Source organism: Pseudomonas sp. LBUM1640, assembly GCF_059716225.1.
The window spans coordinates 3730203-3787873 of sequence record NZ_CP166816.1 but is presented as its reverse complement, the minus strand read 5'-3'; the positions used below and the strand labels follow the sequence as shown (position 1 = coordinate 3787873).

At 60.9% G+C, this 57671-nt stretch carries 47 protein-coding genes (1 of these 47 only partly in view); 25 read left to right on the top strand and 22 right to left on the bottom strand.

Features of this window, described 5'->3' with window-relative positions; translation table 11 throughout:
* Positions 1-72 precede the first annotated feature (72 nt).
* From ACA065_RS16845 to ACA065_RS16830, 4 genes are read left to right on the top strand one after another with little or no spacing between them, the layout of a single operon-like run.
* Positions 73-1377: an MdtA/MuxA family multidrug efflux RND transporter periplasmic adaptor subunit gene (locus tag ACA065_RS16845; RefSeq protein WP_497690662.1), complete on the top strand. Its 1305-nt coding sequence runs from the start codon at positions 73-75 to the stop codon at positions 1375-1377.
* Complete coding sequence (locus ACA065_RS16840; RefSeq protein WP_497690661.1) at positions 1374-4475, top strand: MdtB/MuxB family multidrug efflux RND transporter permease subunit; 3102 nt, start codon at positions 1374-1376, stop codon at positions 4473-4475. Before ACA065_RS16845 ends, ACA065_RS16840 begins: the two co-directional genes overlap by 4 nt.
* Positions 4472-7579, top strand: a complete 3108-nt coding sequence (locus tag ACA065_RS16835) for an efflux RND transporter permease subunit (RefSeq protein WP_497690660.1) — start codon at positions 4472-4474, stop codon at positions 7577-7579. The genes ACA065_RS16840 and ACA065_RS16835 overlap by 4 nt, the downstream gene beginning before the upstream one ends.
* Positions 7576-9099, top strand: coding sequence for an efflux transporter outer membrane subunit (locus ACA065_RS16830; protein ID WP_497690659.1), 1524 nt, complete (start codon positions 7576-7578; stop codon positions 9097-9099). The genes ACA065_RS16835 and ACA065_RS16830 overlap by 4 nt, the downstream gene beginning before the upstream one ends.
* A gap of 528 nt (positions 9100-9627) precedes the next feature.
* On the opposite strand, the gene tnpC is transcribed toward ACA065_RS16830, so the two are convergent.
* Both tnpC and tnpB read right to left on the bottom strand, forming a co-directional pair.
* Positions 9628-11139, bottom strand: coding sequence for an IS66 family transposase (gene tnpC / locus ACA065_RS16825; protein WP_497690658.1), 1512 nt, complete (start codon positions 11137-11139; stop codon positions 9628-9630).
* An 18-nt stretch (positions 11140-11157) separates the two neighbouring features.
* Positions 11158-11517 carry an IS66 family insertion sequence element accessory protein TnpB gene (gene tnpB, locus ACA065_RS16820; protein ID WP_339541464.1) on the bottom strand — a complete coding sequence of 120 codons (360 nt, stop codon included), beginning with the start codon at positions 11515-11517 and terminating at the stop codon, positions 11158-11160.
* Between the two features lie 826 nt (positions 11518-12343).
* Here tnpB and ACA065_RS16815 point away from each other — a divergent pair.
* Together ACA065_RS16815 and ACA065_RS16810 are read left to right on the top strand one after the other, a co-directional pair.
* Complete coding sequence (locus tag ACA065_RS16815) at positions 12344-14440, top strand: putative bifunctional diguanylate cyclase/phosphodiesterase (protein ID WP_497690657.1); 2097 nt, start codon at positions 12344-12346, stop codon at positions 14438-14440.
* Positions 14441-14494: 54 nt separating this feature from the next.
* Positions 14495-15241 carry an SDR family oxidoreductase gene (locus tag ACA065_RS16810; protein WP_497690656.1) on the top strand — a complete coding sequence of 249 codons (747 nt, stop codon included), beginning with the start codon at positions 14495-14497 and terminating at the stop codon, positions 15239-15241.
* Between the two features lie 12 nt (positions 15242-15253).
* Here the strand turns inward: ACA065_RS16810 and ACA065_RS16805 are convergent, their stop codons facing one another.
* The 4 genes from ACA065_RS16805 to ACA065_RS16790 all read right to left on the bottom strand — a co-directional run bounded on the left by ACA065_RS16805 (position 15254) and on the right by ACA065_RS16790 (position 19135).
* Positions 15254-15631, bottom strand: a complete 378-nt coding sequence (locus ACA065_RS16805) for a hypothetical protein (protein WP_497690655.1) — start codon at positions 15629-15631, stop codon at positions 15254-15256.
* A gap of 185 nt (positions 15632-15816) precedes the next feature.
* Positions 15817-17226 (bottom strand): GntR family transcriptional regulator MpaR, encoded by a 1410-nt coding sequence (mapR, locus tag ACA065_RS16800; RefSeq protein WP_497690654.1) that lies wholly within the window; start codon positions 17224-17226, stop codon positions 15817-15819.
* A gap of 75 nt (positions 17227-17301) precedes the next feature.
* On the bottom strand, positions 17302-18711 hold the full coding sequence (gene ccoG / locus ACA065_RS16795) for a cytochrome c oxidase accessory protein CcoG (protein WP_497690653.1): 1410 nt from the start codon (positions 18709-18711) through the stop codon (positions 17302-17304).
* 184 nt (positions 18712-18895) lie between these two features.
* Positions 18896-19135, bottom strand: a complete 240-nt coding sequence (locus ACA065_RS16790; protein WP_497690652.1) for a DUF3203 family protein — start codon at positions 19133-19135, stop codon at positions 18896-18898.
* Between the two features lie 122 nt (positions 19136-19257).
* Here ACA065_RS16790 and ACA065_RS16785 point away from each other — a divergent pair, with 122 nt between their 5' ends.
* Positions 19258-19761 (top strand): MgtC/SapB family protein, encoded by a 504-nt coding sequence (locus ACA065_RS16785; RefSeq protein WP_497690651.1) that lies wholly within the window; start codon positions 19258-19260, stop codon positions 19759-19761.
* Between the two features lie 19 nt (positions 19762-19780).
* Here the strand turns inward: ACA065_RS16785 and ACA065_RS16780 are convergent, their stop codons facing one another.
* Complete coding sequence (locus tag ACA065_RS16780; protein ID WP_497690650.1) at positions 19781-19939, bottom strand: hypothetical protein; 159 nt, start codon at positions 19937-19939, stop codon at positions 19781-19783.
* Positions 19940-20143: 204 nt separating this feature from the next.
* Here ACA065_RS16780 and ACA065_RS16775 point away from each other — a divergent pair, with 204 nt between their 5' ends.
* From ACA065_RS16775 to ACA065_RS16760, 4 genes are all read left to right on the top strand, one after another.
* Complete coding sequence (locus ACA065_RS16775) at positions 20144-22132, top strand: alpha-1,4-glucan--maltose-1-phosphate maltosyltransferase (protein ID WP_497690649.1); 1989 nt, start codon at positions 20144-20146, stop codon at positions 22130-22132.
* Positions 22133-22285: 153 nt separating this feature from the next.
* Positions 22286-25648, top strand: coding sequence for a maltose alpha-D-glucosyltransferase (gene treS, locus ACA065_RS16770; protein WP_497690648.1), 3363 nt, complete (start codon positions 22286-22288; stop codon positions 25646-25648).
* Complete coding sequence (glgB, locus tag ACA065_RS16765; protein ID WP_497690647.1) at positions 25645-27882, top strand: 1,4-alpha-glucan branching protein GlgB; 2238 nt, start codon at positions 25645-25647, stop codon at positions 27880-27882. Before treS ends, glgB begins: the two co-directional genes overlap by 4 nt.
* Positions 27883-27933: 51 nt before the next feature.
* Positions 27934-29100, top strand: a complete 1167-nt coding sequence (locus ACA065_RS16760; RefSeq protein ID WP_497690646.1) for a GGDEF domain-containing protein — start codon at positions 27934-27936, stop codon at positions 29098-29100.
* Between the two features lie 4 nt (positions 29101-29104).
* Here the strand turns inward: ACA065_RS16760 and ACA065_RS16755 are convergent, their stop codons facing one another.
* The 3 genes from ACA065_RS16755 to ACA065_RS16745 all read right to left on the bottom strand — a co-directional run bounded on the left by ACA065_RS16755 (position 29105) and on the right by ACA065_RS16745 (position 33613).
* A complete protein-coding gene (locus ACA065_RS16755; protein ID WP_497690645.1) occupies positions 29105-31291 on the bottom strand; it encodes a GAF domain-containing protein in 2187 nt (728 codons plus the stop codon).
* Positions 31292-31464: 173 nt separating this feature from the next.
* A complete protein-coding gene (locus tag ACA065_RS16750) occupies positions 31465-32316 on the bottom strand; it encodes a CAP domain-containing protein (RefSeq protein ID WP_497690644.1) in 852 nt (283 codons plus the stop codon).
* 82 nt (positions 32317-32398) lie between these two features.
* Positions 32399-33613: an MFS transporter gene (locus ACA065_RS16745; RefSeq protein ID WP_497690643.1), complete on the bottom strand. Its 1215-nt coding sequence runs from the start codon at positions 33611-33613 to the stop codon at positions 32399-32401.
* A 113-nt stretch (positions 33614-33726) separates the two neighbouring features.
* Here ACA065_RS16745 and ACA065_RS16740 point away from each other — a divergent pair, with 113 nt between their 5' ends.
* Together ACA065_RS16740 and ACA065_RS16735 are read left to right on the top strand one after the other, a co-directional pair.
* On the top strand, positions 33727-34611 hold the full coding sequence (locus ACA065_RS16740; RefSeq protein ID WP_497690642.1) for a LysR family transcriptional regulator: 885 nt from the start codon (positions 33727-33729) through the stop codon (positions 34609-34611).
* A gap of 56 nt (positions 34612-34667) precedes the next feature.
* A complete protein-coding gene (locus tag ACA065_RS16735) occupies positions 34668-35339 on the top strand; it encodes a GNAT family N-acetyltransferase (protein ID WP_497690641.1) in 672 nt (223 codons plus the stop codon).
* A 66-nt stretch (positions 35340-35405) separates the two neighbouring features.
* On the opposite strand, the gene ACA065_RS16730 is transcribed toward ACA065_RS16735, so the two are convergent.
* Both ACA065_RS16730 and ACA065_RS16725 read right to left on the bottom strand, forming a co-directional pair.
* Positions 35406-35489, bottom strand: a complete 84-nt coding sequence (locus tag ACA065_RS16730) for a hypothetical protein (RefSeq protein ID WP_497695363.1) — start codon at positions 35487-35489, stop codon at positions 35406-35408.
* Positions 35490-35527: 38 nt separating this feature from the next.
* Positions 35528-36130 carry a TetR/AcrR family transcriptional regulator gene (locus ACA065_RS16725; protein WP_497690640.1) on the bottom strand — a complete coding sequence of 201 codons (603 nt, stop codon included), beginning with the start codon at positions 36128-36130 and terminating at the stop codon, positions 35528-35530.
* A gap of 83 nt (positions 36131-36213) precedes the next feature.
* On the opposite strand from ACA065_RS16725, the gene ACA065_RS16720 reads away from it, so the two are divergent.
* A complete protein-coding gene (locus ACA065_RS16720) occupies positions 36214-36819 on the top strand; it encodes an NAD(P)H-dependent oxidoreductase (protein ID WP_497690639.1) in 606 nt (201 codons plus the stop codon).
* Here ACA065_RS16720 and ACA065_RS16715 read toward each other — a convergent pair.
* Entirely contained in the window at positions 36816-37685 is an 870-nt protein-coding gene (locus ACA065_RS16715) for a LysR substrate-binding domain-containing protein (RefSeq protein WP_497690638.1), read from the bottom strand. The genes ACA065_RS16720 and ACA065_RS16715 overlap by 4 nt on opposite strands.
* 105 nt (positions 37686-37790) lie before the next feature.
* On the opposite strand from ACA065_RS16715, the gene ACA065_RS16710 reads away from it, so the two are divergent.
* Together ACA065_RS16710 and ACA065_RS16705 are read left to right on the top strand one after the other, a co-directional pair.
* Positions 37791-38087: a carboxymuconolactone decarboxylase family protein gene (locus ACA065_RS16710; protein ID WP_497690637.1), complete on the top strand. Its 297-nt coding sequence runs from the start codon at positions 37791-37793 to the stop codon at positions 38085-38087.
* A gap of 2 nt (positions 38088-38089) precedes the next feature.
* Positions 38090-38467, top strand: a complete 378-nt coding sequence (locus ACA065_RS16705; RefSeq protein WP_497690636.1) for a tautomerase family protein — start codon at positions 38090-38092, stop codon at positions 38465-38467.
* 9 nt (positions 38468-38476) lie between these two features.
* On the opposite strand, the gene ACA065_RS16700 is transcribed toward ACA065_RS16705, so the two are convergent.
* Positions 38477-38866 (bottom strand): hypothetical protein, encoded by a 390-nt coding sequence (locus ACA065_RS16700; protein WP_497690635.1) that lies wholly within the window; start codon positions 38864-38866, stop codon positions 38477-38479.
* A gap of 32 nt (positions 38867-38898) precedes the next feature.
* On the bottom strand, positions 38899-40155 hold the full coding sequence (gene aroA, locus ACA065_RS16695) for a 3-phosphoshikimate 1-carboxyvinyltransferase (RefSeq protein ID WP_497690634.1): 1257 nt from the start codon (positions 40153-40155) through the stop codon (positions 38899-38901).
* 330 nt (positions 40156-40485) lie between these two features.
* Here aroA and ACA065_RS16690 point away from each other — a divergent pair, with 330 nt between their 5' ends.
* Positions 40486-41115, top strand: coding sequence for a lytic polysaccharide monooxygenase auxiliary activity family 9 protein (locus tag ACA065_RS16690; RefSeq protein WP_497690633.1), 630 nt, complete (start codon positions 40486-40488; stop codon positions 41113-41115).
* Positions 41116-41121: 6 nt separating this feature from the next.
* On the opposite strand, the gene ACA065_RS16685 is transcribed toward ACA065_RS16690, so the two are convergent.
* Positions 41122-41676, bottom strand: a complete 555-nt coding sequence (locus ACA065_RS16685; protein ID WP_497690632.1) for a UPF0149 family protein — start codon at positions 41674-41676, stop codon at positions 41122-41124.
* A gap of 61 nt (positions 41677-41737) precedes the next feature.
* The gene (locus ACA065_RS16680) at positions 41738-43006 is read right to left on the bottom strand and encodes a chloride channel protein (RefSeq protein WP_497690631.1); all 1269 of its coding nucleotides are present in this window, start codon (positions 43004-43006) and stop codon (positions 41738-41740) included.
* A gap of 192 nt (positions 43007-43198) precedes the next feature.
* On the opposite strand from ACA065_RS16680, the gene ACA065_RS16675 reads away from it, so the two are divergent.
* Together ACA065_RS16675 and nudC are read left to right on the top strand one after the other, a co-directional pair.
* Complete coding sequence (locus ACA065_RS16675; RefSeq protein ID WP_497690630.1) at positions 43199-44011, top strand: crotonase/enoyl-CoA hydratase family protein; 813 nt, start codon at positions 43199-43201, stop codon at positions 44009-44011.
* A 5-nt stretch (positions 44012-44016) separates the two neighbouring features.
* Positions 44017-44850 (top strand): NAD(+) diphosphatase, encoded by an 834-nt coding sequence (nudC, locus tag ACA065_RS16670; RefSeq protein WP_497690629.1) that lies wholly within the window; start codon positions 44017-44019, stop codon positions 44848-44850.
* On the opposite strand, the gene ACA065_RS16665 is transcribed toward nudC, so the two are convergent.
* From ACA065_RS16665 to ACA065_RS16655, 3 genes are all read right to left on the bottom strand, one after another.
* Entirely contained in the window at positions 44818-45597 is a 780-nt protein-coding gene (locus ACA065_RS16665; protein WP_497690628.1) for a TSUP family transporter, read from the bottom strand. The two genes, nudC and ACA065_RS16665, sit on opposite strands and share 33 nt — an antisense overlap.
* Positions 45598-46661: 1064 nt before the next feature.
* Positions 46662-47381, bottom strand: a complete 720-nt coding sequence (gene pcsA, locus ACA065_RS16660) for a phosphatidylcholine synthase (RefSeq protein WP_497690627.1) — start codon at positions 47379-47381, stop codon at positions 46662-46664.
* A gap of 149 nt (positions 47382-47530) precedes the next feature.
* Positions 47531-48457, bottom strand: a complete 927-nt coding sequence (locus ACA065_RS16655; protein ID WP_497690626.1) for a class I SAM-dependent methyltransferase — start codon at positions 48455-48457, stop codon at positions 47531-47533.
* A gap of 190 nt (positions 48458-48647) precedes the next feature.
* On the opposite strand from ACA065_RS16655, the gene mdeB reads away from it, so the two are divergent.
* A complete protein-coding gene (gene mdeB / locus ACA065_RS16650) occupies positions 48648-51326 on the top strand; it encodes an alpha-ketoglutarate dehydrogenase (RefSeq protein WP_497690625.1) in 2679 nt (892 codons plus the stop codon).
* A gap of 126 nt (positions 51327-51452) precedes the next feature.
* On the opposite strand, the gene ACA065_RS16645 is transcribed toward mdeB, so the two are convergent.
* A complete protein-coding gene (locus ACA065_RS16645; protein ID WP_497690624.1) occupies positions 51453-51941 on the bottom strand; it encodes a DUF1289 domain-containing protein in 489 nt (162 codons plus the stop codon).
* Between the two features lie 149 nt (positions 51942-52090).
* On the bottom strand, positions 52091-53341 hold the full coding sequence (locus tag ACA065_RS16640) for a ribonucleotide-diphosphate reductase subunit beta (RefSeq protein ID WP_395599894.1): 1251 nt from the start codon (positions 53339-53341) through the stop codon (positions 52091-52093).
* Between the two features lie 324 nt (positions 53342-53665).
* Here ACA065_RS16640 and fae point away from each other — a divergent pair, with 324 nt between their 5' ends.
* The 5 genes from fae to ACA065_RS16615 form a co-directional block, all read left to right on the top strand.
* Positions 53666-54178, top strand: coding sequence for a formaldehyde-activating enzyme (gene fae / locus ACA065_RS16635; protein ID WP_497690623.1), 513 nt, complete (start codon positions 53666-53668; stop codon positions 54176-54178).
* Positions 54179-54188: 10 nt separating this feature from the next.
* Positions 54189-55223 carry an aldo/keto reductase gene (locus ACA065_RS16630; protein ID WP_497690622.1) on the top strand — a complete coding sequence of 345 codons (1035 nt, stop codon included), beginning with the start codon at positions 54189-54191 and terminating at the stop codon, positions 55221-55223.
* Positions 55220-56653: an NAD-dependent succinate-semialdehyde dehydrogenase gene (locus tag ACA065_RS16625; protein WP_497690621.1), complete on the top strand. Its 1434-nt coding sequence runs from the start codon at positions 55220-55222 to the stop codon at positions 56651-56653. Before ACA065_RS16630 ends, ACA065_RS16625 begins: the two co-directional genes overlap by 4 nt.
* Before the next feature lie 113 nt (positions 56654-56766).
* A complete protein-coding gene (locus ACA065_RS16620) occupies positions 56767-57072 on the top strand; it encodes a transposase (protein WP_497690620.1) in 306 nt (101 codons plus the stop codon).
* A protein-coding gene (locus tag ACA065_RS16615; protein WP_497695362.1) for an IS3 family transposase crosses the window boundary here: on the top strand, positions 57069-57671 show its 5' portion. It continues 234 nt past the right edge of the window; 603 of the gene's 837 nt are visible here — the first part of the coding sequence; its start codon is at positions 57069-57071; the stop codon falls past the right edge of the window. The genes ACA065_RS16620 and ACA065_RS16615 overlap by 4 nt, the downstream gene beginning before the upstream one ends.

The following is a 57671-nucleotide window of genomic DNA, read 5'->3' as shown; positions in this document are numbered from 1 at the left end:
GGTAAAGACGCTTTTCTTAATGCGCCCCAGTGCTTATCTTTCAGCCTCCCAAAGTAGAAGCTCTCGCGCCCAATGGTTGATCACTCCATGCAATCCTCCCCCCGCAACTCCCGCCGCTGGCTGTTTGGCCTGCTCGTGCTGCTGGTTATCGCCGGCCTGTGCTGGAAATTCTGGCCCGGCAGCCACAAGGATGCCGCCGCGCAGAAACCGGCCGGGCACACCGGCAAGACGGGGATGGCGCGCCCCGGCTTCGGGGGTTCTACCGGCCCGATTCCGGTGCGTGTGGCGCCGGCGGTCACGGGCGAGTTCCCGGTGTACTACAAGGCGTTGGGCACGGTGACCGCGCTCAATACCATCAATGTACGCAGCCGGGTGGGCGGTGAGCTGGTGAAGATCGCCTTTGAAGAAGGGCAGATGGTCAAGGCCGGTGACCTGCTGGCGGAAATTGACCCGCGCAGCTACCAGAACGCCTTGCTCCAGGCCCAGGGCACGCTGATGCAAAACCAGGCGCAGTTGAAAAACGCCCAGGTCGACGTTCAGCGTTACCGTGACCTCTATGCCCAGGACAGTATTGCCAAGCAGACCCTGGACACCGCCGAAGCGCTGGTCCTGCAATACCAGGGCACGGTCAAGACCAGCCAGGGCGCGGTGGACGACGCCAAGCTCAACCTCGAGTTCACCAAGATCCGCGCGCCGATCAGCGGCCGGGTGGGCTTGCGTCAGGTCGACGTCGGCAACCTGGTGGCGGCCAACGACACCACCTTTCTCGCGGTGATCACCCAGACCCAGCCGATCAGCGTGGTCTTTACCCTGCCGGAAAACACGCTGGACACCGTCCTCACCCGTTACCACGCCGGCAACAAGCTGCCGGTGGAAGCCTGGGACCGTGGCGACGCGAAAAAACAGGCCGTCGGTGTGCTGCAGAGCCTGGACAACCAGATCGACGTGACCACCGGCACCCTGAAGTTCAAGGGCCGTTTCGATAACAAGGACCAGGCGCTGTTCCCCAACCAGTTCGTCAACGTGCACCTGCTCGCCGATACCCTGCACAACGTGGTGCTGGCGCCTTCTGCCGCGATCCAGTTCGGCAACAACGGCACCTTTGTCTACAAGCTCGATGGCGACAAGAAGGTCAAGGTTCAGCCGCTGGTGGTGGGCGATACCGATGGCGACAACACCGTGATCAAGGAAGGCCTGGCCGCCGGCGACCGTGTGGTACTGGAAGGCACCGACCGCTTGAAGGACGGCAGCGAAATCGAAGTGGTCAACGACAGCAGCGAAGTGCCGACCACGCCGACCGGGCACCTGCAAGGCAAGCCCGCCGCGAAAGGGGAGACCGGCGCTGACGCCGGCAAGGCGCAAAAGGTCGGTTCATGAACCTGTCGCGGCTGTTCATCCTTCGCCCGGTTGCCACCACGCTGAGCATGCTGGCCATTATATTGGCCGGCATCATTTCGTATCGCTTGCTGCCGGTATCGGCCTTGCCCCAGGTGGATTACCCAACCATCCGGGTGATGACCCTGTACCCAGGCGCCAGCCCGGATGTGATGACCAGCGCCGTCACGGCGCCACTTGAGCGCCAGTTTGGGCAAATGCCCGGCCTGACCCAGATGGCGTCGACCAGCTCGGGCGGTGCGTCGGTGCTGACCCTGCGTTTCAACCTCGACATCAATATGGATGTCGCCGAGCAGCAGGTGCAAGCCGCGATCAACGCCGCGACCAACCTGCTGCCCAAGGATTTACCGGCGCCGCCGGTGTACAACAAGGTCAACCCGGCGGACACCCCGGTGCTGACCCTGGCGATTACTTCCAAGACCATGTTGCTGCCCAAGCTGAATGACTTGGTGGATACGCGCATGGCGCAAAAGATTGCGCAGATCAGTGGCGTTGGCATGGTCAGCATCGCCGGTGGCCAGCGCCAGGCCGTGCGGATCAAGGTCAACCCCGAGGCCCTGGCCGCCAATGGCTTGAACCTGTCGGACGTGCGCACCTTGATCGCAGCGTCCAACGTCAACCAGCCCAAGGGTAACTTCGACGGCCCGACGCGGGTGTCGATGCTCGACGCCAACGACCAGTTGGTCTCACCCCAGCAATACGCCGAATTGATCCTGGCCTACAACAATGGCGCACCGCTGCGCCTTAAAGACGTCGCACAAATTGTGGATGGCGCCGAAAACGAACGCCTCGCCGCCTGGGCCAATGAAAACCAGGCCGTGCTGCTGAATATCCAGCGTCAGCCGGGCGCCAACGTGATTGAGGTGGTTGACCGTATCAAGGCATTGTTGCCGAGCATTACCGACAACCTGCCGGCCGGCCTGGATGTGACGGTGCTCACCGACCGTACCCAGACCATTCGCGCCTCGGTCACCGATGTGCAACACGAATTGCTGATCGCCATTGCCTTGGTGGTGATGGTGACGTTCCTGTTTTTACGCCGTGTCAGCGCCACGATTATTCCGTCCATCGCGGTGCCGCTGTCGTTGATCGGCACCTTTGGCGTGATGTACCTGGCAGGTTTCTCGATCAACAACCTGACGCTGATGGCCCTGACCATCGCCACCGGTTTTGTGGTCGACGATGCCATCGTGATGCTGGAGAACATCTCGCGTTACATCGAAGAGGGCGAGACGCCGCTCAATGCTGCGCTCAAGGGCGCCAAGCAGATCGGCTTCACGCTGATTTCCCTGACCCTGTCGCTGATCGCGGTATTGATACCGCTGCTGTTTATGGCTGACGTGGTGGGGCGGTTGTTCCGCGAATTCGCCATCACCCTGGCGGTGGCGATCCTGATTTCCCTGGTGGTCTCGCTGACCCTGACGCCGATGATGTGCGCGCGGCTGCTCAAGCGTGAACCCAAGGAAGAAGAACAGAGCCGTTTCTACAAAGCCAGCGGCGCCTGGATCGATTGGCTGATCGCGCGCTATGCAAGCATGTTGCAGTGGGTGCTCAAGCACCAGCCGCTGACGCTGTTGGTGGCCATCGCGACCCTGGGTCTTACCGTGGTGCTGTACCTGGTGGTGCCCAAGGGCTTTTTCCCGGTGCAGGACACCGGCGTGATCCAGGGGATTTCCGAGGCGCCGCAGTCGATTTCGTTTGCCGCCATGAGCCAACGGCAACAGGCGTTGGCCAAGGTGATCCTGGCTGATCCAGCGGTTGAAAGCTTGTCGTCCTATATTGGTGTGGATGGCGATAACGCCACCCTCAACAGCGGGCGCCTGTTGATCAACCTCAAGGCTCACGGCCAGCGCGACTTGAGCGCGGCCCAGGTGATCACGCGGTTGCAGCCCGAAATCGACAAGCTGGTGGGCATTCGCCTGTTCATGCAGCCGGTGCAGGACCTGACCATCGAAGACCGTGTGAGCCGCACCCAGTACCAATTCAGCATGTCCTCGCCCGACGCCGAGCTGTTGGCGCTGTGGAGCGACAAACTGGTACACGCTCTCAGCCAGTTACCGGAACTCACCGACGTCGCCAGCGACCTGCAGGACAAAGGCTTGCAAGTATTCCTGGTGATCGACCGCGATGCGGCCTCGCGCCTGGGTGTGAGTGTGTCGACCATCACCGACGCGCTGTACGACGCCTTCGGCCAGCGGCAGATTTCCACCATCTATACCCAGGCCAGCCAGTACCGCGTGGTCTTGCAGGCTCAATCCGGTGAAACCCTCGGGCCTGCGGCCCTGAACCAGATCTACGTGAAAACCACTGATGGCGGCCAAGTGCGCCTGTCGAGCCTGGCCCATGTGGAGCAGCGCCAGGCGCAGTTGGCGATCTCGCACATCGGCCAGTTCCCGGCAGTGATGATGTCGTTCAACCTGGCCCCCGGCGTCGCGCTGGGCAAAGGCGTGGAGCTGATCAACCAGACCCAGAAAGACATCGGCATGCCGATCGGCGTGCAGACCCAATTCCAGGGCGCGGCCCAAGCGTTTGAAGCGTCGCTGTCGAGCACCTTGCTGCTGATTCTGGCAGCGGTGGTGACCATGTACATCGTGCTGGGTGTGCTCTACGAGAGTTACATCCATCCGATCACCATCCTTTCAACCTTGCCATCGGCAGCAGTGGGGGCGTTGCTGGCGTTGCTGCTCAGTGGCAATGACCTGGGCATGATCGCGATCATCGGCATCATCCTGCTGATCGGCATTGTGAAGAAGAACGCGATCATGATGATCGACTTCGCCCTCGACGCCGAACGCAATCAGGGCCTCGACCCGCAGACGGCCATCTATCAAGCGGCGCTGTTGCGTTTTCGGCCCATCCTGATGACCACGTTGGCGGCGTTGTTTGGTGCGGTGCCGTTGATGTTGGCCACCGGTTCCGGCGCCGAGTTGCGCCAGCCGTTGGGTCTGGTGATGGTCGGCGGTTTGCTGGTAAGCCAGGTATTGACCCTGTTCACCACGCCGGTGATCTACCTGTATTTTGATCGCCTGGGCCGTCGCTGGCGCAAAGAGCCGCAAAGCCTGGAGCCGGTTGAGTCATGAACCTGTCCGGACCGTTTATTCGCCGGCCGGTAGCGACCATGCTACTGAGCCTGGCGATCATGTTGCTCGGTGGCGTCAGCTTCAATTTGCTGCCGGTGTCACCGCTGCCGCAGATCGACTTTCCGGTGATCGTGGTGTCGGCCAGTTTGCCCGGCGCCAGCCCCGAAGTGATGGCATCTACCGTGGCCACGCCGCTGGAGCGCTCGTTCGGCGCGATTGCCGGTATCACCACCATGAGCAGCTCGTCGAGCCAAGGCTCGACGCGGGTGATCCTGGCGTTTGACTCCGACCGTGATATCAACGGCGCGGCGCGCGAAGTGCAGGCGGCCATCAATGCCTCGCGCAACCTGTTGCCCAGCGGCATGCGCAGCATGCCGACCTACAAGAAGATCAACCCGTCCCAGGCGCCGATCATGGTGCTGTCGCTGACCTCTGACGTGTTGCAAAAGGGCGAGTTGTACGACCTGGCCTCGACCATCCTTTCGCAAAGCCTGTCCCAGGTGCCCGGTGTGGGTGAAGTGCAGATCGGCGGCAGCTCCCTGCCGGCGGTGCGCATCGAGCTGGAACCCAAGGCCCTCGACCAGTACGGCGTGGCCCTTGACGATGTGCGCAACACCATCGCCAATGCCAACCAGCGCCGGCCCAAGGGCTCCCTGGAAGACAGCGAGCGCAACTGGCAGATCCAGGCCAATGACCAGCTTGAAAAAGCCAAGGATTACGAACCGCTGCTGATTCGCTACCAGAACGGCGCCGCCTTGCGCCTGGGCGACGTAGCCAAAATCAGCGACGGGGTGGAAGACCGCTACAACAGTGGCTTTTTCAACAATGATTCAGCGGTGCTGCTGGTGATCAACCGCCAGTCCGGCGCCAACATCATCGAGACGGTCCGGCAGATCAAGGCCCAGTTGCCGGCGTTGCAGGCGGTGTTGCCATCGAGCGTCAAGCTCAACCTGGCCATGGACCGCTCGCCGGTGATCACCGCCACGCTGCATGAAGCCGAGATGACCTTGCTGATTGCCGTGGCCCTGGTGGTGCTGGTGGTGTACCTGTTCCTGGGTAACTTCCGCGCATCCTTGATTCCGACCCTGGCGGTGCCCGTGTCGCTGGTGGGCACCTTTGCGGTGATGTACCTGTTCGGTTTTTCGTTGAACAACTTTTCGCTGATGGCGCTGATCCTGGCCACCGGCCTGGTGGTGGACGATGCCATCGTGGTGCTGGAGAACATTTCCCGGCACATCGACGATGGCGTGCCGCCGATGAAGGCGGCTTACCTGGGGGCGCAGGAAGTCGGCTTTACCTTGTTGTCGATGAACGTGTCGCTGGTGGCGGTGTTCCTGTCCATCCTGTTTATGGGCGGCATCGTCACCAACCTGTTTCGTGAGTTTTCGATCACCTTGTCGGCGGCGATCATCGTTTCGCTGATCGTGTCGTTGACCTTGACCCCGATGCTCTGCGCGCGTTGGCTCAAGCCGCATGTCAAAGGCCAAATGACCGGCTTGCAGCGCTGGAGCCACAGAATCAACGAGCGCATGGTCGCGGTTTATGCCACCAGCCTGGACTGGGTGCTGCGCCATCGGCGCCTGACCCTGCTCAGCCTGTTGCTCACCGTGGGCGTGAACATTGCGCTGTACGTAGTCGTGCCGAAAACCTTCATGCCGCAACAGGACACCGGCCAGTTGATCGGCTTTGTGCGCGGCGACGACGGGCTGTCATTCAATGTGATGCAGCCGAAGATGGAGACCTTCCGCAAAGCCGTGCTCAAGGACCCGGCGGTGCTCAGCGTGGCCGGTTTTATCGGCGGCAACAACGGCACCAACAACGCAGTGATGCTGGTGCGCCTCAAGCCTATCGCCGAGCGTAAGCTTTCCGCCCAGGCGGTGATCGAACGCCTACGCAAGGAAGTACCGTTGGTGCCGGGTGGGCGCCTGTTCCTGATGGCCGACCAGGACCTGCAATTTGGCGGTAGCCGCGACCAGACCAGTGCGCAGTATTCCTACATCCTGCAGAGCGGCGATCTGGCGGCGTTGCGTCTGTGGTATCCGAAAGTGGTCGCTGCCTTGCGCGAGCTGCCGGAGCTGACCGCCATCGACGCCCGCGAAGGCCGTGGTGCAGCGCAGGTGACGCTGGTGGTTGATCGCGACCAGGCCAAGCGCCTGGGCATCGACATGAGCATGGTCACAGCAGTGCTGAACAATGCCTACAGCCAGCGGCAGATTTCGACCATCTACGACAGCCTCAACCAATACCAGGTGGTGATGGAGGTCAACCCGAAATACGCCCAGGACCCGATCACCCTGAACCAGATGCAGGTGATCACCTCCACTGGCGCACGGGTGCCGTTGTCGACCATTGCCCATTACGAAAACAGCCTGGCCGACGACCGCGTCAGCCATGAAGGCCAATTCGCCTCGGAAGACATTGCCTTCGACATGTCGCCCGGGGTGACGGTGGAGCAGGGCACGGCCGCCATCGAGCGGGCGGTTGCCAAGGTGGGTTTGCCAGAAGATGTGATTGCCAAGATGGCCGGCACCGCCGATGCGTTCGCGGCGACCCAGAAGGGCCAGCCGTTCATGATCCTCGGGGCATTGGTGGCGGTGTATTTGGTGCTGGGCATTTTGTATGAAAGCTACATTCACCCGCTGACCATCCTCTCGACCTTGCCATCGGCCGGTGTCGGCGCGTTGCTCTCGATCTACCTGCTGGGCGGCGAGTTCAGCCTGATCTCGTTGCTGGGTCTGTTCCTGCTGATCGGGGTGGTGAAGAAGAACGCGATCCTGATGATCGACCTGGCCCTGCAGCTGGAACGCCATGACGGCATGAGCCCGTTGGAGTCGATTCGCAGCGCTTGCTTGCTGCGCCTGCGGCCGATCCTGATGACCACGCTCGCCGCCATCCTCGGGGCCTTGCCGTTATTGCTCGGTTCGGGCGACGGCGCGGAAATGCGCCAGCCTCTGGGCCTGACGATTATCGGCGGCCTGGTGTTCAGCCAGATCCTGACCCTTTACACCACCCCGGTGGTTTACCTCTATCTCGACCGCGCGCGCCACCGCTTCAACGCTTGGCGCGGTGTGCGTACCGATGCTGCCTTGGACACTGCGCTATGACCGATTCAACGAATGCCATGTGGCGAGGGAGCTTGCTCCCGCTGAGCTGCGCAGCAGCCCCAAAGAACTTTCGCCACACCACAAGCATCGGTAATGGTGTGAAAGTGTTGGCACTGCTGCTGTGCGGTGCATTGCTCAGCGCGTGCGCCATCGGCCCTGATTACAAGCGCCCTGAGGTCACCGAACCCGCGCAATTCAAGGAGGCCCAGGGCTGGAGCCAGGCGACGCCCAGCGATTCGCTGGCGCGTGGTGCCTGGTGGGAGTTGTACGGCGACCGTCAGCTGAATGACTTGGTGACCCGTCTGAACAATGCCAACCAGACCGTGGCCCAGGCCGAAGCACGTTTTCGCCAGGCCCAGGCCCAGGTGCGCAGCGCGCGCGGTGCGTTCTTTCCAACGGTGGACCTGAGCGCCGGGAAAACCCGTGCGAGCCAGGGCACCGGCAGCAGCAACGCGAGCCTCAGCAGTTCCAGCAGCGGTATCCGCGATACCCTCAGCGCGCAATTGGGCGTGAGTTGGGAGGCGGACGTGTGGGGCAAATTGCGCCGTGGGCTGGAAGCCAATGAAGCCACGGCCGAGGCCAGTTCGGCGGACCTGGCGGCGATGCGCTTGAGCCAGCAATCGGAACTGGTGCAGGACTATTTGCAGCTGCGCGTCATGGATGAACAGACCCGACTGTTGCAAGCGACGCTGGACACTTACCAGCGTTCGCTGAAAATGACAGAAAACCAGTACCGCGCCGGGGTGTCCGGCAAGGATGCGATTGCCCAGGCGCAAACTCAACTCAAGACGACCCAGGCGAGTTTGATCGACCTGATCTGGCAGCGGGCCCAGCTGGAAAACGCGATTGCGGTGTTGATCGGTGAGGCGCCGGCCAATTTCAATCTGGCGGTGAGCCAGAATATTCCGGCACTGCCGCAGATTCCTGTGAGCCTGCCGTCGCAATTGTTGGAGCGTCGTCCGGATATTGCTTCGGCTGAGCGTTCGGTGATTGCTGCGAATGCGAATATCGGTGTGGCCAAGGCGGCTTATTACCCGGATTTGACCTTGAGCTTGGCGGGCGGGTATTCCAGCAGTACCTACGCGGACTGGATCAGTTTGCCGAATCGTTTTTGGTCGGTCGGGCCGAAGTTGGCGATGACCCTGTTTGACGGCGGGCAGCGTTCGGCGGAGGTTGACCGGACGGTGGCGTCTTATGACGAGACGGTGGCCAAGTATCGCCAGACGGTGCTGGATGGGTTCCGTGAAGTGGAAAACTACATGGTGCAGCTCAAGGTGCTGGAAGATGAGGCGGTGGTGAGCAACGAAGCCTTGGACGCGGCGCGCGAGTCGCTGCGGTTGACCGAGAACCAGTACAAGGCGGGGTTGATTGCTTATCTGGACGTGGTGACGGTGCAGGCTACGGCGTTGAGTAATGAGCGGACCGTGCTGACGTTGTTGCAGACGCGGTTGGTGGCGAGTGTGCAGTTGATTGCAGCGCTGGGTGGTGGCTGGGATGGGCAGGTCGCGGTTAAGGAGTGACCTTGTACATATCCGTTGCCCCACCACTCGGCACCTCGCCTGCGTTCGGCCATCGTGGTTAACGGGGCCTGTCAGATCAAAAGCAGAGCACGGCGGCCTAGTAGCCGACCCGAGTGGTTGAAGCAAAAGCAGATCAAAAGCACAGCAAAAGAAGATCAGCTTTTCTGTGGGAGCTGGCTTGCCTGCGATGCAGACACCTCGGTACATCAGTAAGACACAGTCGATGCCATCGCAGCGGTTCGGCGGTCCGACAAGCCAGCTCCCACCTTTGACCGAGTACACACATCTACCTGATGTACTGAGCTCAAAATGTGGGAGCGGGCTTGCTCGCGAATGCGGTGGTTCAGTTACAAATGAACTGACTGACACACCGCCATCGGGAGCAAGCCCCTCCCACAATTCAACCGAGTTTGGCTGCCAGCACCGCAGTGCTCTGCTTTTTTGTGGGAGCTGGCTTGCCTGCGATGCAAACACCTCGGTGTATCGTAAGCGCTCCATGAACCCCACCGACTTCAAGATGGGGGGCGCTTAGCTAGGCGATGCCGGCGAGCAGTTCCACGGCAACAGGGCTTCATAATCTTCGACAGAGGTCGCCGTTGGCAGGCGCTCCAGTGTGTGGCGCAGCCACGCATAGGGCTCTTGGCCGTTGGCTTTGGCCGTCTCAACCAAGCTATAAAGTTGAGCGCTTGCCTTGGCTCCTCTGGGCGTATCACTGAACAGCCAGTTCTTTCTTCCGATCACGAAGGGGCGGATGGCTCGTTCAGCGGCGTTGTTATCAATCGGCAGGTAACCTTCCTCGACGTACCGTTCAAGCTTTTCCCAGTTGTTTGCCAGATAGGTAACTGCTTTGCCAAGTGCATTCTGTGTAGTCACATAGGGCAGTGTTTTGCGCATCCACTCTCTGAGTTGCCCCATTACGTGGCAGCTCAAGTCCTGACGAGCTTTTTTGCGTACCTCGTCGCTTTTTTCCTTGTAAGCGATCTCAATACCGTACAACTTGCTGATCAGTTTCAAGGCTATATCTGCGCGCCCCGTCTTGCCTTTGGGTTGCACTTTTTGTGCTTCCACGAACTTGCGACGAGCATGCGCCCAACACCCTAGGCGCTCGACCCCAGCTTGCGCGCCCAGCGCGTTGTAACCGGCGTAATCATCCGTCATCAGATAGCCGCGATAACCTTCGAGCAGGCGCGTTGGTACCTCCTGCGCGCGACTGGTGGAGTAGTCGAAAAGGATTACGGGTTTATCTGGCGGGCCGCCGGTTTGCACCCACATCCAGGACTGGCTGCTTGGGTCTCGGTCAGGCTCTTTCAACACCTGCACCCGCGTTTCATCGCAATGGATGACGCGGCTGGCTAGCAGGCTATCGCGCATTAAATTCAATAGTGGCTGGAAATGCTCGCCGCACTGGATAACCCAGCGGGCCAAGGTCTGACGAGGGATATCGATGCCGTGACGAGCCAGCACTTTTTCAAAGCGATGAAGCGGTAAACCGTCCACGTACTTAGTGGTCAGCAGCATCGCCAGAACACTTGGGCTGGCCATGCTTTTTTCAATCAACTGAGCGGGTTTGTCCGCCGTGACTGGCGCCGTTTCACAGTCGCGGCAACCATAGACTTTACGAACGTGCTTGATCACTCGGATCTGCATCGGCACGATTTCAAGCTGCTCGCTGACTTCTTCGCCAATGGCGTGTTTACGGCAGCCGCAGACGCAAGTCAGTTCATGCTCTGGAAGCTCATGGATGACTTCGATACGCGGCAAGTCGGCCGGCAGCTTTTTGCGCTTGCCGCGCCGCCTGGTCGGAGCTACGACCTCTTCTTCTGAAGTCTCTGCGGCAGGCTCAACTTCATGTTCAGCTTCGTTGAACAGCGCCATCTGCGGAGTCGCTGGATCGACCGCTTGCTCAGACTTTCGGGCGAACAGTCGTTGCCTTAGCAGCGCCACTTGCTCTTCGAGCACACCCACTCTGGATTGCATCTTCGCAAGCATCTGCTTGAGCAATTCAGGATCATCCGGGAGGTCTTCGGGCATGGAATTCATGCCCTGGATTATACCGAATCAGGCTACGAATCGCGGTGTCAAAACCTGATGAGGACGATTGCGCCAGAGGTCAAAGCCATCGAGCATCCAGTTGAGTTCCTGGACGGTCAGAACTATCGCCTCGTCGGTGGCGTCAGGGGATGTTTTGAATCGTTCGGACTCGAGGCGTTTGAGCCAAAGACAGAAGCCGTTGCGCTCCCAGTAGAGGATTTTCACGCGGTTGCGGGATTTGTTGAGGAAAACAAAAAGCACGGGGTCGAAGACCGCCACCTTTATATCCAACTCGACCAGCGCCGCCAGGCCGTCGATCGATTTTCGGAAGTCGACCGGCTTGGGGTACAGATACACTTTTTCGACTTTGGCATCGGGTCGCATCATGGCGAGCTGGCTCCTGAGAGAATCGGAAGCACAGCATCCGGGATCAGCCAAGCGCTTTGAATGTGGGGTTTATGGAGCGCTTACGGTGTATCAGGCATAACCAGTTGATGCCATCGCAGCGGTTCGGCGGTCCGACAAGCCAGCTCCCACCTTTGACCGAGTACACACATCTACCTGATGTACTGAGCTCAAAATGTGGGAGCGGGCTTGCTCGCGAATGCGGTGGGCCATTCACCAGCTGCATCAACTGACACACCGCCATCGGGAGCAAGCCCCTCCCACATTAAACCCAGTTCAGCTTCCAAGATCAGGTCGGCTGTCAGGCCGCCTCGCTTTCGCTTTTGATCTAACCACTCAGGTCGGCTACTAGGCCGCCGTGCTGTAGATCTTGATCTTGATTTTGATCTTAGGCGCCCCGTCAACCACGCTGGCCTCACGCAGGCTTTGGAGCGGGGGTAAACCGGCAGGACGCCGGTTTAGCCGCGCTGGGCCAAGGATGGCCCATCGCGGCGGCCCCCGCTCCAAAGCCTGCGTGAGGGCACACCGAGCCGGAGGCGAGGTGCCGAGTGGTGGGGCAAGAGCCTTTTGGTTACTTTTGGGCTCTTTTCAAAAGTGACCCGCTGTAAGAGCGGAACCAATCCAAACCATCACCCAAACAACGGATATGTACGCAATCCAACCCCCACCCCAAGCCAACAGATTGACGTCAAAACGCCACTGATGGCCCCATGATAATTAATCAACTGCCCAATAATTATTCTCGCTACAATCGGCCGCTTTGCCACCTGGCACGGGCGTTCCACGCCCGTCAGTTCTGAGAAACCCCATGCTGATCGGTAGCTATTCCCCCTCCTTGGTCGTGATCTCCCTGTTCGTCGCGATCCTGGCGTCCTACACCGCGCTGGACCTGGCCGGCCGCATCACGACCGCCAAAGGCCGCGCCGTCTATGGGTGGATGACGGGCGGTGCAGTGGCGATGGGCATTGGCGTCTGGTCCATGCACTTTATCGGCATGTTGGCCTTGCGCCTGCCATTTGCCCTCGGCTTTGACCTGGGGATCACCGCGCTGTCGCTGCTGATCGCGGTATTGTCCAGTGGCTTTGCGCTATGGCTCGTCAGCCAACCCCGTCTACCGGCGTGGCAACTGGCGTTTGGCGCGCTGATCATGGGGGCGGGCATCAGCAGCATGCACTACACCGGCATGGCCGCTATGCGCATGACCCCAGGCATCGACTACGACCCGACGCTGTTTGGCGCTTCGTTGTTGATCGCCGTTGTGGCATCCGGCGCTGCGCTGTGGATCGCCTTCAACCTGCGCCGCAATACGCCTTACGTACGCCTGGCGCGCGGTGGTGCAGCGGTGGTGATGGGCATCGCAATCGTCGGCATGCATTACACCGGCATGGCCGCCGCGCAGTTTGATGACAACAGTTTCTGCGGCGCTGCGCTGTCGGGCCTGAGCGGCAAGGGCCTGGACAACCTGGTGCTGGTCACCACCCTGGCGGTGTTGATCATCGCGTTGCTGACCTCGTTGCTCGACGCCCGCCTCGAAGCGCGCACTGCCGTACTCGCGGATTCCCTGACCCTGGCCAATCAGGAACTGACCCACCTGGCCTTGCATGACATGCTCACCGGCCTGCCCAATCGCACGTTGCTCGCCGACCGCATTCAACAAGCCATTCAGGCCGTGAAAGAGCAGGGCGGTTGCTTTGCCCTGATGTTTATCGACCTGGATGGTTTTAAACCGGTCAACGATGCCTTTGGTCACCACATGGGTGACCAGTTACTGCGCGAAGTGGGCTTGCGCCTGCGCGAGGATCTGCGCAGCCAGGACACCCTGGCACGGATCGGCGGTGATGAATTTGTGTTGCTGGTGCAATTGTCCCAGCCGGACGATGCCATGGGCCTGGCCGAGCGCCAGGTCGGGCTGATCAACCGGGCGTTCACGGTGGCTGAGCATGAGCTGAAAATTTCCGCCAGCATCGGCATTGCCCTGTTCCCGGGCAACGGCGGCACTCCTCAGGAACTGTTGATGAATGCTGACGCCGCGATGTACCACGCCAAGGGCATGGGCAAGAACGGCTACAGCTTCTTTGATGTGTCGATGAACACCAATGCGCGCAAGCAACTGCAGTTGTTGCAGGACCTGCGCAATGCCCTTGAACACGAACAATTGCGGCTGTATTACCAGCCCAAATTCGACGCGGTCAGCGGTCTGCCCGTGGGCGCCGAAGCGCTGCTGCGCTGGGAGCATCCGCAGCAGGGTTTATTGTTGCCGGCCGCGTTTATCGAGTTGGCGGAAAAGACCGGGTTGATTATTCCCATCGGCGAGTGGGTGCTGAACGAAGCGTGTCGCCAGATGCGCGTGTGGTACGCCCAAGGCTATGAAGACTGGCGCATTGCGGTGAATCTGTCGGCACTGCAGTTTTGCCATGCCGGGTTGGTCAACAGTGTCGCCGCAGCCCTCGACCGTCATCAGTTGCCCGCCAATAGCCTTACCCTGGAAATTACCGAAACCACCGCCATGAGCGATGCCGACGCGAGCATGACCGTGTTGCAGCAGCTGTCGGACATGGGCGTCGACCTGTCCATCGATGACTTTGGCACCGGCTATTCCAGCCTGATGTACCTCAAGCGCCTGCCGGCCAACGAGCTGAAGATCGACCGCGGTTTTGTCCGCGATCTGGAACATGACAGCGACGATGCTGCGATCGTCTCGGCCATCGTCGCCCTCGGCCAGGCCCTTGGGCTGCGGATTGTCGCCGAAGGCGTGGAAACCGACGTGCAGCAGAGCTTCCTGACGCGTTTGGGCTGCAACTCCTTGCAAGGCTATCTGTTGGGGCATCCACTGCCGGCTGACGGTTTCATGGCTGACATCCTGCGTGCCGAAGATGCGCTAGCGCCTGACAAAAGCTGCGGGTGACGGGTATTCTTGGATCCAACCCTACCCAACAGGTTGAACCAGGAGAGCGCACGCATGGACAAAGTCGTCATCATCACCGGGGGCAGCCGTGGCATCGGCGCCGAGACGGCACTGCTGGCCGCTCGCGAGGGCTACCGCATCTGCATCAACTACCAGTCCGATGAAAATGCTGCCCATAGCGTGCTGGAACAGGTACGTGACCTGGGCGCCCAGGCGATTGCGGTGCGCGCTGACGTGAGCATTGAAGATGAAGTGATTGCGCTGTTCAGTCGCGTGGACGCTGAGTTGGGCCGTGTCACCGCACTGGTCAATAACGCGGGCACCGTCGGGCACAAGTCGCGGGTCGATGAGATGTCCGAATTCCGTATCCTGAAAATCCTGAAGACCAACGTGCTCGGGCCGATCCTGTGTGCCAAGCACGCGGTGCTGCGCATGTCACCCAAGCATGGCGGGCAGGGCGGCAGTATCGTCAACGTGTCATCGGTGGCCGCGCGCCTGGGTTCGCCAGGTGAATACGTCGACTATGCCGCCTCCAAAGGCGCGCTGGACACCTTCACCCTGGGCCTGTCGAAAGAGGTGGCGGGTGAGGGAATTCGCGTCAACGCCGTGCGCCCTGGTTACATCTTCACCGACTTTCACGCCCTCAGCGGTGACCCGGACCGCGTCAGCAAACTGGAGCCCGGTATTCCCATGGCGCGTGGCGGGCGCCCGGATGAAGTGGCGGAAGCGATTATCTGGTTGCTGTCGGACAAGGCTTCCTACACCACCGGGACGTTCCTGGATTTGGGCGGCGGTCGTTAACGTTACGGGTCATCAGGTGGGCAGAAAGCGCAGCGTTTCATACCCGTGCCAGGAAAACTGTTGGAGCAGCCTGGCTTCCGAATTGTCCACGTTGCCAAAGCCGTCTTCGAAAAACCCATCGATATACCCATTGCGGCTATCGCTGGCGTTCAGGGTTCGGTCGTCTACGTTATCGATAAAGCGCAATACTTTGTCCAGGTCGTAGGCAGCATCGGCCCTGGCTTGTGGGTCTGGATTGGCGTCAGTCCAGTCACCGACCCGCTTTTGGAGGTCATCGCCCACCTGGTAATGATCGCGGCCTTGCAGGAAGCGTTTCACGACTGAGCTTTGCTCGATAATCCGTTCTGCCGAGCGGTGGTCACCTCTGGGGCGGCCAAGGGGGCTAGTCATCTCGCGCACTTGTCTCTGCTCGGCTGCGCGCATGTAGTGTGGAGGGATGGGGAGTAGCCTTAAACGCTGGGAGGTGACAGACATACACATGGGGAAAACCTGTAAGTTGAACCAAGAGATGCGCACTTATCTACCCAAGCAATGTGCGCCTCTTTGTGTGGCTCTCTGTTCAGATGGGTTCCTGCCTAGAACGACCGCACAATACGTCCCAATGTCTCCATCGCCTTCTCCGACGCCTCGGTCCAGGGGCTGCCATAGTTCAAGCGAATGCAATTGCGGAAGCGCTGGGTCGCCGAAAAAATCGGCCCCGGCGCAATGCTGATGCCTTGGGCCAAGGCCATCTGGAACAACTTCAGCGAGTCGGTCTGTTCCGGCAGTTCCAGCCACAGGAAATACCCGCCGGCCGGCTGGCTGACCCGCGTTTGCGTCGGGAAATAACGGGCGATGGCCGCCAGCATGGCGCTTTGTTGTTCTTCCAGGGCATAGCGCAATTTGCGCAAGTGGCGGTCATAGCCGCCGTGTTGCAGGTAATCGGCAATCGCCGCCTGGGCCGGCATCGAGGGGCACAACGAGGTCATCAGCTTCAAGCGCTCAACCTTCTGCGCGTAACGCCCAGCCGCAACCCAACCCACGCGGTAACCTGGGGCGAGGCTCTTGGCAAAGGAGCCGCAGTGCATCACCAGGCCTTCGGTGTCGAAGGCTTTGGCCGGTTTCGGCGCGTGTTGCCCGTAATACAATTCCGCGTATACGTCATCTTCGATCAGCGGCACCTGATGACCGCGCAGCAGTTCCACCAACGCCTGCTTCTTCGCTTCCGGCAGGGTGGCGCCCATGGGGTTCTGGAAGCTGGTCATGGTCCAGCAGGCCTTGATCGGGTAGCGCTCAAGGCTTTGCGCCAAAGCGCTGAGGTCGATGCCATCACGCGGGTGCACGGGGATTTCCACCGCCTTGAGCTTCAGGCGCTCCAGCACTTGCAGGCAGGCATAAAACGCCGGTGCTTCAATGGCCACCAGGTCGCCCGGTTCGGTTACCGCCTGCAGGCACAGGTTCAGCGCTTCGAGGGCGCCGTTGGTGATCAGCAGTTCTTCCATGGGCAGCATCAGGCCGCCGACCATGTAACGCAGGGCAATTTGCCTGCGCAGTTGCGGGTTGCCAGGCGACATGTCGGTGACTACCAGGCGCGGGTCCATCTCGCGGCCGGCGCTGGCCAGGGAGCGCGCCAGGCGTGGCAGCGGAAACAGCATCGGGCTGGGGAAGGCCGAGCCGAAGGGCACCGTATTCGGGTCCTTGATGGAATCAAGCACCGAAAACACCAGCTCACTCACGTCCACTTCAGTGGATTCATGCACGTGCTCGCTCACCACCGGCTCGGAGAACGGGCTTGGCGCATGGGTGTTGACGAAGTAACCGGAACGCGGCCGTGCGCGAATCAGGCCGCGACGCTCCAGCAGGTAGTAAGCCTGGAACACGGTGGATGGGCTGACGCCGTAGGTCTGGCTCGCATAGCGCACCGACGGCACGCGCTGGCCGGGCCCAAGGACGCCGGAGCGGATCAGTTCTGCGATGTCATCGGCGAATTTTTCGTAGCGTTTCATGAGGGCCTTAAAAACAATTTTACAGTAGGTACGCCGAGCAAAATGTGGGCCCTCGGCGCTTTCAAAACACAGACCTCAGCGGTTTATCGGCGCCACAAAGCGGCTGTCGGCAGCACTGTAGATCCACGGTTCATCCACATCCGTCACCTTGAACCGCAGGGTTTGTGAACTGCTCGCCGGCTTGTCGGCCAACAACGCCACCGACACCGGTACATCGCTGATTTCCCCCGGCGCAAGGCTGATCTCGGTCTTGCCTTGCAACTGGAAGCCATCGGCATCGACCAGCTCCAGGCGGTAGTCCTGGCGCTGCTGGGTCTTGTTGATGACCTTGAGGCTGTAGATGTTTTCAATCAGGCCCTGGCTATTCTCACGGAACAGGCCACGGTCCTTGGTCACGTCCAGCGACACCATCGGCCGCCCCACCAAGGCCATCACCAGGGCCGCAATCATCACCAGCAGCACGGCACTGTAGCCGATCAGCCGTGGCCTGAGCAGATGGGTTTTGCCGCCTTGCAATTGGTGTTCAGAGGTATAGCTGACCAGGCCACGGGCATAGCCCATCTTGTCCATGATCGAATCACAGGCGTCGATGCAGGCTGCGCAGCCGATGCACTCCATTTGCAGGCCGTCACGGATGTCGATGCCGGTGGGGCATACCTGCACACACAGCTGGCAGTCGATGCAGTCGCCCAGGCCGGTGTCCGCAGGTTTGGCGTCACGTTTGCGGGGGCCGCGGTGTTCGCCACGCGCCGCGTCATAAGAAATGGTCAGGGTGTCCTTGTCGAACATCACGCTCTGGAACCGCGCATAAGGGCACATGTGCATGCACACCGCCTCGCGCAGCCAACCGGCATTGATATAGGTGGCAGCGGTGAAAAACAGCACCCAGAACAGGCTTACTCCACCCATCTGCCAGGTCAGCAGCTCCATGGCCAAGGGGCGAATGGGCGTGAAGTAACCCACAAAGGTCAGCCCGGTGAGCACGCTGATGCCCAGCCACAACGTATGTTTGGCCGAACGCCGTGCCAGTTTGTTCAGGCTCCAGGGCGCCGCTTGCAGTTTGATGCGCTGGTTGCGTTCGCCTTCGGTGACCTTTTCACACCACATGAACAGCCAGGTAAACGAGCTTTGCGGGCAGGTGTAGCCGCACCACACGCGGCCTGCGAATACGGTAATCGCAAAGAGGCCGAAGGCGCAGATGATCAGCAGCGCCGACAACAGGATGAAGTCCTGTGGCCAGAAGGTTGCGCCGAAAATGTGGAATTTGCTTTCAGCCAGGTCCCACAGCACCGCTTGCCGCCCAGCCCAGTTCAGCCACACGGTGCCGAAAAAGGCTACAAACAAAACGCCTGCACCGCTCACGCGCAAGGTGCGGAACAGGCCGGTAAAGCTACGGGTATGGATAAGATTGTCGCTGGATTTGGCCTTCACCTTCTGCGGGTGTATGGGCTCAAAGGTTTCCACGGTTGGGATTCTTTCGCTCATGGTCGTTCGCTCATCAGCCTCCATCAGGCCGATGAACTATGAGCGCCGCTCTGTTTGCATAACAGACTCAGCTACGTAGATAAAAAGCGGATCAGATAGGCATTTTGAGCAGGCCTGCGACGATATGCTGCACCCCACGGCGCCTGGAGTGCAGCGGTATCGAGCGTGTGTTGATACAGATCAATCAAATCACCGAATCACTGTCGGTCGCCTTCAGGTGATTGCGCCCGTCCACGGCACCGGCGACGGTCAAGGCGTCGGCCTCGGCTTCGGTGATGTAGATCCTGTCGTTATCCACTATTACAAAAGACATGGCTTTGAGACTGTCGGTACTGACTGTCACATCGGGGGCGGACAGGCTGCGCTCCTGGCCGTTTTCGTCGACCTTGAAATAGCACGTCTGGTTTTTGATACGTACTGGCATGGTGATTTCCTTTCCCTAAGCTGGTGAACGTTAGGGTTCGGGGCCGAGTCAACGGTTCCAGGCAACTGACTGGCGGTCGCCGCTGTCCATCTCTTACTAACAATCACAAAGGACTGCTTTCCATGGACGCCTGGTGGAGTGAAGTGTGGCAAACCCTGCAAGCCGAATTCGCTGACATCGGCGATGCCAAGCAACTCACCCAGATCACCGTGCGCTTGCTGATCGCCGCGATCCTGGGCGGTATTCTCGGGTTTGAGCGCGAGCACAAAGGCAAGGCGGCGGGTGTACGCACCCACATGTTGGTGGCATTGGGAGCGGCCCTGTTTGTGCTGGTGCCACAGATGTCCGGCAACCAGGCGGATGCCATGAGCCGCGTGGTGCAGGGCGTCATTGCGGGCATCGGCTTTCTCGGTGCCGGGACGATTATCAAAGGCAAGGATGATGAAGAGGGCCACGTAAAGGGCCTGACCACCGCTGCCGGCCTGTGGATGACGGCTGCAATTGGGGTTGCTGCCGGCATGGGCCGGGAATCGACAGCGGTGCTCAGTACCTTGTTGGCGTTAGCGGTATTCAGCGTTATGCCCCGTATCGTCAAGCTTTTCGAAAGTCGCAATGATCAGCGTTGAGGTCCGACGGGCGGGTGATTCAAACGATTACCGGCGGCATGGTTGTCGGCGGCTCCTGCACCGGTGGCTGCTCGTCCTCAGGGGGCTCGCGCTCCGGAATCGGTTCAGGGTGGGTCGGCGGCAATGTCGGTTCGTCGATATTCGGATCAGGTGTTTCAGCCGGGATCGGGATATTCATGGGTGTGGCCTCCTTTGTGCTTTGCTCTACCGGTGGACAACCGCCGGGCAGATTTGATTCCCCGCTCAATGGCGGTATATCCACCTGAACTTTTGCACCCACGGCAGGCTCGGACCTATTACGGCCCTGCTCAGGGAGAGCGCTGCCGCCTCAGAATTCGGATCAAGCAAAGAGCGTCCACAGGGCGTAAGGGGAAGATGCTCGATGACTGCTGAAACACTCGCTCCAGATGATTCCATATTGCCGCTGTCCCAGGCTTTGCTATTGCCCAGGATCGCTATCGAAAGCACTGCGCCGGTGATCGATGGCGGCGAATTTGCCGTAAAGGCGGTGGTTGGCCAACGGGTCAATGTCACCAGCAAGGTGTTCGCCGACGGCCACGACAAGCTGGCCGTGCTGATCCGCTGGCGCCCGCTGCAGGACGAAAGCTGGCACAGCGTGGTGATGGCCGACGTCGGCAATAACGGTTGGGAAGGCGCTTTTACGGTTGCTCAGCAAGGCCCCCACGAATATTGCATTGAAGCCTGGATCGATACGTTTGCCAGCTTCTGCTACGAATTGCGTAAAAAGCACGAAGCTGGCGTGCCGGTCAGCCTTGAGTTGCAGGAAGGGCGCAGCCTGGTGCTGCAGGCGGCCGAGCGCAGTGACAATGAGCTTCGTGACCGCTTGATGTTGTTGCACCACGAACTCTCCGGGCTGCTGGAAACCGAGCAGGTCGCGCAGTTCCTGCACGAAGACAGTGCGCACTTGATGACCCAGGCCGATCACCGCGCCTACTTGAGCGTCAGCCCCGTCTACCCGATTGATGTGGAGCGCGAGGCTGCGCAGTTTGCCAGCTGGTATGAGCTGTTTCCCCGCTCGATCACCGACGATCCCGCGCGCCATGGCACCTTCAACGATGTTCACTCACGCCTGTCGATGATCCACGACATGGGTTTTGACGTGCTGTATTTCCCGCCGATCCACCCGATTGGCCGCAGCCACCGCAAAGGCAAGAACAACTCCCTGACGGCCGGCCCGGATGACCCTGGCAGCCCGTACGCGATTGGCAGCGAGGAGGGCGGCCACGAGGCCATCCACCCGCAACTGGGCAGCCGCGATGACTTCCGCCGCCTGGTCAAGGCCGCCGCCGACCATGGCCTGGAAATCGCCCTGGACTTCGCGATCCAGTGTTCCCAGGACCACCCGTGGCTCAAACAGCACCCCGGTTGGTTCAACTGGCGCCCGGACGGCACGATCAAATACGCGGAAAACCCGCCGAAGAAATACCAGGACATCGTCAACGTCGACTTCTATGCCGCCGACTCGATCCCTGGCCTGTGGACCGAGTTGCGTGACGTTGTGGTGGGCTGGGTGGAAGAGGGCGTGAAGACGTTTCGCGTGGACAACCCTCACACCAAACCGCTGCCGTTCTGGCAATGGCTGATCAGTGATGTGCGCTCGAAGCACCCTGAGGTGATCTTCCTGGCTGAAGCGTTCACCACCCCGGCAATGATGGCGCGCCTGGGCAAGGTCGGCTATTCGCAGAGTTACACCTATTTCACCTGGCGCAATACCAAGGCCGAGCTGAGCGAATACTTCGCGCAGTTGAACGAGTCACCGTGGCGCGAGTGCTACCGGCCGAACTTCTTCGTCAATACCCCGGATATCAACCCAGGCTTCCTGCATGAGTCCGGCCGCCCGGGCTTCTTGATCCGCGCCGCGCTGGCCACCATGGGCTCGGGCCTGTGGGGCATGTATTCGGGCTTTGAGTTGTGCGAAGCGGCGCCAGTGCCGGGCAAGGAAGAGTACCTGGACTCGGAGAAGTACCAGATCCGCCCGCGCGACTTCACGGCGCCGGGCAATATCATTGCCGAAATCGCCCAGCTCAACCGCATTCGCCGGCAGAACCCTGCATTGCAGACGCACTTGGGCTTGAAGCTCTACAACGCCTGGAACGACAACATCCTGTACTTCGGCAAGCGCAGTGAAGACGGCAGCAATTTCATCCTGGTGGCGGTCAACCTCGACCCGTTCAATGCCCAGGAAGCGAACTTCGAGTTGCCGCTGTGGGAAATGGGCTTGCCGGATGACGCCCAAACCCAGGGCGAAGACTTGATGAGCGGCCATCGCTGGACCTGGTACGGCAAGACCCAGTGGACGCGGCTGGAGCCGCACACCCCCTTCGGAATCTGGCGAATCACCGCCTCCTGAGTCTGGCGACGATCAAAATGTGGGAGCGGGCTTGCTCGCGAATGCGGTGTGTCAGTCAACACACGTGTCACTGTTCCACCGCATTCGCGAGCAAGCCCGCTCCCACATTGACCGAGTTCAGTCTCCGGATTTTCAGTATTTCAGGAGTTTCCAATGGCGAAGAAACCCAAGGCTGCCACCTTTATCAAAGACCCGCTCTGGTACAAAGACGCGGTGATCTACCAGGTTCACGTCAAATCCTATTTCGACTCCAATAACGACGGTATTGGCGACTTCCCCGGGCTGATCGCCAAGCTCGACTACATCGCCGACCTGGGTGTGAACACCATCTGGCTGTTGCCGTTCTACCCTTCGCCACGCCGCGATGATGGCTATGACATCGCCGAATACCGTGGCGTGCACAGCGACTACGGGACCATGGCCGACGCCAAGCGCTTTATCGCCGAGGCGCACAAACGCGGGCTGCGGGTGATTACCGAATTGGTGATCAACCACACCTCTGACCAGCACGCGTGGTTCCAGCGTGCACGCAAGGCCAAGCCAGGTTCGGCCGCGCGGGACTTCTACGTGTGGTCCGACGACGACCAAAAATACGACGGCACCCGCATCATTTTCCTGGACACCGAGAAGTCCAACTGGACCTGGGACCCGGTCGCCGGCCAGTACTTCTGGCACCGTTTCTACTCCCACCAACCGGACCTCAACTTCGACAACCCGCAAGTCATGAAAGCGGTGCTGTCGGTGATGCGTTATTGGCTGGACATGGGCATCGATGGCCTGCGCCTGGACGCCATTCCCTACCTGATCGAACGCGACGGCACCAATAACGAAAACCTGCCGGAAACCCACGACGTCCTCAAGCAAATCCGCGCCGAGATCGACGCGCATTACCCGGACCGCATGCTGCTGGCCGAAGCTAACCAGTGGCCGGAAGACACGCAGCTCTACTTTGGTTTATCAAAGAAGGGCGACAAAAAGGGCGACGACGGCGATGAATGCCATATGGCCTTTCACTTCCCGTTGATGCCACGCATGTACATGGCGTTGGCCCAGGAAGATCGCTTCCCCATCACCGATATCTTGCGCCAGACCCCGGAGATCCCCGCCAATTGCCAATGGGCGATCTTCCTGCGCAACCACGATGAACTGACCCTGGAAATGGTCACTGACAAAGAGCGCGACTACCTGTGGAACTACTACGCCGCTGATCGCCGCGCGCGGATCAACCTGGGTATTCGTCGGCGCCTGGCGCCGCTGGTAGAACGTGATCGTCGCCGTGTCGAATTGCTCAACAGCCTGTTGTTGTCGATGCCCGGTACGCCGACGTTGTACTACGGCGATGAAATCGGCATGGGCGACAACATCTACCTCGGCGACCGCGATGGCGTGCGCACGCCGATGCAGTGGTCCATCGACCGCAACGGCGGCTTCTCCCGCGCCGACCCGGCCAGCCTGGTGCTGCCGCCGATCATGGACCCGCTCTACGGCTACCAGTCGGTCAACGTCGAAACCCAGGCCCAGGACCCACATTCCCTGCTGAACTGGACCCGGCGCATGCTGGCGGTGCGTAAGCAGTCCAAGGCCTTTGGCCGCGGCAGCTTGAAAATGCTCTCGCCGAGCAACCGCCGCATCCTGGCCTATACCCGTGAATTCACCGGCGAAGACGGGCGCACTGAAATCATCCTGTGCGTGGCCAACGTGTCGCGCAGTGCCCAGGCGGCCGAGCTGGACCTGTCGGCGTTCGCCGGCATGGTGCCGGTGGAGATGTTGGGCGGTAATGCCTTCCCGCCGATTGGCCAGCTGAATTTCCTGCTGACCCTGGCACCGTACGGTTTCTATTGGTTCGTACTGGCGGCGGAAAACCAGATGCCGAGCTGGCATGTGGAGCCCGCGCAGAGCATTCCGGACTTCACCACGCTGGTGTTGAAAAAACGCATGGAAGAGTTGCTTGAAGAGCCGTGCCGCACCACCCTGGAGCAGACTTCACTGCCGGTCTGGCTGCCCAAACGGCGTTGGTTCGCTGGCAAGGATGTGGCCATCGACAGTGTGCGCATTGCCTATGGCGTGCGTTTTGGTGACCCGCAACACCCGGTACTGCTGAGCGAAATCGAGGTGAGCAGCGGTGGCCAGGTCAGCCGTTATCAGTTGCCGTTCGGCTTCCTGGGTGAAGACCAGTTCACCAGCGCCTTGCCCCAGCAACTGGCGTTGGCACGTGTACGGCGGGCGCGTCAGGTCGGGTTGGTGACCGATGCGTTCAGCCTTGAGCACTTTATCCGCGCGGTGATCCACGGCTTGCAAGCCGGCACCGTACTGACTACCGGCGAAGGCGAATTGCGTTTTGAGGCCACGCCGCATCTGGCCAATTTGAACTTGAACGATGAGTCACAGGTGCGCTACCTGTCGGCCGAGCAGTCCAATAGTTCGGTGGTGGTGGGCGAAAGCCTGGTGCTCAAGCTGATCCGTAAAGTCAGCAGCGGGGTGCACCCGGAGCTGGAAATGAGCGCCTACCTGACTGCGGCCGGTTACCCGAACATTTCGCCATTGCTCGGCTCGATGATTCGTCGCGATGCCCAGGGCCAGGACAACCTGTTGATGATTGCGCAAGGTTACTTGAGCAATCAGGGCGATGCCTGGGCCTGGACGCAAAACAGCCTGGAGCGTGCCATTCGCGATGAGTTGGCCGAGGCCATCTCTGAACAGGAACAGCACTACAACGCCTTGGGCGAACTGGAAGATTTTGCCGGTTTGCTCGGCCAGCGCCTGGGCGAAATGCACGTGGTGCTGGCGGCCAAAACCGTCAATAAAGACTTCAAGCCCGAAGCCACCAGCGTCAAGGACACTCAAGCCTGGGCCAAGGATGTCGGCGCGCAGATCGACCGCGCGCTGCAGTTGCTCAAACTTCATCAAAGCCAATTGAACCCTGCCGATCAGGCGCTGGTCAGTGATTTGCTGGCGCAGAAAAAAGCCATCGGCAGTCACGTCCAGGCCTTGGCGAAAGCCACGGCAGGCGGCTTGCGAATTCGTGTCCACGGTGACTTGCACTTGGGCCAGGTGCTGGTGGTCAAGGGGGATGCCTACTTGATCGATTTTGAAGGCGAACCGGCGCGGCCGCTGCACGAACGGCGCGGCAAACACAGCCCGTATAAAGATGTGAGCGGCGTGCTGCGCTCGTTTGATTACGCCGCCGCCATGGCCCTCAATGTGCAAGGGGTGGATCACTCGCCGGAAGCGGACATTGCCCGCAAGCGCGTGACCGACCGTTACCTGCGTGAAGCGCGTGAGGCGTTTATCAAGGCTTATCATCAGGCTACGACTACACTGGCGCATGACTGGCAGGATGCCAAAGGCCAGACCGCCGCGCTGACGTTGTTCAGCCTGGAGAAGGCCGCGTACGAAGTGGCTTACGAAGCGGAAAATCGCCCGACCTGGTTGCCGGTGCCGTTGCAAGGTTTGCACGGCCTGCTCAGCGGGCTTACACCTATATCGAAAACTGCACGCGGTGGGGAGACGTCATGAGCTTTACAAATAAAGAACCGCTGCAACCGAAGTTGACGGCAATGCCGGCGCCCAAAGATATCGAGGCACTGGTACGCGCCGAGCACCATGACCCCTTCTCGATTCTGGGGCCACATGATGACGAACACGGCGGGCAGTTTATCCGCGCGTTCCTGCCAGAGGCCTTGAGTGTTCAAGTATTGGCCCGCGACAGCGGTGAACAGATCGGCAGCCTGGACGCGACCCAGGTGCCAGGCTTGTTTGTCGGGCATTTCGCCACTCGCCAAGGCTACCTGCTGAAAATCCAATGGGCCGGCGGCGAGCAAATCACCGAAGACCCTTACAGTTTCAGCCAATTGCTCTTGGGTGAAATGGACCTCTACCTGTTTGCCGAAGGCAATCACCGTGACCTGAGCAGTTGCCTGGGTGCCCAGGTGACCAGCGTGGACGGTGTGCAGGGTGTGCGTTTCTCGGTGTGGGCGCCGAATGCTCGGCGGGTGTCGGTGGTCGGCGATTTTAATATCTGGGACGGTCGCCGTCATCCGATGCGCCTGCGCCACCCGTCCGGCGTGTGGGAGATCTTTATCCCACGCCTGCAACCGGGCGCGGCGTACAAATACGAAGTTCTTGGGGCCAACGGGATTCTGCCCCTCAAGGCTGACCCGATGGCTTTGGCCACCCAGCTACCGCCCGACACCGCCTCAAAAGTCGCCGCGCCGTTGCAGGTGGACTGGCAAGACCATGAGTGGATGGCGTCGCGTGCCGACAAGCAGAAACCCACGGCGCCGCTGTCGATTTATGAACTGCACGTCGGTTCCTGGCAGTGCGAATTGGACGAGGCCGGCGAAGTTTCACGCCAGTACGGCTGGCGCGAACTCGCCGAGCGGCTGATTCCGTATGTGCAGCAACTGGGCTTCACGCATATTGAACTGATGCCGATCATGGAGCACCCGTTCGGCGGTTCCTGGGGCTATCAGGCGTTGTCGCAATTCGCCCCGAGTGCGCGCTTTGGCTCGCCCGAAGATTTCGGCTTTTTTGTCAATGCCCTGCACCAAGCCAATATCGGCGTGATCCTCGACTGGGTGCCGGCGCATTTTCCCACCGATACCCACGGCCTGGCCCAGTTCGACGGCACGGCACTGTATGAATATGCCAACCCGCTGGAAGGCTTCCACCAGGATTGGGACACGCTGATCTACAACCTGGGCCGTACCGAAGTGCACGGCTTTATGCTGGCCTCGGCGTTGCATTGGCTTAAACACTTCCATGTCGACGGTTTGCGCGTGGATGCCGTGGCCTCGATGTTGTACCGCGACTATTCGCGCAAGGCCGGCGAGTGGGTGCCCAACCGTCATGGTGGCCGCGAGAACCTGGAGGCCATCGATTTTCTGCGCCATTTGAACGACGTGGTGGCACTGGAAGCGCCGGGCGCCCTGGTGATTGCCGAAGAGTCCACCGCCTGGCCGGGCGTGAGCCAGAGCACCCAGCAAGGTGGCCTGGGCTTCAATTACAAGTGGAACATGGGCTGGATGCACGACTCGCTGCACTACATCCAGCAAGACCCGGTGTACCGCGCCCATCACCACAACGAACTGAGCTTCGGCCTGGTGTATGCCTGGTCCGAGCGCTTTATCTTGCCGATTTCCCACGATGAAGTGGTGCACGGCAAGCACTCACTGATCGACAAGATGCCCGGCGACCGCTGGCAGAAGTTCGCTAACCTGCGGGCTTATCTGAGTTTCATGTGGATGCACCCCGGCAAGAAACTGCTGTTCATGGGCTGTGAATTCGGCCAATGGCGCGAATGGAACCACGACCAGCAGCTGGACTGGTACTTGCTGCAATACCCCGAGCACCGGGGCGTGCAGAAACTGGTCGGTGACTTGAACCGCCTGTACCGAGAGGAACCGGCCCTGCATGAACAGGATGACGCCCCGCAAGGTTTCCAGTGGTTGATCGGCGATGATGCGATCAACAGCGTCTACGCCTGGCTACGCTGGAGCAAGGACGGCAAACCGGTGCTGGTCGTCGCCAACTTCACCCCGGTGCCGCGTGAGGCGTATGCGGTTGGGGTGCCGTTTGCCGGGCGCTGGAGTGAGGTGATCAACAGTGATGCCGACATGTATGCCGGTTCCAACTTCGGCAATGGCGGGGAAGTGTTCACTCAAGATGAGCCGCGCCATGGGCAGCCGGTGTCGCTGTTATTGAATCTGCCGCCCTTGGGTGTGTTGATTCTGCGGCCGGAAGCGCTTTAACGGCTCTGGCATGCCGGATTCTGTTGTCCGCGCTACTGGCAGGGTGCCACAATGGCGCCTTTGTCGCGGCAGTCGAAGCAGGCGTACTTCATGAATGGCCTAGGACGTGGGCAGGACCAGGATGGTTTTATCGAAGAGCAGGTGCGAACCGACCGTTTGCACCAGCTGTTTCGCCAATCGTTCGCGGCTATTTTTGGCAGTTACCTGGGCGCTATCATGCTCTGCTGGCTGTGTTGGGACCGTTTTGACCACCAGGTCATGTTGGTCTGGCTGGTGGTGCTGGCAGTCACGTCTCTGCTGCGCGTGAAAATGTTTACCGAGTGGTTTCGCTGCCCAGACAACGAGCGCACACCCGACCGTTGGGAGCGCCGCTATTGGGTCACGCTGATGTTGTCTGCGGGTGTCTGGGGGCTCGGCGCCTTAGCGGTCATGCCTTCCGACGATCGTGTCTCGCAGGTGCTGGTCATACTGTTTACCGTCGGCATGTCGGTCAGCGCGGTGTCCTGTTACTCGGCGTATCGCTACATGACCATGGGCTCCATGGCCCTGGTGCTGTTGCCGTGCACGCTGTGGCTGCTGTTCCAGCCGTCACCGATGCAGGTAGGGGTGGCCGTTGCGGTGCTGGTGTTTTCGACGTTCGTGGTCAGCGCCACACGCAAATTTTCCGATGCCCTGGAAAAAGCCTTTCGCCTGACTCGGCAAATGGAACGTGCCCACAATATTTCCACACGCGCCGCGCAGACCGACGAACTCACCGGGCTGATGAACCGTCGCGCGTTCTTCGAACATGCGCAACTGTTGTATGCGCAATGTCGCCATAACCAGCAGCCGCTGTGCGCACTGATGATGGACATGGATCACTTCAAGGACATCAACGACACCTACGGCCATCAGGCCGGTGACCAGGTGTTGCGTCAGATTGGCGGGGTGATCAGTGCATCGTTTCGCCAAGCCGATGTATATGGCCGGCTCGGCGGCGAGGAGTTTGCGGTGTTATTGCCCAATACCTCGCTGGAAACCGCGCGGGGCATCGCCGAGCAACTGGTCAAGGCTATCTCGGGCATGGCCGCAGAGCCGGTGCAGGGGTTGACCGCCAGCCTCGGCGTGGCCACCACGCGCAGCCTCGACCAAGACCTGCACAGCCTGATGAACACCGCCGACAAGGCGTTGTATCGCGCCAAAGCCATGGGCCGCAATCAAGTCGCGGTGGCGGAATAAGGCCTCAATCCTTGAGCATCGACTTGGCCAGTGCTCGCGCCACCTGCTCGGCGGAGTAGGGCTTGGCCAGGAACTCAAACCCCTCGTAGCCACTGTCAGCGAGTTCTTCGCTGTAGCCCGAGGTCAACACCACCGGCAGGTTAGGCCGACGTTGGCGCATGAGCTTGGCCATCGCCACGCCGGTCATGCCGGGCATCACCACATCCGAGAAAATTACGTCAAATGCCCCCACCTCCGGGCCGGCCAGCGCCAGTGCCTGTCCGGCATTGGTGGCCCAGGTGGTTTGGTAGCCCAGGTCCTGCAAGATCTGATTGGCGAAACGGCCGACTTCCAGATTGTCTTCGACGATCAGGATGTGGCACAGCGAGGTATCGTGAGCCAGGCTGCGCTCTTCCTGCTCCAGGCTGTGCGGCACAGCCGCAGGCTCAGCTTCGGGCAGGTACAGGGTAAACACGCTGCCCTGGCCAAGGTGGCTGGCCACATCGACGTTACCCCCCGACTGTTTGGCAAACCCGAACACCTGCGACAAGCCAAGGCCGGTGCCTTTGCCTACCGCCTTGGTGGTAAAGAATGGCTCGAAAATGCGCTGGACGGTGTCGCCGGCAATACCGCTGCCGGTATCGGCCAGCGCAATGGCCACACACGGCTGGAGGACTTCGGCGTCGCCCCGTATGCGTGGCAGCGCCGCTATATGGGTCACGCGCAGTGTGAGGGTGCCGCGGCCCTCCATGGCATCCCGGGCGTTGAGCGCTATGTTGATCAGCGCGGTTTCGAACTGGCTGGGGTCGACGCGCACATGGCAAGGCCGGCGCGGCAGTTCAATCTGCACATGGATACGTGCGCCCGTCACGCTTTCGAGCATCTCGCCAATGTTTCTGACCCGCAGGCACACGTCGAAGACTTCCGGGTTCAGCGGTTGGCGACGGGCGAAGGCGAGCAGCTGGCTGGTGAGCTTGCTCGCGCGTTCGACGGTGTCCGACACGGCGCCCATGTAGCGTTGGCGCCGCTCTTCGGACAAGCCCGGCTGGCGCAGGAAGTCCACCGAGGAGCGAATGATCGTTAACAGGTTGTTGAAGTCATGGGCCACGCCGCCGGTCAGTTGGCCAATGGCTTCGAGTTTTTGCGACTGGTGCAGGGCGGCCTCGGCTTGGGTCAATGCCGTGGTGCGTTCTTCTACCCGCTGTTCCAGGGTGGCGTTCAGTTCGGTAATGGCGGCAAGGCCCTCGCGTACGGCGGCGTCGGCGCGCACGCGCTCGATATGGGCCCAGGAACGCTCGGTTACTTCACCCACCAGTGCCAGGTCATAGGGCGACCAGGCGCGCGCAGATTTGTGGTGCACGGCCATCAGCGCGGTCAGGCGGCCGTCTTTTATCAGCGGGAAACACACCGTCGCCGTGGCACCCAACGCCTGGTAACTGGCGGACTCCTCGGGCGGGAATTCCTCACGGTTGTCGCGAACCACCAACGGTTCACCGGCGTGCAACTTTTTTACCGCGCGGTCGCCGAACGATGCCAGGCTGTAATGCCCAACGATACTGGGCGAGCCGGGCGCGGCCCAGTTGCCGCGAATGGTGAAGCCGTCTTCATCGGCATCCATGTCGGCGTAGGCGCAATTGGACACCGACAAGTGTTCGGCCAGCAGACGCGTGGTGGTGGTCATGATGGCTTCGGCGTCAGTGGCGTTGGCCACGGCGTTGCCGATGGCATCCAACGCGGCCAGGCGGCGCGCGAGGAACACGGTGGCGGTGGTCTCCGTGACGGTATTGAGCATGCCGACGACCGTGCCTTGAGGGTCGCGCACCGGGCTGTAGCAAAACGTGAAGTAGGCCGGTTCGGGGCCGTTACCCCGCTCAATCACCAGCGGAAAGTTTTCGATGTAGGTCGCATGCCCTTGAAAGGCTGCGTCAGCTATCGGACTGACTTCATCCCAGACCTCACGCCAGGTCTCGCTGAAAGGCCGCCCCAATGAATACGGTTTATCGCCAAGAATAGGGATAAATGCATCGTTGTAGAGCGTGATCAGGTGTGGCCCCCAAACAATAGCTTGGGGGAAGCTTGAGGCAAAGCACAACGCCACAGTGGTCTTGAGTACATCGGGCCACTGCTCCAGCGGGCCCAATGGTGTATTAGCCCAATCGTACTGGCGAACCCTCTCAGCCATCTCGCTGCTGCTTTGCAGCCAATTCATCATTGGGTGAACACCTTGTTTGCCGCGGTCTCTGGAACGTCTGAAAACATCAGCGCATCCAGCTACAGACCTGCATGAGCGCTGCCGGTTCAGCGCAATTATCCATGAGATGGCAATTTGATGCTCTATCCAAATGAATGGATGAGTGCGGTGGCGTAAACGCGGCTGCCCGGCCGTTATTGCGAACCGAAAACCCCCGTCCAATAAATTCCCGCATCACTCTTCGGGTCCATGGCATACGCCGCGCCCAACTCGCGAAATTGCGGGTTCATCAAGTTGGCACAATGGCCTGGGCTGGCGAGCCAGCCGTCCAGGACCTTGCGCGGAGTGTCGAGGCCGGCCGCAATGTTTTCGCCGATGTTTTTTGCGATATACCCGGCCAGCTCGGCACGGTCGCCGGGCGTACGGCCATCGTGGTCGAGGTGGTCGAAGAAGTTGCCGTTGGCCATGTTGCGTGTGTGGCTGTTGGCGGCACTGGCCAAGTCGTCGTTCCACGACAACGGGGTGGTCGCTGTGAACGCTTGGGTGCCACACTGGCGCGGTTGCGCGCGGGCGGCGTTGACCAGGTTGAGCAATTGCTTGCCTTCGGTCTGCCAGTCGCCCAGCCCGCTGGAAAGCAGCGGGCGTGCCAGCACGATGCGCCAGTCCTGGCCGCTGTTGCTCACACCGATATCGACAAATTGCGGGTCGAGCACCACGCGGCAGAAGCTTTCGCGCACCGCCTTCATGGCGGCCTGGGCATCCTTGGGGCCCGACAGGCTGATGGCTTGCACGTTGACCATCGGGTAGGCGGCCCGCGCCAGCGCCTGCTGCAAGTCGCCGACATTGGTGGCCGGCAACACCAGCCGCGTGTCGCTGGCCAGCGGTGGCAGTTCCTGGGAACCCTGGTTACCGCAGCGCTGCACCTGGCTGCGGTACTGATTGATCTGTTGCACCAACTGACTTTCTTCATTCGCCATCGCGCTGGCGCAGAACGCCAGACTGGCGGCCAGCGTCGTAAGACCCATCATCAATGACAGCACGCGCATGGACGTTACCCTTGAGCTTGAAAGTGCCCATGATGCGCGATGTAACCCGGTCTGGCGCAACGCCTTTTTTGTTTTTTTTGCCTCAGCGGGTGTTCTGCGGGCAGCTCACGGCGCTGTGGCGGCGCCAGGCAAAGGTGCCGGCGATGGCAATCAGTGCCAGCGCCACGGCGAAGGTTACGTGCAGGCCATTAGCCACGGTTTGCCCCGTAGCGTGGGTCACATCCGGGCTGGCCCAGGCGAATACCGCACCCAGGCCCGAGGCACCGGCAATCAGGCCGAGGTTGCGTGACAGGTTCAGCAGGCCCGCAATCGTGCCACGGCGCGACGCCTCGACATCGCCCATTACCGCGGTGTTATTGGCGGCCTGGAACAGGCTGTAGCCCATCGTCAGCAGAATCAGCGAGGCAAGGTAGGCCAACAGGCCTACGGCCAGCGCCAGCGCCAGCGCGCCGAGGGCCATGAGGCCCAGCCCCGCGAGGGTCATGCGCCGGCTGCCGAGGCGGTCGGTGAGGTGGCCCGCCGGTACGCCATTGAGGGCCGAGACACAGGGCCCGACAGCCATCGCCAGGCCCATCGCGGTTGAATCGAGCCCCAGCCCATGGGCTAGATAAAACGGCCCGACCACGAAGGTGCTCATGATCACGGCCGACACTAGGGCACTCATCGTCAAGCCGGCACGCAACGCCGGGTCTCGCAATGGCACCCAGAACGCATCGCCCGAGGCGGCCGTGGCGCGCTGCCGATCCACCGGCAAATAGTGCAGGGCGAGGGCGGCGGCCAACGCACCCAATGGCAGCCCTATCAGAAACAACGCGCGCCAGCCCCACAGGCTGAGCAGCACGCCGCCGACGCTGGGGCCCATGGCGGTGCCCACGGCTGACATGGTGCCGAGCAACCCCATCACGCGGCCGGTGCGTTGCCTGGTGACCGTGTCGCCGACCATGCCTAAGGTCATCGCCATCATGGTCGCCGCGCCCAGGCCTTGCAGGATGCGTGCGCCAATCAGCCATTCAAGCGAGGGCGCGAGGCCGCACAGCGCGCAGGCCATGGCGAACAGCAACAAGCCGGCGAGTAACAAGCGACGGCGCCCGAGGCGATCGCCCAGTCTGCCTGCACTGACAATCACCGCCGTAATCGCCAACAGGTAGGCCAGCACCACCCATTGCACGGCGTGAAACGACGCATCAAACACCTGCGCCAGGCGCGGCAGGCCGACATTGGCGATGCTGGTGCCCAGGGAGGCCAGCAACATGGACAGCGACAGGCTGACGAGACTGCCTCTTGGAGACGTGTGCATAGGGCAATTCCTTGAATGAACGTAGCTGTCGCAAATCTACGTCGTCGCCTAACATGGCGGAAGGCGCAGGGTTTGCAGCCTATACGTGCATCAAACGCCTTGTGAGGATTGCCATGCCCGATCTCAACCTGCTGATCACCCTGGATGTGTTGCTCACCGAAGGCAGCGTGGCGCGCGCGGCCCAGCGCCTGCGCCTAAGCCCGTCGGCCATGAGCCGGGCGCTCGCACGTTTACGCCAAACCACCGGCGACCCGTTGCTGGTGCGCGCAGGTCGCGGCCTGGTGCCGACGCCGCGTGCGCTCGAGCTGCGTGAGCAGGTGAGCCGACTGGTGCAGGAGGCGCAGGCGGTGCTGCGGCCCGCGCAAACCCTGGACATGGGCCACGTGGTGCGCACGTTCACGTTGCGCGCCAGCGAGGAGTTTGTCGAAAACCTCGGCCCGGCGTTGCTGGCGCGCATCGCCCAGGAGGCCCCAGGTGTGCGCTTGCATTTCGTCAACAAGACCGACAAAGACTCTGCGCTGCTGCGCGAAGGCAGTGTCGACCTGGTGATCGGTGTGGTCGACGCCGCAGCCAGCCCTGAGGTACTGACCCAGGCGTTGTTTCGCGATCGGCTGGTCGGCGTGGTGCGCAGTGGTCATCCGCTGAGCCACGGCGACGTCAGCGCCGAGCGTTATGCCCAGGGCCGGCACGTTTACGTATCACGGCGCGGGCTCGACCGTGGCCAGGTCGACGATGCCCTGCAAGCCCAGGGCCTCAGCCGTGATATCAGCACCATAGTCGCCGGTTTTGCCACCGCGATTGCCCTGGCCCGCGACACTGACCTGATCGCCAGCGTGCCCGAACGCTACACCGCCAACCAACGCGAGGGGCTGTACAGTTTCGCACTGCCGGTATCGATACCGGCGTTCACCGTGGCCATGCTCTGGCACCCACGCCTGGATGCCGACCTGGCCCATCGTTGGTTGCGCGGCTGTTTACGCGAGGTGTGCGGGCCATGAACCGGCGGCAACAGGTACAATCGCCGCTGCCTTGACGCGAAACCCCAGGAATTTGCATGTACAGCCTTACCCGCTACACCACGCCGTGCCCCGAGCCGATCAATGCCCAGATCCTGCAGATGGTGGTGGATAACCTCACCGACATCAGCAGTGTTGCGCTGGCGCCGAGTAACGTGCTCTACAACATCTATCAGTACGCAGTCGGCTTTGAGGTGCACCTGTATCTGGAGGCACTGAACGGTTCGAAGGGCATTGCCGTTGAGTTGGTTGTGGCGATGGACGAGGAGCAGCTGGTGGGCTTTTGCCTGTATCTGCCCGTCAAAGATGACCCGCAAGCCTGTGGTATCGCGTTTATGGCGGTGCAGGCCGGTATGCGCCGCCAGGGTGTGGCACGCGCGATGATGCAGGACGTGCTGGCGCGCTATCCCCACGCCGAGTTGGCGTGTGCCGTGGAAAAGGTCCCGGCCTTTGAGGCCATGGGCTTTCAAGTGCGTGGCGCGCGCGGCACGCAGGTACTGATGAACACTCGCGACCATGGCACTGACGGCTTGATGGGCGTGCTGGACGTGGCGGCTATTTATAGTTCGCTTGAGGTGCGGCAGATTCACACGTACCTGCTGCAAAAGCACGGCAAGCGCGCGATGGTCGATGCCGAGAAACAGCGCGATCGGCATCTTGACCAGTTGGTGCGCAAGGTTCAGCGGTTTGTGAATGAACACCTGTCTTAAAAAAGGTCACCTGTGGCGAGGGAGCTTGCTCCCTCGCCACAGGTGACGGTGTTCTGGGCTTAAGCCTTATGGCTTGGCCAGGTTCCAGTTACCGCTAACGCCGTCACCGGTGATGTCGCCCGGTTTGCTGTCTTTGGCGAAGGTAAACACCCGTCGCGCCGCTTTATTCCTCCCGCGTGAACAATTATTTAACCGCGCCCGCGAGTCACCATCGCCAGGATCGTCGCCAGCAGCTCCTGCTGCGCCTCATCGCGGCTGATCTCGCCACTGGCTGCGGCCTGGGACAAGGCCTCCGCCGCGCCGAGCATCGCGCGCAGCCCCGCCTGCGACACCGTGGCGCCAGGCGCAAACGGCGCCAGGGCGTCGCGGCACTTGTCGAGGAAGATCGCCTCGTATTTACGCTTGAGGGTTTCCAGCTCCGGCGAACTGCTCAGCGCCGCGATCACCCCCGGAATTTCCCGACCTTGCAGCAACACACAATCGACATAACACGCGGCGATCACCTGGGCGCGCTCAGCCAGCGTGGCGCTGCTGGTGTCGAGGGCCTCGGCAAACACCTGGTTCTGGCGCCCGTCGAAGTCTTCATAGAGCGCGGCGAGCAAGCCTGCGCGGGTGACGAAATGGTCGTAGACCACCGGTTTGGTAACGCCCGCCAGTTCGGCCAGGCGGCCCAGGGTCAACGCTTCGGTGCCTTCCTCGCGCACCAGTTGCCAGGCCACCTCGAGCAATTGACGAAGGCGATCTTCGCGCGCAAGGCGCCGGCGCGGGGCAGGGGATTCAGTGCTTGACATGCTTATATACCAAAAGTAACTTAATGGGGGTAACTTACCAAAAGTAGTTTAGGCTCAGCCTAAACCGAAAGGGAGTCCATGTCATGCACGCGCTCATCGTTGTTGCTCATCACGACCCGCAATCCCTCACCCATAACCTCGCCACGCAAGTGGCGGCAGGGCTGACCGCAGCCGGCCACACCTTCGAGATCGCCGACCTTGCCGCCGAAGGTTTCGACCCGCGTTACACCGCCGCTGACCACCGTGTACACCGCAGCCGCGCCGCACCGCCCGCCGACATCCTCGCCGAGCAAGCGCGTATCGACCGCGCCGACGCCTTGGTCATCGCGTTCCCGATTTACTGGTGGTCGCTGCCGGCCTTGCTCAAAGGCTGGGTTGATCGCGTATTCGTCAACGGCTGGGCCATCGACTACGGCCCTGACAGGCCGGTGGTGAAGAAGCTGCGCCACTTGCACGTGCACCTGCTTGCGCTCGGTGCGGCGGATGAAAGTGCGTTTGATCGCCACGGCTATGCCACGGCGATGCGCACGCAAATTGACTACGGGATTTTTGATTATTGCGGCGCGCAGGTGGTGACGTCCGAGTTGCTGTTGGAGTCGGAGTCCGGCACCGCCGAGGCGCATTTGCGCACCGCCGCGTCGTTGGGCCAACAGGTATTCGCGCAGTTACCGGCGCGTGAAAAAGCCTAGAGGATGTGCTGCTCCAGGCTGCTCGCAATCAACATCGACAGGTGTGCGACCGCCGCGTCGGGGTGCTGCCGGTTGCGGTGCAGTTCATAGCCCAGCCGCGGCACCGACGGCAGCTCATCCAGCACGCGCAGCGTGGCCGGCAAGCCTATCGCCGTGCGTAGCGTCACACCCAGCCCGGCCTCGACGGCGGCCCAGATGCCACCGACACTCGGGCTGGTCAGCGCAATGCGCCAGGCAATGGCTGCGCCGTCCAGTGCCTCAGTCGCGGCGCTGCGCAGTACGCACGGTGCCTCGAACATCACCAGTGGCAGCGGCGCGCCCTCGGTGCGCGGCGATATCGCTGTGTCGCGCGGGCCGATCCAGTGCATCGGCGTCTGGCCCAACGGCGTGACGTAGGGTGAAGGGTGGCCGGTGGCCCACGTCAGCGCCAGGTCAAGGCCATCACTGTCGATCAGCGCAAGCAGTTCGGCATTGCGCGCGATCCGCACTTCCAGGCTGATCAGCGGGTACTGCTGGGCAAACCGCCGCAAGGTGGTGCTGAGTACGTGCTCGCTGAAATCCTCTTGCACGCCAAGGCGCAGGGTGCCCGCCGTGCGCGTCTGGTTAAGCGCGCTGAAAATACTGTCATTGAGTTCCAGCAACCTCCGCGCGTGGCTGAGCACGGCTTCGCCAACTGGGGTCAGCGCCAGGCCGCGCCCGGCTTTACTCAGGACGGGCGTGCCGACCTGATCTTCGAGCTTTTTCAATTGCGCGCTGACCGCCGAGGTGGAGCGCCCCAGCCGATCCGCTGCTTTGGCAAAACTGTTGAGGTCCACGCCGAGGACGAAGGTGCGCAATACATCAAGATCGAAGGTCGGAAGGCGCATGTACTGTCCACAAAATCAGGATGGTTGGTCGTGTTTAATCTGATATTCGCAATGATCCTGGCTTGCTAACTTTCGCCCGTCAACTCAATTGTCGGAGCGTTACCCATGAGTATTCCCACGGGCGAGTTTGCCCGCAAATTTGCCCAACTGACCCGCGACGTGCTGTTTGCCGATGTCTGGGCGCGCGATCAGCTGTCGCCTCGAGAACGCAGCCTGGTCACCGTTGCCGCCTTGATAGCGTTGTGCCGGCTGGAGCAACTGCCCGTGCATTTGCAACGCGCCCGGCAGAATGGCGTGAGCGTGGATGAGCTGGGGGAGGTCATGACCCACTTGGCGTTTTATGCCGGTTGGCCCGCTGCAGCATCGGCCATCAACCTGCTCGACACGCCAGGGAGTGATTGAACATGCCTTACGCCAGAATCTCCCTGCACCGCGGCAAATCACCTGAGTACTTGCAGGCGCTTTCCCAAGGGCTGCATGACGCGCTGGTCGAGACCTTCGCGATTCCTGTCGCCGACCGTTTCCATGTTATCCATCAGCACGAAATCGGCGAGTTGATCACCGCCCCGGATTACCTCGGCGGCCCACGCAGTACGGACTACGTGCTGATTGCGATCACCGCTGGCAAGCCCCGTGACACGGCCACCAAACGGCGCTTCTATCAGGCTTTGGTGCAGCGCTTGCACACGGCCATAGGGCTCGACCCCGAGGATGTCATGGTCGTTATCAGCACGATGGCAGCAGAGGATTGGTCGTTTGCGGGGGGCAGGGGCAACGCGTAGCGGCGGACGTCAGCCTTCGCGAAACAAATCGTGGGCGTCCAGCAACCGGTAGGCAATCTCCGGGCGCTTCTCCATGCCGCGACGAATCGCTGCTGGAATCGACTGCCGGGTCTTGCGGCACATGCCCGGCAGGTCGTCGATGACGATCTGAATGCCGCGCATGCTCTTGACCTCGGTATGCCCCGGCGCGACATGCACGCGGATGCCCAATTGCTGGTACATCAACTGCTGCATGCGCTCCAGGTCTTGCAGGCTCTGGAGGTCTTCGAGGCGTTCGAGCAGCTTTTTCTCTTCCTGGCGTGTCAGGTTGAGAATGCGCAGGTCGGCGCCGGGCGCCTGCAGCAGTTGTTCACGCTCGCAGACACAGGCGCCGGGTGGGCAGGGTTGGCGAATTGTCATGTGCATTCCCTCCCCAGTGCGGCGCGGCTGCTTCAGTAGCTCAGCGCGACCCCAAGACTGCCCAAGGCCTTCCAGTACTCAGGGTAGGTCTTGGCCACGCAATCGGGGTCTTGAATGCGAATACCCGACACCTTCAGCCCAGCCAGTGCAAAGCACATCGCGATGCGGTGGTCGGCGTGGGTGTCGATCAGTGCGTTGCACGATGTACCGACCAGGGTAGGGTCGCTGGCAACCAGCAAGTCGTCACCTTCGATGGTCGCCAAGCCCGGGCGAATTTCGTTGAGGCCGTCATGCAGCGCCTGCACCCGATCGCATTCCTTTACGCGCAGGTTGGCCAGCTCGGTGAAGCGCACCGGGGTGTTATTGAAGGCTGCCAGCACCGCCAGGGTCGGGATCGCGTCCTGCATTTGCGAACCGACCACCGTGGCCTGCATGTTCGGGAACTGGGCGATTACGGCCTGGGCCTTGGCGTCCGGTTGGGTGAAATCCTGTGCCGCCACGCCGATGTCGATGCGCCCACCGGTCAACACTTCAGCGGCCCACAAATAGGTGGCCGCGGACGCGTCGGGTTCGATCAGGTAGTCGTGCGCGGTGTAGCCGGTCGGGGCGACGCGCCAGGTGGTGTCGTCGACCACCTCGACCTGCGCGCCGAAGGCCCGCATGCAGTCCAGGGTCAGGTCCACATAACCACGCGCGCCAATGTCTTTGCCGGTCAACGCCACTTCAATCGGCGCCTCGCCGCAGGCGGCGAGCATCAGCAGGGCCGACACGTACTGGCTGGACAAACCGCCATCGATTTCAAAGCGCTTGGCCTGCACCTTGCCGACACCGTGCACGGTCACCGGTGGGCAACCGGTGGGGCTGTCGACGCGGATGCCGTTTTGGCCAAGGGTGGCCAGCAGCGGGCCGATCGGGCGTTTTTGCATGTAGTCGTCGCCGTCCAGCACCACCGTGCCTTCGACCGTCGCCACGGCGGCGGTGAGAAAACGCATCGCGGTGCCGGCGTTGCCGAGGAACAGTGGTTGCGCAGGCAATTGCAGCTTGCCGGAGCCGGTCACGACGAACGTGGTGTCGTCCGGCTCATCAATGGTCACGCCCATCTGGCGCAGGGCCACCGACATGTGGCGGGTGTCATCGCTTTTCAGCGCGCCGCTCAAGCGGCTGGTGCCCTTGGCCAGGGCTGCCAGCAACAGGGCACGGTTGGTAATGGATTTGGAGCCGGGGGGCGCGACCTTGCCGTTCAGGGGGAAATTGGGCGGTGTAACGGTCACGGTTTTCTGCGAACTCAAGGTACAAGGCTCCTGATCAAGGCAAGGTGGTGTGGAGTGGCCGACGGGCGGACCCGAATAATCAGCCAAACACGCCATCTTTGTCGAGCAGGGATCGTTTTACGGCGCGTATTTGCGGCGTGATCGGCGTGTGGACACTGCTTGTAGCTGTATCGCCCTCTACCGGGTAGGACAAACAACTCTTCCCATGCAGGACAACAGCCTTTACTCCGCGAAACGTGACCGACGTACGAACTTTCCGAGAGAAGCAGCGGCTGGACAATAACGCCCGGCGAGGTAAGTTCGAAGCACGCCCCAAGACGGTGCGTATTCAATCAAGGAGTGAATGAAATGAACAAACCTCAGACTCAACTCAGACATGGCCGTGTGGTGACGCCCGCCAGCCGTGGCTCGGTAGCCGTGGAACGCGGGTTGCTGGGCAACTGGCAAGTCAATGAAATGGAAGGCGGCAAGAACTTCCCGGCACTCACTGAGGGGCCGTTTCCAGCCCCGTATCAAACCGACAGCCCAAGCGTCGCGCCACCTGCCGACGGGCACATCTTGAGCGGCGGCAAAACCGATGACCGTGACTGCCTCAACTTCACCGACGAGGAACTGAGCAAAAAGCTCAACGCGCCGTTTAACTGGCCGTTGCTGAATGTCGAGGCCGGCCAGGTGTTCAAGGTGCAATGGGAATACACCGCCGCCCACGTCACCCGTGGCTATCGCTGGCTGATCACCAAGGATGGCTGGGACCCCAAGCAGCGCATCAGTCGCGCCCAATTGGAGGCCAAGCCGTTCTTTGAAGACTTTTACACCCAGGTGCCGTACTACCAGCACGCTGATGAAATGAAGGCCAAGGTCGAGCACCAAGTGACGCTGCCCAAGGGCAAGAAAGGTCGCCACGTGGTGGTGCTGATGTGGATCGTGGCCAATACCGGCAACGCGTTCTATCAGGCGTTTGACCTGGACTTCAAGTAAGCACTGTTAACGCTGGGCCAACCAGTAATCATGTAGCGCCCGCGCAGCCGGTTCGATTGCGCTGACCCGCTGTTGATGGGCGTCTACATCCAGGTCCGCCGGCAACTCGAAGTTGTCCTGCTCGGCGCACCACGAGATTTTCTCCAGTTGCCCGGCCTGTTCGGCGGGCAATTCGGGCCAGTTACCGATAGCGGCGCCACGGATATAACCAAAGCACCATTCCTCCGCCAGGGTCACCACCTGGCCCTGATGCTCGGTGTCATCAAAGCGGGCCTTGAAGCCCTGCGCATCGGTCGCCAACTGCGCGGCCAGCGTATTCATATGGCGTACACACAGTTCCAGGAAACGTTGGGCCTCATCCGCGCTTTCCCAGTCCGGGTTCTGCCCGCCCCAAATGGCCGGGAACCACTCACCGACTTCCACTTGTGCCGGGCTTGAAACCAGTGCGGTGAAGTAGCCGTCGAGTTCGGCCAGGTTCAGCACCGAATGATCGTCGCCGTACTTGAGCAAGGTGTCTTCGATGAACTCGAAATCGGCGGCGTTGAGAGGTTGGGCGTGCATGGCATTTCCTTTGAGCGTCGAGCGCCGCGGATGGGGCGGCTTAAAGCGCAAAGGATGGCGCTTAGGCTGGGTTTTTTCCAGCGTTTTCCCAGCGCACAAGCAGTTTGCTCACGCACATCGAACCGACCACCGCCAGGATGATCGGCACCAGAAAGTCATGGTCGATGCGGGTAAATTCCGCCACCAGCACAATTGCCGTCAGCGGCATGCTCATGCTGGCCGCCAGGAACGCCGCCGCGCCGATGATTGCAAAGGCGCCCAGCGGCACGCCGGGCCACGCCAGGCTCCAGGCGCCGCCGAGGATGATCGCCAGCAACGCGCCATTGGCCAGGGCCGGGGTCAGCAACCCACCCTCGGCGCCGGCGCGCAGGCTGCTGGCCGTGACCAGCACTTTGACCAGCAGCAGAATGGCGGCCAGGCTGATCGTCAGCTCATTGTCGAAACCCAATTGCGCCGGGCCCTTGCCGTTGCCGAGGATCTGCGGCAGCAGCATCGCCAGCCCACCGATGAGGGTGAAGTTGATCAACGACAGCACCGGCAAACGCCAGCCACGCGCCGCATTGGCCCTGGCGGCGCCGGTAAAGCGGCTGAAACCGTAGGCTGCCACGCCAAACACCGGGCCGCAGACCACCGCCCACGCGATCAATGCCGGGCTCAGCACAAAATGCGGCACCGCGTATTGCGCCTCTGCGCCCAGGCCAATCCACGCCACCGCCGCCCCAATCGCCGAGGTTGCCAATGCAATCACCGCCGCTGGCCAGCTGAAGGCACCCACCAATACTTCCAGCACAAACACCGCGCCACCCAATGGCACGTTGTACACCGCCGCCAACCCGGCGCCCGCACCGCAAGCCACGATCAATCGGTGCATGTGCGGTGCCAGTCGTGCGCGCTGGGATAACCAGGTCGCCACCACCGCGCCGACTTCACGTGGCGCCACTTCACGGCCCAGCGGCGAGCCGAGGGCCACGGTAATGATCTGGAGCAGGGCGTGGGCGAGGGTGGTCTTGGGCGGCATGATCGGCATCTTTTCCGATACGGCTTGTTTGATGCTCACCAGCGGGCGGCCGTAGCGATAAATCGTCCACCAGCCCACGCCGGCGACCAGGCCGCAAACCACCAGCACCAGCAGGCGGCGCTCCGGCGCGGCGGCGGTCACGCCCCATAAAAAGGTTTCATGGCTGACCAGGCTGTCGAGGCTGTAACCGTACGCCAGGTGTTGAATGCCATGCAGCAGCAACGCCAGGAGCATCCCGCCAATGCCCGCGCCAATACCGGTCAGCACGACCACCAAGGCCAGAATCAACGATGAACGAAACGTGGACGGCATACACGGCTCCAGGCAAGGGCCCTGATTGTATAGCCGATAACGCACGCCTTCGGGGTGAAATGTATCGGCACTGCATGAAGCGCGCACCCACAACATTTCATTACGTTTGCCAGTCCCGTTTTTGGCCGATGCGCCGTCATGCTCCCTTGTTATAGTTCGGGCCTTATCACTCGCCAGTCAGGGATCACTGTCATGTCCGAATACCACGCTTTCGTCGTCGAACTCACCGGCAACGTTGCCCATGTGCAGATCAACCGCCCGGAAAAGATCAACGCGATGAACGCGGCGTTCTGGACCGAAATCATCGACATCTTCCAATGGGTCGAAGACACCGACGCGGTGCGCGCCGTAGTGCTCAGCGGCGCCGGCAAACATTTCTCTTCCGGCATCGACCTGATGATGCTGGCCTCGGTGGCCAACGAATTCGGCAAGGACGTCGGCCGCAACGCGCGCCTGCTGCGGCGCAAAATCCTCGAGCTGCAGGCCTCGTTCAATGCCGTCGATACCTGCCGCAAACCCGTGCTGGTGGCGATTCACGGCTACTGCATCGGCGGCGCCATTGACCTGATCAGTGCCTGTGACATGCGTTACGCCGCGCAAGACGCGCAATTCTCTATCAAGGAAATCGACATCGGCATGGCCGCTGACGTCGGCACCTTGCAGCGCCTGCCGCGCATCGTTGGCGACGGCATGCTGCGTGAGCTGGCCTATACCGGCCGCCAATTTGGCGCCGAGGAAGCGCGCAGCATCGGCCTGGTCAATCGTGTGTATGCAGACTATGCAAGCCTGTTGGCCGGCGTCATGGAAATCGCCGAGCAAATCGCCGCCAAGTCGCCGATTGCCGTGACCGGCACCAAGGCCATGATCAGCTACATGCGTGACCACACGGTCAATGATGGTCTGGAATACGTTGCCACCTGGAACTCGGCTATGTTGCAATCCAACGACCTGCGCGTGGCCATCGCGGCCCATATGAGCAAGCAGAAACCCGAATTCGTGGATTGACTGACATGACCCCAGGCTGGATTACCACAACGCTGCTGGACAACGACGCCCCCGGCGGCTGGGCCGTCGCCCGCAGCCGCGAAGGCTTTTTGCATGACATCAACGGCCCGCTGTTCCCGCGCGAATGGCTCAAGCGCCAAGACCTGTCGGTGTTCGCCGAGCACGGCATCGGCCACCTCGACGGCGAGCCGGTGTACCTGCTGGAGCTGAACGCGGCGAGTGAAGTGCCCGGCTGCAGTTGGCAGGGCCTGCGTGGCTTCATGCTGCAAGGCGACCACACACTGTACAAAGTGCTCGGCTACGCCGCGCAGATCGGCACCTGGGCACGCGAGCACCGGTTTTGCGGCAGTTGCGGCCAGGCCATGGTTCAGGTGCCTCGCGAGCGGGCGATGTATTGCCAGGCCTGTGACCTGCGCAGCTACCCACGCATTTCGCCGAGCATGATTGTGCTGGTGACGCGTGGCGACGAGATCCTGCTGGCACGCTCGCCGCGTTTCGTCACGGGCGTCTACAGCACCTTGGCCGGCTTTGCCGAGCCGGGTGAGTCGGCCGAAGACTGCCTGATCCGCGAAGTGCGCGAAGAGGTGCAGGTGGAGGTCAAGAACATCCAGTACATGGGCAGCCAATGCTGGCCGTTCCCGCATTCGATGATGCTCGGCTTTCATGCCGAATACGCCGGTGGCGACATCGTGCCGCAGGCCGATGAGATCGAAGACGCGCAGTGGTTCAATATCCACGACCTGCCGCCGTTGCCGGCGTCACGCTCGATTGCGCGTTACCTGATCGACCTCTACCTGGCCCGCCGCTTAGGCCACGCTGAACCAGTGCTGCCAGGCTAGGCGCACGGTCAGGCCGAGGACCACGGTGATAAACACCGGGCGAATGAATTTGGCGCCGCCGCTGATCGCGCTGCGTGCGCCAAAGAACGCGCCACACATCACCGAGAAACCCATCGCCAGGCCGACGATCCAGTCCACCGAACCGTTGAAGATAAACACCGACAGCGCCGCCGCGTTGCTGACGAAGTTCATGCTGCGCGCCACGCCGCTGGCTTTGACCAGGTCGATGGGGTGCAGCAGCATCGTGCTCACGGTCCAGAACGCGCCGGTGCCGGGGCCGGCCACGCCGTCGTAGAAGCCCAGGCCGAAGCCTTGGGTGGATTGCCATTTCTTCTTGATCGGTGCGTCGGCGTCCAGCGGCGCCTTGGGCGTACCGCCGAACAGCAGGTACACACCGCAGCCGAAGACGATCACCGGGAGCATTTTGTTCAGGGTTTCGGCGGGCAGGTAATGGGCGACCACGGCGCCGGCGAGGGCGCCGATCAGGGTGCCGACGATGGCGTGCACCCATTGGCGCGGGTGGAACAGCTTGCGCCGGTAGAAGGTGAAGCTGGCGGTGGCGGAGCCGAAGGTGGAGCTGAGTTTGTTGGTGCCCAGTACCAGGTGCGGTGGCATGCCGGCGGTGAGCAGGGCCGGGGTGGTGAGCAGGCCGCCGCCGCCGGCGATGGCGTCGATGAAACCGGCGATGAAGGCCACGACGGCCAGGATGGCGAGGGTGGTGAGGTCTACGCTGAGTTCGAAGGGCATGGGCAGGGCTTATTATTGGCAGGGCGCAGCGAAGTGGCTGCGCCTAAGGGCGGTATGTTACCTCTGGCTTTGGGTGTATATCCATTTTTGTGGTAACGGCTTCGTATGGTTCCGCCCTTACGGCGGGTCACTTTTGGAAAAGAGCCCCAAAAGTAACCAAAAGGGCTCTTGCCCCACCACTCGGCACCTCGCTTAGGCTCGGTGTGCCCTCACGCAGGCTTTGGAGCGGGGGCCGCCGCGATGGGCCATCCTTGGCCCAGCGCGGCTAAACCGGCGTCCTGCCGGTTTACCCCCGCTCCAAAGCCTGCGTTCGGCCAGCGTGGTTTAACGGGGCGCCTAAGATCAAAATCAAGATCAAGATCTACAGCACGGCGGCCTGGTAGCCGACCTGAGTGGTTGAAGCAAAAGCAAAGCCAAGGCGGCCTGGCAGCTGACCTCGGTTAAATGTGGGATAGGGCTTGCTCCCGATGGCGGTGTGTCAGTTTATGCATTGGTGAATGGCCCACCGCATTCGCGAGCAAGCCCGCTCCCACATTTTGAGCTCAGTACATCAGGTAGATGTGTGTACTCGGTCAAAGGTGGGAGCTGGCTTGTCGGACCGCCGAACCGCTGCGAAGGCATCAACTGTGTCTCACTGATGTACCGAGGTGTCTGCATCGCAGGCAAGCCAGCTCCCACAGAAAATCAGCTCTGCTTCTGATCTGTTTTTGCTGTGCTGTTGCCTTGCTTTTGCTTCAACCACTCAGGTCGGCTACTAGGCCGCCGTGCTCTTGCTTTTGATCTTGATCTGACAGGCCCCGTTAACCACGATGGCCGAACGCAGGCTTGAATCCGTGGGTAACCCGGCAGGACGCCGGGTTAGCCGCGCTGGGCCAAGGATGGCCCATCGCGGCGGCCCACGGATTCAAGCCGGAGTGAGGGCATGCCGAGCCTAAGCGAGGCACCGAGTGGTGGGGCAAAGACTTTTTGGTTACTTTTGTGTCTTTACAAAAGTGACCCGCTGTAAGAGCGGAACCCTACGAAGCCGTGACCGCAGCAACGGATATGTACTCAATCTACCTAGCTCAACCGTGGCGCCTATCCAACCACTCCAACCCCGTGCGCCACACGCAAATCCCGAGAAAATACGCCGACATCACCGACCACAACCCAAACGTCCAGGGATTCGTATTCGGATAATCCACCACCATCAAAAAGCTGCACAGCAACCAAATGGTGGTAACGGCGATATTCAGCGGCATAAACCGCTTCACCCGAAACGGATGCAAAAACTTCATCGGCGTCACGGTCAGCAGCGCCAGGCCAATCACCGTCAGCAACGTGACCCAGGCGTCCGGCTGGATGATGTACACGCACAAGGCGACCACGTTCCAGGCGGCGGGGAAGCCGACAAAGTAATTGTCCTTGCTCTTCATGTTCACATTGCAGAAACAGAACAGCGACGACACCAGAATCACCGACACCGTAAACAGGTGGGTAAACTCAGGCAGGTCGATATAGCGGTAGATAAACAGCGCCGGAATAAACACATAGGTCAGGTAATCAATCACCAAATCCAGCACCGAGCCGTCAAAGCTTGGCAATACCGTGCTGACATTCACCCGTCGCGCCAGCGAACCGTCAACGCCATCGACCACCAGCGCCAGGCCCAGCCACAACAGGCAAGCCTTGGGTGAGTTCTCCAGCAGCGCCAGGGTGGCCAGGAAAGCCAATACCACACCGGTGGCGGTAAAGCCGTGGGCGCCCCAGGCTTTGAGTCTGGCTACATGCAGGGTCGATATCACGGGCGGTTCTCCAAAAGATGAAACAGGGCAGCCGACGACGTAACGCCATCGAGTCTGGCCAGGGAATGCAGGTATCGACCGGGAAGGGGAGGATAAGGTTCACCACCCCGGCGTATCAGTTAGCGTAGCAAGCGTAGGGCGTTTCAGCATCAACCCTGACGGAACACCAGCGCTTTCAGGCCACTTTGTGGGTCGATATCCGGAAATTCAGGCGGGTTTTGCAGCCGTTCCACAAAGCGCAGGCCCGGCGCTTCGCGGGTGACGCCGTCGATCAGGAAGTCTTCGCCGAACGCCGGGTCGTTCATGCATGCCAGCACGGTGCCCTGTGGCGTGAGCAAATCCGGCAGCCGGCGCAGCACGCGCTGGTAGTCCTTGGTCAGCAAGAAGCTGCCTTTCTGGAAGGACGGCGGGTCGATGATCACCAGGTCGTAGGGGCCACTGTGGGTGACCTTGGCCCAGGACTTGAACAGATCGTGGCCCAGGAAGCTGACGTTGCCGAGGTCATGGCCATTCAGGCGATGGTTGTCGCGGCCACGGCTGAGTGCGCCGCGGGCCATGTCGAGGTTAACCACGTGGTCGGCACCGCCTTCGATGGCAGCGACCGAGAAGCCGCAGGTATAGGCAAACAAGTTCAGTACGCGCTGGCCCTTGGCCTGTTCGCGCACCCAGTTGCGGCCATAGCGCATGTCGAGGAACAGCCCGCTGTTCTGCTTTTTACCCAGGTCGATCAGGTAACGCAGGCCACCTTCGGTGATGGTCAGCTCATCAATCGCATCGCCCACCAGCCATTCGGTGGTGCTTTGCGGCAGGTAGCGGTGTTGCAGGGCGACGGTACGCGCGCCATGTTTGGCCCAGTCGAACTCAACCAGCAGCTGTTTCAACGCGTCCAGTTGCGTAGCCTCGGGCTCCTTGAACAGCGCGACCAGCACCACACCTTGCAACCAGTCCACCGTCAATTGTTCCAGGCCCGGCCAGCAGCGGCCACGGCCGTGGAACAGGCGCCGGGTCTCGGCGGGTGGGCTGGCCAGGGCGGTGAGCAGGTGGGCGTGCAGGGTGGCGAGTGCGTCTGGGGTCATCGGTCAGCGTCGGTCATTAAGCGGGCGGCATTTTAAACACAGTTGCAGCCTTTCGGGTGGCTTGAGCACAACGTGCTGGGGAAAAGCCGATTGGCAGTGATTCATGCTCAAAATATCGACGCCGCCGCCTGATAACAGGCAAAAAATTCTCAAGCACCGACATAAACTGGAAAAAAGCCCGGAGGTGCCCATGAACGGTTTCGCGAGTGCAGTCAATCACACGGCGTTGGATCAGGTAGAGCAGGATGAGTGGCGTGACGCGCTGGCTTCGCTGGTGGCCAATGCGGGTCCCGAACGGGCGCGGCAGATCCTCGACCTGCTGGCCCGCGACGGCAGCGCCCCGGCTATCGACTGGAAACCGCGTCATGGCACACCCTATATCAACAGCATCAGTGTGCAGCAGCAGCCAGCCTTTCCCGGTGACCTGGCCACCGAAGAGCGCCTGGCTTCGTTGGTGCGCTGGAACGCCTTGGCCATGGTGGTGCGCGCCAATCAGGCGTACGGCGAACTCGGTGGCCATATCGCCAGCTACGCCAGTGCCGCCGATTTGTTCGAAGTCGGCTTCAATCATTTTTTCCGCGCCCGCAACGACGGCTTCGGCGGCGACCTGGTGTTCTATCAGCCGCATTCCGCCCCCGGCATTTATGCGCGCGCCTATCTGGAAGGCCGCCTGACTGAAAACGACCTGGCCCATTACCGCCAGGAGATCGGAGGGCCAAAAAACGGCGCACGCGGCCTCTCCAGCTACCCGCACCCGTGGTTGATGGCGGACTTCTGGCAGTTCCCCACCGGTTCCATGGGCATCGGCCCCATCAGTTCGATTTTCCAGGCGCGATTTATGCGCTACCTGCAGCATCGCGGCTTGCTGGACACCACTGGCCGCCACGTCTGGGGCGTGTTCGGCGACGGCGAAATGGACGAGCCGGAAAGCATGTCGGCCCTGACCCTGGCCGCGCGCGAAGGCCTGGACAACCTGACCTGGGTGGTCAACTGCAACCTGCAACGTCTGGATGGCCCGGTGCGTGGCAATGGGCGCATCATCGATGAACTGGAGGCGTTGTTTGCCGGTGCCGGCTGGAACGTGATCAAACTGGTCTGGGGCTCGGACTGGGACGCCTTGCTCGCCAAGGACAGTGACGGCTCGCTGGTGAAGACCCTATCGCAAACGGTCGACGGGCAATTCCAGACCTTCGCCGCCAAGGACGGCGCCTACAACCGCGAACACTTCTTCGGCCAAAGTGAATCACTCGCCAAGCTGGTTGAAGGCCTGAGCGATGAACAGATCGACCGGCTCAAGCGCGGCGGCCACGACATGGTCAAGATCCACGCCGCCTACCATGCTGCGCGCCGAGTCAAAGGCCAGCCCACGGTGATCCTGGCCCAGACCAAAAAGGGCTTCGGCATGGGCGAAGCCGGGCAGGGCAAAATGACCACGCACCAGCAGAAGAAGCTTGATCGCCAAGCGCTGATCGCCTTCCGCAATCGTTTCCAGCTGCCGTTATCCGATGAGCAGACCGAATCGCTGAGCTTCTTTAAACCGTCCGACGACAGCCTTGAACTGTGCTACCTGCATCAGCGTCGCCAGGCGTTGGGCGGGTATGTGCCGAGCCGCAGCCAGCTTGCCGCACCAGTCAGTGTGCCGCCGGTGACGGGTTACGCCGGTTTCGCCACGTTGGCGGCAGGCAAGGAAATGTCCACCACCATGGCCTTCGTGCGCATGCTCACCAACCTGCTTAAGGACAAAGCTCTGGGCCCGCGCATCGTGCCTATCGTGGCGGATGAGGCGCGCACCTTCGGCATGGCCAACCTGTTCAAGCAGGTGGGCATCTATTCCAGCGTCGGCCAGCGTTACGAGCCGGAAGACATCGGCTCGATCCTCAGCTACCGCGAAGCCACCGACGGGCAGATTCTCGAAGAGGGCATCAGCGAAGCCAGCGCTATCAGTTCCTGGGTGGCGGCCGCCACCAGCTATTCGGTGCATGGCCTGCGCATGTTGCCGTTCTACATCTACTACTCGATGTTCGGCTTCCAGCGCGTCGGCGACCTGATCTGGGCCGCCGCCGACCAACGCGCCCGTGGCTTCCTGCTCGGCGCCACGGCCGGGCGCACCACCCTGGGCGGCGAAGGGTTGCAGCACCAGGACGGCAGCAGCCACCTCACTGCCGCCACCGTGCCCAATTGCCGGGCGTACGACCCGGCGTTTGCCGGCGAGTTCGCGGTGATCCTCGACCATGGCATGCGCCAGATGCTCGAACACGATGTGGACGAGTTCTACTACGTGACCCTGATGAACGAAAACTACCCGCAGCCGAGCCTGCCGCTGGGTGTGGAAGCCGCGATCATCAAGGGCATGTACCGCTTGCAGGGTGCGGCTGACGCCCAGGTGCGCCTGCTGGGTTCGGGCACGCTGGTGCGTGAGGTTCAGGCTGCCGCGCAGTTACTGGCTGAGGATTGGCAAGTGGCGAGTGAGGTGTTCAGTGTTACCAGTTACAGTGAGCTTGCGCGGGATGCGCGGGAAGTGGAGCGGTGGAACCGCTTGCATCCACAGGACATCAAGCGCGTCAGCCATGTAAATGACTGCTTGCCCAAAGGCGCGCCGGTGATTGCCGTGTCCGACTATGTGCGGGCAGTGCCGCAGATGATCGCCTCGTACCTGGATTCCAGCTACACCGTGCTCGGCACCGACGGCTTCGGCCGCAGCGACACGCGGGCGGCGCTGCGTGATTTTTTTGAAGTGGATCGCCACCACATGGTGCTGGCGGCGCTGACGGCGTTGGTGGAGCAGGGAAGTCTGGAGGCGCGGGTTTGTCAGGAAGCGATTGAGCGGTATGGCTTGCAGACGGAGCGGGAAGCTTCCTGGATCTCCTGACTGACGCACATCCAAATGTGGGAGCGGGCTTGCTCGCGAATGCGGTGAGTCAGTCAACAGATTTATTAACTGACAGACTGCATTCGCGAGCGAGCCCGCTCCCACATTTCTGTTTTGTGGTGGGTGTTAGAAAGTGGCAATCAGGGCTGGCCCAAACGCCTCCTTCAGAAACCCCGGCGCGATGTAGCGCTCGTAATGCGCCTCAGAAAGCAGAAAAAACTCCCGATCAATCGCATCACGCAAGTCCGCAAGGCTGCGCTCACGAAACTCCGGCAACAACGCCAACCCATACGCATCCAGCTTGGAAATCACCCGCGCACCCCGCGCAATCAACTGGTACGCCCAGCAATACGGCGACTGGTGCGGCATAAAGCGAATCTTGCGGTCTTCCAACTGCTGGCGCAGACGCTGCGGGTCGAGCACTTCCAACTTGCTGGCCATCACCTGCACCAGCAATTGCTCCAGGCGCAGCCACACGGCCTGCTTTTCGTCGGCGTTGTAGCCATTCCACTGGATCACTTCATGGTGATAACGCTTACAGCCCCGGCACACCAGGTCCCCGTAAACGGTGGAGCACAGGCCGACACAGGGCGTCTTGATGGTTTGATTGGGCATAAATAGATGTACGCAAGTCTAAAGAACACAGAGATCCCATGTGGGAGCGGGCTTGCCCGCGAATACGGAGTGCCAGTTAACAAACCTGTCACTGACCCACTGCCTTCGCGAGCAAGCCCGCCCCCACATTTTTAGATCTGTGTGGTTGATTAGTCCCAGCTCAGCGCGCCGCCGGTCTGGTACTCGATCACGCGGGTTTCGAAGAAGTTCTTCTCTTTCTTCAAGTCCATGATCTCGCTCATCCACGGGAACGGGTTAGTCGTCCCTGGATACTCTTCCTTCAGCCCAATCTGCGACAAACGACGGTTAGCGATGAACTTGAGGTAATCCTCCATCATCGCCGCGTTCATGCCCAGTACGCCGCGAGGCATGGTGTCACGTGCGTACTCGATCTCCAGCTGCGTCCCTTGCAGGATCATCTGGGTCGCTTCTTCCTTCATCTCGGCATCCCACAAATGCGGGTTTTCGATTTTGATCTGGTTGATCACATCGATACCGAAGTTCAGGTGCATCGACTCATCACGCAGGATGTACTGGAACTGTTCGGCCACGCCGGTCATTTTGTTGCGGCGGCCCATGGACAAAATCTGGGTGAAGCCGCAGTAGAAGAAGATGCCTTCCAGCACGCAGTAGTAGGCGACCAGGTTGCGCAGCAGTTCTTTGTCGGTTTCGACGGTGCCGGTTTCGAACTTCGGATCGGAGATCGAACGGGTGTACTTCAGGCCCCAGGCTGCCTTTTTGGCGACCGATGGGATCTCGTGGTACATGTTGAAGATCTCGCCTTCATCCATGGCCAACGATTCGATGCAGTACTGGTAGGCGTGGGTGTGGATCGCTTCTTCGAAGGCCTGGCGCAGGATGTACTGGCGGCACTCCGGGTTGGTGATCAGGCGGTACACGGCCAGCACAAGGTTGTTGGCAACCAGGGAGTCGGCGGTGGAGAAGAAGCCGAGGTTGCGCATGACGATGCGGCGCTCGTCGTCGGTCAGGCCTTCGGGGGTTTTCCACAGGGCGATGTCGGCGGTCATGTTGACCTCTTGCGGCATCCAGTGGTTGGCGCAGCCGTCGAGGTACTTCTGCCAGGCCCAGTCGTACTTGAACGGCACGAGTTGGTTGAGGTCGGCGCGGCAGTTGATCATGCGCTTTTCGTCAACGGCGACGCGGGCGGCGGAGCCTTCAAGCTCGGCGAGGCCTTCGGCGACGTCGAGTTTGTCCAGGGCGGCCTTGGCGCGGATGATCGCGGCGGAGTCGTTGGCAGTCACGTTGCGCGCTTCCAGCGCGGCAGCAGCGCCGGCACCGTCGAGACGGTCCATGTTGGCTTCGCTTGCATGCCCGGCGTTGGCGCCCTTGATCACCGCTGCACCGGTGTCTTCGTTGTCGACTTCATCCCAACTCAGCATTGAAATACTCCTTCCTGGTCTGTTCTGACGGTGTGTGAACCCGTCCAAAAATATGCGGTTTGCAGGCTACTAGGCATTGAAATACTGCGCGTAGTGTGGTCGGTAAATACCGATACTGCACACTATGTAGTGGTCTGTTCTGTTTGTGGGCACACTATATGGTGTGTAACAAAGTAGGTCAACGGCACAAGAGGGCATCAGTCGTCGCAGGGGCCATGAGCAAAACTCACACCCCTATGACTTTTAATGGTTACGGCCGCTTCCAGGTCCAGTGCTAAAAATTCGCCAACAAGCTCCCCCATAACAACAAAGAGCGTTTGCGAAATGAAAGCACTTGATCTGTACATCGGCGAAGGCTTCGAAGGCCCAGGCGTCAATGCTGCCCATATCAACATCCTCATCGGCCCACGCAACGGGCCGGCGGGTCAGGCCTTTGCCAATAGCCTCGCATCGCCAAGCCAGGGCCATTGCCCGTTCATGGTGATTGCCCAGCCGAACATTCCGGTCAAACCCATGACCCTCTACGTCAACAAGGCCGCCATCGGCAGTGACCTGCATGGCAATGCCACCTGGGGCGCGTCCCAGGCCGGGATCGCCAAGGCCGTACTGGAAGCCTTGCTCGACGGCACCTTGCCGCCGGAAGCGGAAGACGAGTGGTCCATTGTCACCGCCAATTGGGTCAACCCGGCCTGCGATGACTTGGACGCCGTCTACCTGAATAACTACAACGCCTGCTGCACCGCGATCCGCGCCGCCCTCAATGGCACGCCGTACACCGCGCAACTGGCCGATGTGGTCAACCACATCAGTAATCCTTTCTACACGCCAAAGGCCTGAGGAGACTGCCATGCACTACATCCGTTTGGGCAACTCCGGCCTGCAAGTCTCACGCCTGTGCCTGGGCACCATGAACATGGGCACCCCGGACTGGAAACCGTGGATCTTCGACGAGAAGCAAAGCGAGCCCATCGTCGCCCATGCGCTGGACAACGGCGTCAACTTCATCGACCTGGCCGACTTTTATTCGGCGGGTGTCGGCGAAGAAGTGGTGGGGCGCATCCTCAAGCGCGTCGCGCGGCGTGAAGACATCGTGGTCACCACCAAAGTCGGCTACGGCACCCGCAGCGGCATCAACGTCAGTGGCCATTCGCGCAAGCACATCATGGACAGCATCGACGCCTCGCTGAGCCGTCTGGGCATGGATTACGTTGATGTGTTCATGTTGCATTATTTCGACGTGAACACCCCGGTCGAAGAGACCATGGCGGCGATGAACGACATCGTGCGCTCCGGCAAGGCGCGCTACATCGGCGTGTCGACCATGCTCACCGGCCAGTTGGCCAAGATTCTCATGGCGTGTGAGCGCAATGGCTGGGTCAAGCCGATCAATATGCAGCTGCAACTCAACTGTGCCTACCGTGAGGAAGAGCGCGAGATGATCCCGTTCTGCCGTGACCAAGGCCTCGGCGTTTCGGTGTTCAGCCCGCTGGCGCGCGGTTTGCTCACCGGTGAAGTGCAATCGACCCGCAATCAGACCGACTTCTTCACCCAGCAGATGTACAGCGACCAGGCCTCGTTCGACATCGCCCATTCGGTACAGCGCGTGGCGCGCGCCCGTGGCGTGTCGAATGCGCAGATCGCCCAAGCCTGGGTCGCCAACCATCCTGGCGTCGACGTGATGCTGGTGGGCGCCGACACCACCGCACAATTTGACAGTGCGCTGGCGGCCCTCGACACCCAACTGGATGTCGAAGAACTGCACGAGCTGGAACGTAATTACACGCCCTGCGATGTGATCAACGACTACACCGCCGGCAAGCGCATCCTGCGCGAGGCCCGCCCAGGCCTGGACCGTTTCAACCTGATTGAGGCCGTGGCATGAACCCGCTGATTCGTACTGGTAACTACATCGATGGCCAATGGTCCAGCGGTGGGCCGACTTACCCGGTGCTCAACCCGGCCAATGGCGCGTTGATCGTTGATGTACAGCGTGCTGCCGCTGAGGAAACCAACCTGGCCATCGACGCCGCCAACCGCGCCTTGCCGGCCTGGCGCAAGCTCACAGCCAAGGAGCGCAGCCAGCGCCTCAAGCGCTGGAGCGAGCTGATGCTGAGTAACCAGAAGGACCTGGCGCAATTGCTCAGCCTGGAGCAAGGCAAACCCTTGGCCGAAGCCATGGGCGAAGTGGTCTACGCCGCGAGCTTCCTGGAGTGGTTCGGCGAGGAGGCCAAGCGCGCGTATGGCGACGTGATTCCGAGCCACAAGGCCGATGCACGCATCATCGTCGTCAAGGAAGCCATCGGTGTGGTCGCAGCGATCACGCCGTGGAACTTCCCCCTGGCCATGGTCACCCGCAAAGTCGGCCCGGCGCTGGCGGCAGGTTGCACGATGATTCTCAAACCGTCGGAAGAAACCCCGTTGTCCGCCTTCGCCCTGGCGGTGCTGGCCGAGCAGGCCGGCATTCCGGCTGGCGTATTCAATATCGTCTCGGGCGATGCGGTGGCTATCGGCGGCGCGCTGCAGGCCACCAGCGTGGTGCGCAAGCTGTCGTTCACAGGCTCCACCCGCACCGGCAAACTGCTGATGCGCCAGGCGGCCGACACGCTGAAAAAAGTCTCTCTGGAACTCGGCGGCAATGCACCCTTTATCGTGTTCGACGACGCCGACCTGGACGCTGCCGTCAAAGGCGCAATGGCGTCCAAATTCCGCAACACCGGGCAAACCTGTGTGTGCGTCAACCGCTTCTTTATCCAGGACGGCGTGTACGACGCGTTCACCCGCAAGTTGGCCGAAGCGGTCAGCGCCATGCGCGTCGGCAGCGCCTTGGACGGTGAAACCGAACAAGGCCCACTGATCAACGCGGCGGCGCTGGCCAAGGTTGAAGCCCACGTGGGTGATGCCTTGGAAAAGGGCGCCACACTGCTGTGTGGCGGGCGTCGTCATGCGTTGGGCGGCACCTTCTTCGAACCGACCATCCTCACCGAAGCCCATGGCGAGATGCTGATCGCCCAGGAAGAAACTTTTGGCCCGGTGGCGGCGTGCTTCCGTTTCAGCGATGAAGCCGAGGTACTGCAGCGCGCCAATGACACACCGTTCGGTTTGTCTGCGTACTTCTACAGCCGTGATATCGGCCGCGTGTGGCGCATGGCCGAAGGCCTGGAGGTGGGCATGGTTGGCATCAACGAAGGGATTATCTCCACCGAAGTCGCGCCGTTTGGCGGCATCAAGGAATCGGGCCTGGGGCGTGAAGGCTCCAAGTACGGCTTGGACGATTACTTGGAGATCAAATACCTGTTGATGGGAGGCCTCTAAACACTGTCTTCCAATCACTACAGATCCAATGTGGGAGCGGGCTTGATCTGGCCTAATGAAATTGGACACATCAATAGGGCGCTATGATGGCGCCCAAATCTAAGGTGTGCATGATGATGCGAAAGTCCTATTCCAGCGAGTTTAAGCTCAATGCAGCAAGCATGGTGCTCGATCAAGATCAGCCTGTTCCCGAGGTCTGTGCCAACCTCGATATCGGCCCTACAGCCTTGCGCCGATGGGTTGAGCAGGTCAGGAAAGAACGTACAGGCTCAACGCTAGCTGGCACAAAGGCCATTACCGCCGACCAAAAACAAATACAGGGACTCAAAGCTCTGCTCAGGCAGAAAGAAAGGGATATCGAAATCCTAAAAAAGGCCAGTGTTCTCCTGCTTTTGGACTCCAAAGATCATTCCCTCTGATCAGCGAGCTAGGCGAACAGTATGGCATTTCGGATTGCTGCCGAGTGTTTGAAGTCAACCGCAGCAGCTACTACGCCTGGCGTCAGCGCCAGGGGAAAACCAACCCGGAGCGCGAAGCGCTCAAAGTTGTGCTGATCAAGTTCCACAAAGCCTCAAAAGGTTCAGCCGGCGCCCGAACGCTCGCCAAGGATATGCAGGGTGTAGAGCATAAAGTTGGACGCTACATGGCTAGTCGTTTGATGAAGGAAGCCGGGATCTCCAGCAGCCAACGCAGACCCCATAAGTACAAATCGTCGGGCGCTGAGTCGCTGATAGCTGAGAACGTGCTGGACCGTGAGTTTTATGTGGCGGATATCAACAAAGTCTGGTGCGCAGATATCACCTACATCCAGATAGGTAAACGCTGGCTCTATTTCTCCGTGGTTTTGGATCTATTTGCACGACGGGTGGTGGGATGGTCTTACTCATTGGTCGCCGATGCGACTCTAGCAAGTGTATCGCTGCGCATGGCCGTTGAGCTGAGAGGGCAACCGAAAGGCGTGCTGTTTCACTCAGACCAGGGATGCCAATACACCAGTCATAAATTCAGGGACGAACTG

Bases quoted from the DNA above. Each gene is read 5' to 3' on its own strand.
- ACA065_RS16750 (WP_497690644.1), bottom strand. From the start codon at position 32,316: ATGCGCGTGCTGTCATTGATGATGGGTCTTACGACGCTGGCCGCCAGT.
- mdeB (WP_497690625.1), top strand. From the start codon at position 48,648: ATGAACGGTTTCGCGAGTGCAGTCAATCACACGGCGTTGGATCAGGTA.
- ACA065_RS16735 (WP_497690641.1), top strand. From the start codon at position 34,668: ATGTACAGCCTTACCCGCTACACCACGCCGTGCCCCGAGCCGATCAAT.
- ACA065_RS16655 (WP_497690626.1), bottom strand. From the start codon at position 48,457: ATGACCCCAGACGCACTCGCCACCCTGCACGCCCACCTGCTCACCGCC.
- ACA065_RS16780 (WP_497690650.1), bottom strand. From the start codon at position 19,939: ATGAATATCCCGATCCCGGCTGAAACACCTGATCCGAATATCGACGAA.
- fae (WP_497690623.1), top strand. From the start codon at position 53,666: ATGAAAGCACTTGATCTGTACATCGGCGAAGGCTTCGAAGGCCCAGGC.
- ACA065_RS16705 (WP_497690636.1), top strand. From the start codon at position 38,090: ATGCCTTACGCCAGAATCTCCCTGCACCGCGGCAAATCACCTGAGTAC.
- ACA065_RS16700 (WP_497690635.1), bottom strand. From the start codon at position 38,866: ATGACAATTCGCCAACCCTGCCCACCCGGCGCCTGTGTCTGCGAGCGT.
- ACA065_RS16785 (WP_497690651.1), top strand. From the start codon at position 19,258: ATGGACGCCTGGTGGAGTGAAGTGTGGCAAACCCTGCAAGCCGAATTC.
- ACA065_RS16835 (WP_497690660.1), top strand. From the start codon at position 4,472: ATGAACCTGTCCGGACCGTTTATTCGCCGGCCGGTAGCGACCATGCTA.
- ACA065_RS16620 (WP_497690620.1), top strand. From the start codon at position 56,767: ATGATGCGAAAGTCCTATTCCAGCGAGTTTAAGCTCAATGCAGCAAGC.
- ACA065_RS16645 (WP_497690624.1), bottom strand. From the start codon at position 51,941: ATGCCCAATCAAACCATCAAGACGCCCTGTGTCGGCCTGTGCTCCACC.
- ACA065_RS16710 (WP_497690637.1), top strand. From the start codon at position 37,791: ATGAGTATTCCCACGGGCGAGTTTGCCCGCAAATTTGCCCAACTGACC.
- nudC (WP_497690629.1), top strand. From the start codon at position 44,017: ATGACCCCAGGCTGGATTACCACAACGCTGCTGGACAACGACGCCCCC.
- ccoG (WP_497690653.1), bottom strand. From the start codon at position 18,711: ATGAGCGAAAGAATCCCAACCGTGGAAACCTTTGAGCCCATACACCCG.
- mapR (WP_497690654.1), bottom strand. From the start codon at position 17,226: ATGAAACGCTACGAAAAATTCGCCGATGACATCGCAGAACTGATCCGC.
- glgB (WP_497690647.1), top strand. From the start codon at position 25,645: ATGAGCTTTACAAATAAAGAACCGCTGCAACCGAAGTTGACGGCAATG.
- ACA065_RS16775 (WP_497690649.1), top strand. From the start codon at position 20,144: ATGACTGCTGAAACACTCGCTCCAGATGATTCCATATTGCCGCTGTCC.
- ACA065_RS16845 (WP_497690662.1), top strand. From the start codon at position 73: ATGGTTGATCACTCCATGCAATCCTCCCCCCGCAACTCCCGCCGCTGG.
- ACA065_RS16790 (WP_497690652.1), bottom strand. From the start codon at position 19,135: ATGCCAGTACGTATCAAAAACCAGACGTGCTATTTCAAGGTCGACGAA.
- ACA065_RS16690 (WP_497690633.1), top strand. From the start codon at position 40,486: ATGAACAAACCTCAGACTCAACTCAGACATGGCCGTGTGGTGACGCCC.
- ACA065_RS16760 (WP_497690646.1), top strand. From the start codon at position 27,934: ATGGCGCCTTTGTCGCGGCAGTCGAAGCAGGCGTACTTCATGAATGGC.
- ACA065_RS16745 (WP_497690643.1), bottom strand. From the start codon at position 33,613: ATGCACACGTCTCCAAGAGGCAGTCTCGTCAGCCTGTCGCTGTCCATG.
- ACA065_RS16810 (WP_497690656.1), top strand. From the start codon at position 14,495: ATGGACAAAGTCGTCATCATCACCGGGGGCAGCCGTGGCATCGGCGCC.
- ACA065_RS16755 (WP_497690645.1), bottom strand. From the start codon at position 31,291: ATGATGAATTGGCTGCAAAGCAGCAGCGAGATGGCTGAGAGGGTTCGC.
- ACA065_RS16685 (WP_497690632.1), bottom strand. From the start codon at position 41,676: ATGCACGCCCAACCTCTCAACGCCGCCGATTTCGAGTTCATCGAAGAC.
- ACA065_RS16725 (WP_497690640.1), bottom strand. From the start codon at position 36,130: ATGTCAAGCACTGAATCCCCTGCCCCGCGCCGGCGCCTTGCGCGCGAA.
- ACA065_RS16630 (WP_497690622.1), top strand. From the start codon at position 54,189: ATGCACTACATCCGTTTGGGCAACTCCGGCCTGCAAGTCTCACGCCTG.
- ACA065_RS16675 (WP_497690630.1), top strand. From the start codon at position 43,199: ATGTCCGAATACCACGCTTTCGTCGTCGAACTCACCGGCAACGTTGCC.
- tnpB (WP_339541464.1), bottom strand. From the start codon at position 11,517: ATGATGCGACCCGATGCCAAAGTCGAAAAAGTGTATCTGTACCCCAAG.
- ACA065_RS16680 (WP_497690631.1), bottom strand. From the start codon at position 43,006: ATGCCGTCCACGTTTCGTTCATCGTTGATTCTGGCCTTGGTGGTCGTG.
- ACA065_RS16740 (WP_497690642.1), top strand. From the start codon at position 33,727: ATGCCCGATCTCAACCTGCTGATCACCCTGGATGTGTTGCTCACCGAA.
- ACA065_RS16840 (WP_497690661.1), top strand. From the start codon at position 1,374: ATGAACCTGTCGCGGCTGTTCATCCTTCGCCCGGTTGCCACCACGCTG.
- ACA065_RS16665 (WP_497690628.1), bottom strand. From the start codon at position 45,597: ATGCCCTTCGAACTCAGCGTAGACCTCACCACCCTCGCCATCCTGGCC.
- ACA065_RS16805 (WP_497690655.1), bottom strand. From the start codon at position 15,631: ATGACTAGCCCCCTTGGCCGCCCCAGAGGTGACCACCGCTCGGCAGAA.
- ACA065_RS16815 (WP_497690657.1), top strand. From the start codon at position 12,344: ATGCTGATCGGTAGCTATTCCCCCTCCTTGGTCGTGATCTCCCTGTTC.
- ACA065_RS16715 (WP_497690638.1), bottom strand. From the start codon at position 37,685: ATGCGCCTTCCGACCTTCGATCTTGATGTATTGCGCACCTTCGTCCTC.
- tnpC (WP_497690658.1), bottom strand. From the start codon at position 11,139: ATGAATTCCATGCCCGAAGACCTCCCGGATGATCCTGAATTGCTCAAG.
- ACA065_RS16625 (WP_497690621.1), top strand. From the start codon at position 55,220: ATGAACCCGCTGATTCGTACTGGTAACTACATCGATGGCCAATGGTCC.
- ACA065_RS16830 (WP_497690659.1), top strand. From the start codon at position 7,576: ATGACCGATTCAACGAATGCCATGTGGCGAGGGAGCTTGCTCCCGCTG.
- treS (WP_497690648.1), top strand. From the start codon at position 22,286: ATGGCGAAGAAACCCAAGGCTGCCACCTTTATCAAAGACCCGCTCTGG.
- ACA065_RS16720 (WP_497690639.1), top strand. From the start codon at position 36,214: ATGCACGCGCTCATCGTTGTTGCTCATCACGACCCGCAATCCCTCACC.
- ACA065_RS16640 (WP_395599894.1), bottom strand. From the start codon at position 53,341: ATGCTGAGTTGGGATGAAGTCGACAACGAAGACACCGGTGCAGCGGTG.